At 45.1% G+C, this 48,828-nt stretch carries 53 protein-coding genes and 1 riboswitch (1 of these 54 cut by a window edge); of the genes, 18 read left to right on the forward strand and 35 right to left on the reverse strand.

Features of this window, described 5'->3' with window-relative positions; all coding sequences use genetic code 11:
• The 5 genes from NCCP2222_RS09295 to argC all read right to left on the reverse strand — a co-directional run.
• Positions 1-296, reverse strand: partial view of a CynX/NimT family MFS transporter gene (locus tag NCCP2222_RS09295; protein WP_248511710.1) — the start only. The gene continues 934 nt to the left of window position 1, outside the view; 296 of the gene's 1,230 nt are visible here — the first part of the coding sequence; its start codon is at positions 294-296; the stop codon falls past the left edge of the window.
• A 210-nt stretch (positions 297-506) separates the two neighbouring features.
• Positions 507-1,655: an acetylornithine transaminase gene (locus NCCP2222_RS09300; protein ID WP_248511712.1), complete on the reverse strand. Its 1,149-nt coding sequence runs from the start codon at positions 1,653-1,655 to the stop codon at positions 507-509.
• A complete protein-coding gene (argB, locus tag NCCP2222_RS09305; protein ID WP_248511714.1) occupies positions 1,652-2,431 on the reverse strand; it encodes an acetylglutamate kinase in 780 nt (259 codons plus the stop codon). The genes NCCP2222_RS09300 and argB overlap by 4 nt, the downstream gene beginning before the upstream one ends.
• Positions 2,394-3,620: a bifunctional glutamate N-acetyltransferase/amino-acid acetyltransferase ArgJ gene (gene argJ / locus NCCP2222_RS09310; RefSeq protein WP_248511716.1), complete on the reverse strand. Its 1,227-nt coding sequence runs from the start codon at positions 3,618-3,620 to the stop codon at positions 2,394-2,396. The genes argB and argJ overlap by 38 nt, the downstream gene beginning before the upstream one ends.
• 21 nt (positions 3,621-3,641) lie before the next feature.
• Positions 3,642-4,676, reverse strand: coding sequence for an N-acetyl-gamma-glutamyl-phosphate reductase (argC, locus tag NCCP2222_RS09315; RefSeq protein WP_248511717.1), 1,035 nt, complete (start codon positions 4,674-4,676; stop codon positions 3,642-3,644).
• Between the two features lie 199 nt (positions 4,677-4,875).
• Here argC and NCCP2222_RS09320 point away from each other — a divergent pair, with 199 nt between their 5' ends.
• A complete protein-coding gene (locus NCCP2222_RS09320; RefSeq protein WP_282570686.1) occupies positions 4,876-5,655 on the forward strand; it encodes an SDR family oxidoreductase in 780 nt (259 codons plus the stop codon).
• Positions 5,656-6,009: 354 nt separating this feature from the next.
• Here the strand turns inward: NCCP2222_RS09320 and NCCP2222_RS09325 are convergent, their stop codons facing one another.
• Entirely contained in the window at positions 6,010-6,468 is a 459-nt protein-coding gene (locus NCCP2222_RS09325; protein ID WP_248511718.1) for a GNAT family N-acetyltransferase, read from the reverse strand.
• A gap of 123 nt (positions 6,469-6,591) precedes the next feature.
• On the opposite strand from NCCP2222_RS09325, the gene NCCP2222_RS09330 reads away from it, so the two are divergent.
• From NCCP2222_RS09330 to NCCP2222_RS09340, 3 genes are read left to right on the forward strand one after another with little or no spacing between them, the layout of a single operon-like run.
• Positions 6,592-7,494 carry a DoxX-like family protein gene (locus NCCP2222_RS09330; RefSeq protein WP_248511719.1) on the forward strand — a complete coding sequence of 301 codons (903 nt, stop codon included), beginning with the start codon at positions 6,592-6,594 and terminating at the stop codon, positions 7,492-7,494.
• Positions 7,495-7,498: 4 nt separating this feature from the next.
• Positions 7,499-8,107, forward strand: a complete 609-nt coding sequence (locus tag NCCP2222_RS09335) for a DUF4166 domain-containing protein (protein ID WP_248511720.1) — start codon at positions 7,499-7,501, stop codon at positions 8,105-8,107.
• The gene (locus NCCP2222_RS09340) at positions 8,100-9,659 is read left to right on the forward strand and encodes a YndJ family protein (RefSeq protein WP_248511721.1); all 1,560 of its coding nucleotides are present in this window, start codon (positions 8,100-8,102) and stop codon (positions 9,657-9,659) included. Before NCCP2222_RS09335 ends, NCCP2222_RS09340 begins: the two co-directional genes overlap by 8 nt.
• Positions 9,660-9,691: 32 nt before the next feature.
• Here the strand turns inward: NCCP2222_RS09340 and argH are convergent, their stop codons facing one another.
• Positions 9,692-11,023: an argininosuccinate lyase gene (argH, locus tag NCCP2222_RS09345; protein WP_248511723.1), complete on the reverse strand. Its 1,332-nt coding sequence runs from the start codon at positions 11,021-11,023 to the stop codon at positions 9,692-9,694.
• A gap of 318 nt (positions 11,024-11,341) precedes the next feature.
• Here argH and NCCP2222_RS09350 point away from each other — a divergent pair, with 318 nt between their 5' ends.
• From NCCP2222_RS09350 to NCCP2222_RS09360, 3 genes are read left to right on the forward strand one after another with little or no spacing between them, the layout of a single operon-like run.
• Positions 11,342-12,256, forward strand: coding sequence for a cation diffusion facilitator family transporter (locus NCCP2222_RS09350; RefSeq protein WP_282570687.1), 915 nt, complete (start codon positions 11,342-11,344; stop codon positions 12,254-12,256).
• 51 nt (positions 12,257-12,307) lie between these two features.
• Positions 12,308-12,871: a branched-chain amino acid aminotransferase gene (locus NCCP2222_RS09355; protein ID WP_248511725.1), complete on the forward strand. Its 564-nt coding sequence runs from the start codon at positions 12,308-12,310 to the stop codon at positions 12,869-12,871.
• Complete coding sequence (locus NCCP2222_RS09360) at positions 12,868-13,812, forward strand: TRM11 family SAM-dependent methyltransferase (RefSeq protein WP_248511726.1); 945 nt, start codon at positions 12,868-12,870, stop codon at positions 13,810-13,812. The genes NCCP2222_RS09355 and NCCP2222_RS09360 overlap by 4 nt, the downstream gene beginning before the upstream one ends.
• A gap of 87 nt (positions 13,813-13,899) precedes the next feature.
• Here the strand turns inward: NCCP2222_RS09360 and NCCP2222_RS09365 are convergent, their stop codons facing one another.
• Complete coding sequence (locus tag NCCP2222_RS09365; RefSeq protein WP_248511729.1) at positions 13,900-15,273, reverse strand: leucyl aminopeptidase family protein; 1,374 nt, start codon at positions 15,271-15,273, stop codon at positions 13,900-13,902.
• A 216-nt stretch (positions 15,274-15,489) separates the two neighbouring features.
• Complete coding sequence (locus NCCP2222_RS09370) at positions 15,490-15,948, reverse strand: hypothetical protein (protein ID WP_248511731.1); 459 nt, start codon at positions 15,946-15,948, stop codon at positions 15,490-15,492.
• Positions 15,949-16,107: 159 nt separating this feature from the next.
• On the opposite strand from NCCP2222_RS09370, the gene NCCP2222_RS09375 reads away from it, so the two are divergent.
• From NCCP2222_RS09375 to NCCP2222_RS09395, 5 genes are all read left to right on the forward strand, one after another.
• Positions 16,108-16,431 carry a PadR family transcriptional regulator gene (locus tag NCCP2222_RS09375; RefSeq protein ID WP_248511733.1) on the forward strand — a complete coding sequence of 108 codons (324 nt, stop codon included), beginning with the start codon at positions 16,108-16,110 and terminating at the stop codon, positions 16,429-16,431.
• Entirely contained in the window at positions 16,424-17,455 is a 1,032-nt protein-coding gene (locus NCCP2222_RS09380) for a DUF4097 family beta strand repeat-containing protein (protein ID WP_248511735.1), read from the forward strand. Before NCCP2222_RS09375 ends, NCCP2222_RS09380 begins: the two co-directional genes overlap by 8 nt.
• A gap of 262 nt (positions 17,456-17,717) precedes the next feature.
• A complete protein-coding gene (locus NCCP2222_RS09385; protein ID WP_248511737.1) occupies positions 17,718-18,167 on the forward strand; it encodes a YaiI/YqxD family protein in 450 nt (149 codons plus the stop codon).
• A gap of 405 nt (positions 18,168-18,572) precedes the next feature.
• Complete coding sequence (locus NCCP2222_RS09390; protein ID WP_248511739.1) at positions 18,573-19,652, forward strand: type III polyketide synthase; 1,080 nt, start codon at positions 18,573-18,575, stop codon at positions 19,650-19,652.
• 9 nt (positions 19,653-19,661) lie between these two features.
• On the forward strand, positions 19,662-20,195 hold the full coding sequence (locus NCCP2222_RS09395) for an isoprenylcysteine carboxyl methyltransferase family protein (RefSeq protein WP_248511742.1): 534 nt from the start codon (positions 19,662-19,664) through the stop codon (positions 20,193-20,195).
• Positions 20,196-20,261: 66 nt separating this feature from the next.
• On the opposite strand, the gene nhaC is transcribed toward NCCP2222_RS09395, so the two are convergent.
• The 13 genes from nhaC to NCCP2222_RS09455 all read right to left on the reverse strand — a co-directional run bounded on the left by nhaC (position 20,262) and on the right by NCCP2222_RS09455 (position 31,400).
• Positions 20,262-21,641: a Na+/H+ antiporter NhaC gene (gene nhaC / locus NCCP2222_RS09400; protein WP_248511743.1), complete on the reverse strand. Its 1,380-nt coding sequence runs from the start codon at positions 21,639-21,641 to the stop codon at positions 20,262-20,264.
• Between the two features lie 85 nt (positions 21,642-21,726).
• Positions 21,727-21,852, reverse strand: a complete 126-nt coding sequence (locus NCCP2222_RS20725) for a hypothetical protein (RefSeq protein WP_282570688.1) — start codon at positions 21,850-21,852, stop codon at positions 21,727-21,729.
• Between the two features lie 125 nt (positions 21,853-21,977).
• Positions 21,978-22,691 carry a thermonuclease family protein gene (locus tag NCCP2222_RS09405; RefSeq protein ID WP_248511744.1) on the reverse strand — a complete coding sequence of 238 codons (714 nt, stop codon included), beginning with the start codon at positions 22,689-22,691 and terminating at the stop codon, positions 21,978-21,980.
• Between the two features lie 130 nt (positions 22,692-22,821).
• A complete protein-coding gene (locus tag NCCP2222_RS09410; RefSeq protein WP_248511745.1) occupies positions 22,822-24,885 on the reverse strand; it encodes a catalase in 2,064 nt (687 codons plus the stop codon).
• Positions 24,886-24,957: 72 nt separating this feature from the next.
• Positions 24,958-25,314, reverse strand: coding sequence for a fluoride efflux transporter FluC (locus tag NCCP2222_RS09415; protein WP_248511746.1), 357 nt, complete (start codon positions 25,312-25,314; stop codon positions 24,958-24,960).
• Positions 25,311-25,682, reverse strand: a complete 372-nt coding sequence (gene crcB, locus NCCP2222_RS09420; protein ID WP_248511747.1) for a fluoride efflux transporter CrcB — start codon at positions 25,680-25,682, stop codon at positions 25,311-25,313. The genes NCCP2222_RS09415 and crcB overlap by 4 nt, the downstream gene beginning before the upstream one ends.
• Complete coding sequence (locus NCCP2222_RS09425; protein WP_248511748.1) at positions 25,679-27,829, reverse strand: ATP-dependent helicase; 2,151 nt, start codon at positions 27,827-27,829, stop codon at positions 25,679-25,681. The genes crcB and NCCP2222_RS09425 overlap by 4 nt, the downstream gene beginning before the upstream one ends.
• A gap of 115 nt (positions 27,830-27,944) precedes the next feature.
• The gene (locus NCCP2222_RS09430) at positions 27,945-28,130 is read right to left on the reverse strand and encodes a hypothetical protein (protein WP_248511750.1); all 186 of its coding nucleotides are present in this window, start codon (positions 28,128-28,130) and stop codon (positions 27,945-27,947) included.
• Positions 28,131-28,157: 27 nt separating this feature from the next.
• A complete protein-coding gene (locus tag NCCP2222_RS09435) occupies positions 28,158-28,766 on the reverse strand; it encodes a nucleoside/nucleotide kinase family protein (protein ID WP_248511751.1) in 609 nt (202 codons plus the stop codon).
• Positions 28,766-29,293, reverse strand: a complete 528-nt coding sequence (gene lepB, locus NCCP2222_RS09440; protein WP_248511752.1) for a signal peptidase I — start codon at positions 29,291-29,293, stop codon at positions 28,766-28,768. The genes NCCP2222_RS09435 and lepB overlap by 1 nt, the downstream gene beginning before the upstream one ends.
• Positions 29,294-29,512: 219 nt before the next feature.
• Positions 29,513-30,001: a cupin domain-containing protein gene (locus NCCP2222_RS09445; RefSeq protein WP_248511753.1), complete on the reverse strand. Its 489-nt coding sequence runs from the start codon at positions 29,999-30,001 to the stop codon at positions 29,513-29,515.
• On the reverse strand, positions 29,998-30,585 hold the full coding sequence (locus tag NCCP2222_RS09450; protein WP_248511754.1) for a histidine phosphatase family protein: 588 nt from the start codon (positions 30,583-30,585) through the stop codon (positions 29,998-30,000). Before NCCP2222_RS09450 ends, NCCP2222_RS09445 begins: the two co-directional genes overlap by 4 nt.
• Before the next feature lie 26 nt (positions 30,586-30,611).
• Positions 30,612-31,400 (reverse strand): alpha/beta hydrolase, encoded by a 789-nt coding sequence (locus tag NCCP2222_RS09455; protein ID WP_248511755.1) that lies wholly within the window; start codon positions 31,398-31,400, stop codon positions 30,612-30,614.
• A gap of 114 nt (positions 31,401-31,514) precedes the next feature.
• Between NCCP2222_RS09455 and NCCP2222_RS09460 the strand changes: the two genes are divergently transcribed.
• The 3 genes from NCCP2222_RS09460 (at position 31,515) to NCCP2222_RS09470 (ending at position 33,534) form a co-directional block, all read left to right on the forward strand.
• On the forward strand, positions 31,515-32,027 hold the full coding sequence (locus NCCP2222_RS09460) for a gamma carbonic anhydrase (protein ID WP_248511756.1): 513 nt from the start codon (positions 31,515-31,517) through the stop codon (positions 32,025-32,027).
• A gap of 276 nt (positions 32,028-32,303) precedes the next feature.
• Positions 32,304-32,540 (forward strand): hypothetical protein, encoded by a 237-nt coding sequence (locus NCCP2222_RS09465; RefSeq protein WP_248511757.1) that lies wholly within the window; start codon positions 32,304-32,306, stop codon positions 32,538-32,540.
• 664 nt (positions 32,541-33,204) lie between these two features.
• A complete protein-coding gene (locus NCCP2222_RS09470; RefSeq protein WP_248511759.1) occupies positions 33,205-33,534 on the forward strand; it encodes a hypothetical protein in 330 nt (109 codons plus the stop codon).
• A 230-nt stretch (positions 33,535-33,764) separates the two neighbouring features.
• Here the strand turns inward: NCCP2222_RS09470 and metK are convergent, their stop codons facing one another.
• A complete protein-coding gene (gene metK / locus NCCP2222_RS09475; protein ID WP_282570689.1) occupies positions 33,765-34,970 on the reverse strand; it encodes a methionine adenosyltransferase in 1,206 nt (401 codons plus the stop codon).
• A 182-nt stretch (positions 34,971-35,152) separates the two neighbouring features.
• Positions 35,153-35,263: riboswitch (SAM riboswitch) on the reverse strand.
• Between the two features lie 173 nt (positions 35,264-35,436).
• On the opposite strand from metK, the gene pckA reads away from it, so the two are divergent.
• Positions 35,437-37,023, forward strand: a complete 1,587-nt coding sequence (gene pckA, locus NCCP2222_RS09480) for a phosphoenolpyruvate carboxykinase (ATP) (protein WP_248511762.1) — start codon at positions 35,437-35,439, stop codon at positions 37,021-37,023.
• Between the two features lie 126 nt (positions 37,024-37,149).
• On the opposite strand, the gene NCCP2222_RS09485 is transcribed toward pckA, so the two are convergent.
• From NCCP2222_RS09485 to NCCP2222_RS09515, 7 genes are all read right to left on the reverse strand, one after another.
• Complete coding sequence (locus tag NCCP2222_RS09485; RefSeq protein WP_248511764.1) at positions 37,150-37,677, reverse strand: histidine phosphatase family protein; 528 nt, start codon at positions 37,675-37,677, stop codon at positions 37,150-37,152.
• A 348-nt stretch (positions 37,678-38,025) separates the two neighbouring features.
• Positions 38,026-38,814 (reverse strand): alpha/beta hydrolase family protein, encoded by a 789-nt coding sequence (locus tag NCCP2222_RS09490; RefSeq protein WP_248511766.1) that lies wholly within the window; start codon positions 38,812-38,814, stop codon positions 38,026-38,028.
• Positions 38,804-39,265 carry an NUDIX hydrolase gene (locus tag NCCP2222_RS09495; RefSeq protein ID WP_248511767.1) on the reverse strand — a complete coding sequence of 154 codons (462 nt, stop codon included), beginning with the start codon at positions 39,263-39,265 and terminating at the stop codon, positions 38,804-38,806. Before NCCP2222_RS09495 ends, NCCP2222_RS09490 begins: the two co-directional genes overlap by 11 nt.
• Positions 39,266-39,384: 119 nt before the next feature.
• Entirely contained in the window at positions 39,385-39,729 is a 345-nt protein-coding gene (locus NCCP2222_RS09500; protein WP_248511768.1) for a transposase, read from the reverse strand.
• 81 nt (positions 39,730-39,810) lie between these two features.
• A complete protein-coding gene (locus tag NCCP2222_RS09505; protein ID WP_248511770.1) occupies positions 39,811-41,130 on the reverse strand; it encodes an NAD-dependent malic enzyme in 1,320 nt (439 codons plus the stop codon).
• Between the two features lie 133 nt (positions 41,131-41,263).
• Complete coding sequence (locus NCCP2222_RS09510) at positions 41,264-41,443, reverse strand: putative motility protein (RefSeq protein WP_238080045.1); 180 nt, start codon at positions 41,441-41,443, stop codon at positions 41,264-41,266.
• Positions 41,444-41,504: 61 nt separating this feature from the next.
• A complete protein-coding gene (locus NCCP2222_RS09515) occupies positions 41,505-41,954 on the reverse strand; it encodes a Dps family protein (protein WP_248511772.1) in 450 nt (149 codons plus the stop codon).
• A gap of 116 nt (positions 41,955-42,070) precedes the next feature.
• On the opposite strand from NCCP2222_RS09515, the gene yidD reads away from it, so the two are divergent.
• A complete protein-coding gene (gene yidD, locus NCCP2222_RS09520) occupies positions 42,071-42,286 on the forward strand; it encodes a membrane protein insertion efficiency factor YidD (RefSeq protein WP_375709178.1) in 216 nt (71 codons plus the stop codon).
• Positions 42,287-42,412: 126 nt separating this feature from the next.
• Positions 42,413-43,369, forward strand: a complete 957-nt coding sequence (locus NCCP2222_RS09525; protein WP_248511777.1) for a metal ABC transporter solute-binding protein, Zn/Mn family — start codon at positions 42,413-42,415, stop codon at positions 43,367-43,369.
• A 49-nt stretch (positions 43,370-43,418) separates the two neighbouring features.
• Here NCCP2222_RS09525 and NCCP2222_RS09530 read toward each other — a convergent pair whose 3' ends face one another.
• The 5 genes from NCCP2222_RS09530 to NCCP2222_RS09550 form a co-directional block, all read right to left on the reverse strand.
• Entirely contained in the window at positions 43,419-44,864 is a 1,446-nt protein-coding gene (locus NCCP2222_RS09530; protein WP_248511779.1) for an o-succinylbenzoate--CoA ligase, read from the reverse strand.
• A gap of 100 nt (positions 44,865-44,964) precedes the next feature.
• Positions 44,965-45,783 (reverse strand): 1,4-dihydroxy-2-naphthoyl-CoA synthase, encoded by an 819-nt coding sequence (gene menB, locus NCCP2222_RS09535; protein WP_248511780.1) that lies wholly within the window; start codon positions 45,781-45,783, stop codon positions 44,965-44,967.
• Between the two features lie 11 nt (positions 45,784-45,794).
• Positions 45,795-46,622, reverse strand: coding sequence for a 2-succinyl-6-hydroxy-2,4-cyclohexadiene-1-carboxylate synthase (gene menH, locus NCCP2222_RS09540; protein WP_248511781.1), 828 nt, complete (start codon positions 46,620-46,622; stop codon positions 45,795-45,797).
• Positions 46,622-48,328, reverse strand: coding sequence for a 2-succinyl-5-enolpyruvyl-6-hydroxy-3-cyclohexene-1-carboxylic-acid synthase (menD, locus tag NCCP2222_RS09545; protein WP_248511783.1), 1,707 nt, complete (start codon positions 48,326-48,328; stop codon positions 46,622-46,624). The genes menH and menD overlap by 1 nt, the downstream gene beginning before the upstream one ends.
• Positions 48,321-48,828 (reverse strand): isochorismate synthase (locus NCCP2222_RS09550; RefSeq protein ID WP_248511784.1); only part of this gene is annotated, 508 nt, incomplete at its 5' end. The genes NCCP2222_RS09550 and menD, both read right to left, overlap by 8 nt.

The raw sequence follows: 48,828 nt of genomic DNA on the forward strand, positions 1-48,828 counted from the left end.
CCTGCCGTTAAGAGACAAAGTGAAAAGAATAATGTCGTTTCCATGCCAAAGCGGCTGCTCACTTTCGGAACGAGCGGTGAAATGAGTGCAAAGGCTAGAAGAGGTATCGTTGTGACAAAACCTGCCACTGCGTTTGGAATCCCTAAATCATCACGAAGAGGTGCAATAATCGGTCCTACCGAAGTGAGCGGTGCCCGAAGAGTGGCTGCTATACAGATGATACCGAGGATTAATAGCCAGCTGGTCCGCTTGTAGGTTAGTTTTTTTGAAAGATGTATCGTTTGTTCCCTTTCCAATCAATCCACCTCCTTTTATTAGATTTCAAAAGACATAAAGAGCATTTACAAAATCAAACTTGTTGCCCCTCAAATGATTGCTTTAAAATGATAGCATACATCGAACCATAAAAAAACGGATTCCAAAGTACTTGGAACCCGTTAATTAATGGAACAAAAATGTCCCCTCTTTGAATAGCGATTCTCTGAACGCCTTAATTCAAGTGTTGTTTATGATACAGTTGCCTTCTCCTTCAGTACGGAACAGAGGATGTCAACTGCTTCGTCGATTTCCTCTATAGATACCGTCAATGGCGGGAGCAGCCTGATCACAGTCTGCCCCGCTTGCACAGCAAGCAATCCTGATTCCTGCAATTCCTCAATAAGAGGACCGACATCGATTCCGCAATCAACTCCGACTAACAGGCCTCTACCTCTGAGTTGGAATGGACTATCTTGAAACACTTCCTGCAGCCGTTTCTGTAAATAAATCGATTTCATGTTCACTTCTTCCAAAAATACTGGATCGAAAATATGGTCGACAACTGCTTGTGCGACTCGAACCGCTAATGGATTACCTCCGAATGTCGTGCCGTGTGTGCCGGGACCGAAGGCAGCCACAAGTTCATCGGTCCCTGCCATCGCGCCAATCGGGAATCCTCCGCCTAGTCCTTTCGCAAGTGTCAGGATATCCGGTTTGAGCAAAGTTTGTTCATAAGCAAAACGGGTACCTGTTCTGCCAATCCCCGTTTGGACTTCATCGACGATTAACAAAATTCCTTTATCGTGACAAATATCGGTGATCATCTTCGCGAAGTCAGGTGTGATTTCATTCACTCCTCCTTCGCCCTGGATCACCTCCAGCATGATGGCAGCAACTTCCTCCGTCGCAGCGGCGGTTAAGCTCTCGAGGTCATTGAATGGCACAGTGACGAAAGAAGGCAACATCGGACCGAATCCCTGCTTTACCTTTTCCTGCCCTGTCGCCGCCATCGCCCCAAATGTCCTGCCGTGAAAAGAGTGTTCAAACGTAATGATCGAATGCTTGCCAGTATATTTTCTTGCCAGTTTCATCGCCGCCTCATTCGCTTCCGCTCCACTATTGCAAAAGAATATCCGGCTCAAATGAGTGTCCTGCAAGATGGAAGCGGCAAGCCTTTCCTGCTCGGGACTTTCGAATAAATTGGACACATGCCATAATTGCTGGCTTTGCTCCCCTAACGCTTTGATTAACGCAGGATGGCTGTGTCCGAGGCAGTTGACCGCAATGCCGCTAATAAAATCCAAATAGGATTTGCCGTCAGAATCGGTTACGACGGTACCCTTTCCTTCCACTAAATGAATGGGGCGTCTGGCATAGTTCGGAAACAAATGGCTCAACTGAAAACCTCCTCCGCTTCAATAACAGTTCCGACGAGATGCTGATCTGTTATGCGAACGGAAGGAATGCCTTCCTGAATACAATCAAGCGCCGCTTTTACTTTCGGAATCATGCCGCCGTATATGTCCTCGGTCTCGATCCACGTAACAATTTCCCCGACTGTCGCGCGGCACTGGACATTGCCTTCAATTTTTATTCCTGGCGTATCCGTCACGAGAAGCAGACTTTCCGCTCCGACTGCCAGCGCGACTTTACTAGCGACCGTATCCGCATTAATATTCAACGTCTTACCGCATTCAGTGGAACCGATGCAGGAAAAGACCGGAACGACACCGATACCAATAAATTGGTCAATCAGTTGTTTATTGACAGACTTGATGTCGCCGACAAATCCATATTTGTCTTTATTCAAATAGCCGCAAGTAAATAATTTACCGTCAAATCCATTCAGCCCGATTGCCACAATTCCTTCCCGGTTCAGTTGATGGACAAGAAGCGGGTTAACTGCTCCGACCAATACATTCCGGACGATATCTGCCGACCTTTCACAAGTCACACGAATCCCTTCCGAAATAGTTGACTGTATTTCATTTCTCGCAAGCTCCGCGTTGATGGCGGGACCTCCCCCGTGGACAATGATGATGTCATACCCTTCCGCTTGAAGCCGTTTAAAGTTGGTAAAGAAATGGCCGCTCAGACCGCCGAGCATGCTGCCTCCTAATTTGATGACGATACGCTTACGATCGGTACGTTGCATTGATTTGGACATAGTCATACGTCAAATCACACCCCCACGCTGTGCCTGTTCCTGCTCCTGCATGTAAATGAATGGATATCTTCACTTCTGGCTGTTTCAAATAATCAGTAAGCTGTTGTTCCGAAAAGAGGACCGGTTCTCCCGCTTTGACGACATACGTCGATCCGATTTGAATGTCGATCTTTTCCGGATCGATCACCGCACCGCTATAGCCAACCGCCGCAATAACACGTCCCCAGTTCGCATCACAGCCAAAAACCGCTGTTTTCACTAATGGAGAACCGACCACGGTCTTTCCAATTTTCCGTGCCTCTACGTCATTTATTGCTCCGGTCACTTCCACTTCGATCAACTTCGTTGCGCCTTCCCCATCCTTGGCGATCATTTTAGCCAAGTCTTGCGCAACCGCGTGCAATGCCTGCATAAATGCCTCCCAATCCGGATGAAGCGGTGTCAGCGTTTCATTCTCAGCGAGCCCATTTGCAAGCGCGATCACCATATCATTTGTCGACGTATCTCCGTCAACCGTAATGGCGTTAAATGTCCGGTCCGTGACAGATGCCAGTGCCTGTTGAAGATGTTTTGACTCAATTTTGGCATCCGTTGTAATGAATCCAAGCATGGTCGCCATATTCGGTTCAATCATTCCTGAACCTTTCGCTGTTCCTGCCACGATGACTTCCTTCCCATCGATTTCCGTTTGATAGGCAATGTTTTTCGTTACTGTATCTGTCGTTAAGATTGCTTGAGAAAATTGAATGGATCCTTCTAAACTGGCAGTGGGCTGGAGCATGTCAATTCCCGCAAGCAACGTCTCCATCTTCAGCTTTTCTCCGATCACACCCGTCGAAGCGACTCCGACGAGCTGTGGATCAATTCCTAGCTTTTCGGCCGTTTTCTGCTGCATAGCGTATGCGTCTGCCAACCCTTGTTTTCCTGTGCAGGCATTGGCATTGCCTGAATTGATGATGATCGCTTGCATTTTTCCAGTTTCATAGACGACTTGTTTCGTCACCTGCAAAGGAGCCGCCTGGATCTGGTTCGTTGTAAAAACGCCTGCAACACTGGCGGGGATTTCACTGACAAGTAAAGCCAAATCATTTTTCTTATGCTTCAGTCCGCAATGCACACCGACAGCTTGAAACCCTTTAGGTGAGACGATATTCCATTTTGAAATCCGCTTGATTTGTTGAACAGTTACTGTCATACAATCCCCTCCGAATGTTTTTTAAATAAATAAAGGAACGCCCGTCAATCCGGCTGTTTCCTTATAACCACATTGGATATTCATATTTTGAATTGCCTGGCCCGCGGCTCCCTTCACCAAGTTATCGATAACAGAAACGATTGTTGCCCTATTCGTCCTTTCATCTACTCTTACGTGGATATCGCAGTAATTGGAGCCATACACTTGATTCGTCCCCATGACGGCCGCTTCCCGAATGATTCGTACAAAGGGGTTGCTTTCATATGCAATTTCAAGACAGTCAAACAAATCCGACTCTTGCATATTTGCCGTGATTGGCGCATAGCTTGTCGCCATAATGCCGCGCGTCATTGGAACAAGATGCGTCGTGAACGTGATGGGTGAAGAAGCCTTGGCAAATTGGCCAATCGCCTGCTCGATTTCCGGGATATGCTGGTGTTCATGCAATTTGTATATCGAGAGGTTTTCATTCGTCTCGGCAAAATGAGTTATTCTGCTAAGCGTATTGCCGGCTCCCGATACACCGCTTTTCGCGTCGATAATGATAGAATCCCCGCCGATGACCCCTTCTTTTAGCAATGGCAGCAAAGAGAGCAAAACTGCGGTAGGATAACAACCCGGATTTGCGATTAGCTGAGCTTCAGAAATGGCAGTTCGGTTCCATTCCGTTAATCCGTACACACTGGCTTCAAGCATTTCCTCCGTGGCAGGCTGTTTTTTATACCAGTGACTATAATCATCCGGATTTTTTAATCGAAAATCTCCCGACAGGTCAATTAACTTCGGTTTTTTCCCAAGCAAAAAAGGAAAAAGGGTACTCGTCACCCCTGCCGGCGTACTGGCGAATACAATATCCATTTCCGCTAACACTTCCAAGTCAATCGAGTGAAGCGGCACATCGTATAGCCCCTTCAAATGTGCATACTTGGCAGAGTAATTCACGCCTTCTTCAGAAGAAGTGAATAAACTGATTTGTTTAACCTCCGGATGCCCGTGGAGCAGACGTATCAGTTCGACTCCACCGTAACCCGTCGCACCAATGATTCCAACCTTCAACACCCTCACCCCTTTTGTGATTATGATTAGTATACTTATGCATAAATATAAAGTCAACTGTATTTTTATTAATTTTGTAAACTATTTCATTTTACCTGGGCTAACATCTTGTTTTGCATTCAAGCGGATTATGATATAATCTTTTTATTACTTGGTACTAATAGAAGGTGATAGTTTATCGCCGAATCAGGAGGTCATTATGGAGGATTTGCTGAAGCTGAATGGGAAAAATATTGTCGTCATGGGTGTGGCAAATGAACGGAGCATCGCATGGGGCGTCGCAAAATCGCTTTTCGACGTAGGGGCGAATGTGATTTTCACGTACCGGAAAGAACGGTCATTAGCAAAGCTGGAAAAAGCATTAGAGAAAGCTGGCTTAGAACCAAAAATGATCGTCCAATGTGATGTGAACGAAGATGAAAGCATTGAACATGCCTTCACATTAATTGGCGAAACATTGGGCACGATCCACGGGGTAGTTCACTCCATTGCATTTGCACATGCCGAAGACTTGCATGCAGATTATATAAATACATCTAGAAGCGGTTATGCATTCGCTCAAGATTCCAGCTCATATTCACTTGTTGCCACAGCACGGGAGGCCCGCCGTTTCATGACAGAAGGCGGTTCTATCATTACAATGAGTTATTTAGGCGCTGAACGCGTCTTGGAAGGATACAATGTGATGGGTGTCGCAAAGGCTGCACTTGAAGCATCGGTCCGCTATCTGGCGAGCGACCTCGGTAAGGACGCCATCCGCATCAACGCCATTTCAGCTGGGGCTGTTCGTACCCTGTCTGCGAAAGGCGTTCCGTCCTTCAACACAATTCTTGGTCAAATTGAAGAACGCGCACCGCTCAAGCGCAATATTACAAACGAAGAAGTCGCCAAAATGTCCATCGCCATGCTAAGCGATCTATCTTCTGGCGTGACAGGCGAAGTCATTTACGTGGATGCAGGCTATCACATTATGGGATAAAAGGAGTCGGCAGGGATAGTATATTCCTGCCGATTTTTTGTTGATTTAATTCTGTGCGGGCGCTTGCTTCCAATTAACTTCAACTGAACGCCATTAAATCAATTTGAACGCCAATAACTCCGGATGAATGCCAATAAATGGAGCGGGCTCCTTTTTGGCACGGTCACCTTGCTATTTGGCGCATTATCTTTTTATTTGGCGCAGTCTTTTTCTTTATTTGGCGCGTACTCCTAGCTATTTGGCGCAAGATGCACTTTATTTGGCGCGGTTCTAAGCTTTCTGATGCATGCTCACTCCCTAACCAAATCCTCTAAAGTCTTAACAACTGATTTCTTATGAACATCACTGTTCTCTTTACAGCAAATCTAATGGATACACCATGCTGATTTCTTCCTCATCGACTTCGCTGGTGTGTTGAAAGCCTGCACTTTCGTATAGCTTGCATGCCACTTCATCTTCTTCGTGATAACAAAGGGTGATCGCCTCATACCTCTCTTTCTTTCCAACAAAAGACATCCACTCCTGCAGGGCGGCTTTGCCATAGCCCCTGCCTTGATATTGTTCTCCAATCATGAACTGATCCAGCACACAATAGATCTTTCCGTTTTCTTCATAGTCCCGCTGCATCAGCAGACCTACGGGTAATTCAGCATAATAGATCGCGTAGACATGACTGTTTTGGTTTCGAAAAGCGTATGCCCTCGCCATGATGGTGACGTTCGGAGCGACAAACTTGCTCTGCTCTTGCCTCACCTTCAATGAATTAAATATACGCCAATTGTCTGGTGTTATCTCCCTAAAATGAATGGTCATCCTTTCCCCTCCCCCCTACTGCTTATCTATTATTTTACTGGTTCCCGTGGAGGAGTCTAGCACAGGGTAGAAAACTAGTAACTTCGTAGAGCTTTTTTCGTCTTAATTAATGAGGTGAACGAAATGAAAAGTAAACCGATATACGTGGAAATCCATATAGAGGCTGATGTGGATGCAGTTTGGAAAGCGTCCCAGGACCCGTATCTACATTCCCAATGGGATTTGCGCTTTTCTTCCATCACTTATTTGCCGAGGAACGATGGCGAGCCCCAACTGTTTACCTATGAAAGAAAGGTTTTGCCCTTCTTTTCCGTACAAGGATGGGGGAAGAGCTCCGGTGTGTCGAATCAACTGGACGGCAGCCGTTCTTCTGCACTTCATTTCGGGACCGAGCAATGGTTTTCTCCGATTAAAGAAGGCAAAGGGTACTGGAAGTATGTACCTGAAAACGATGGTACGACATTTTTAACGCAATATAACTATGATGCTGCCTTCGGCAAAGCAGGAACGGTTCTTGATACATATCTCTTCCGGCCGGTAATGGGCTGGGCGACCGCCCTCAGTTTTGACGTGTTGAAAAAATGGCTGGAGAAAGGCGAATCGCCGGCTTCCCAATATTTACGTTTTTTCACTGCGTATGGCCTTTCTATTTTCTTCGCATTTATTTGGATGTATCAAGGTCTTCTGCCAAAGCTGATTGGAATGCACCCTGAAGAGCGTTCCATGATGGGTTCCGCGTTGCATCTGAGCGACGCCCAATCGGCAAAGGCAGTGTTCGTGATTGGTATAATGGAAGTTTTATTCGGTCTTTTCTGGCTTGTTTATCGAAGAAAAAGGCGCCTATTTGCTTTGCAGTTAATCGTTTTTCCACTTCTGACGATTGGCGCCATCCTATCCAGTCCGGGAATTGCGATTGATCCATTCAATCCCGTCACATTCAATCTAGCATTATTTGTCTTAACATGGATTGGATATGCCAACAGCGATCATTTGCCTACTGCTACCACATGTAAGAGAAAGCGGTGAAAGTATGTCCATCTATCAAGAAATACTCGGGGATCGCTTTGAACAATTGCACCCTAAGCTGCAACAAAGGTATCAGATTGAGGAAGGCTCCCCTTTTCTCGGAAAGGGAATGATGCATGAAATAAATGGAGGCCCCGCATGGCTTTATCCGTTATTTCGGCTGGGCGTACGTTGGAAGCTGTTATTTCCGGAACGCGGACTCGCCGTTCCCTTTACGGTGACTAACCGTTTTCAAATTGGAAGAGATGGAGAGCAGCAAATCCACTGGGAGCGGGTTTTTCATTTCTCAAAGAAAAAGCGCTATTTCAACGCCTTGATGAGTTTGGATCAAAATCGTTCCATCATTAAGGATTACTTAGGGGAGCCCGCCTTGGTCTATTCCGACTTGATTTTCACTGTTACGGATACCAAGGAACTGTTGATTCAATCCAAGGATCAGCGACTTGTTATCGGAAAGCTGGAAGTGCCGCTGCCTTATCCTTTACAAGGGCTCGCTACGGTCCGTGAAGGGTACGATGATGTGCGAGATGTCTATACCATCCATGTCCGTGTCCGCAATCCATTGCTTGGCCATCTCTTTTCATACAAAGGAGAGTTTGTGGAAGATGAGTAAATTCGTGTTATCCCATCTACTTTTATTTTTGTTCATCGCGCTCGCGAGCACTCAAACCTGGCCATTTTTGCTTTTAACAGCCGCACAAATTGTCTATGTACCCATCATGCTTAAGCTGGTCATGAAGGATGATGGGTTTGCCCATATTTATCTTTACTTCGCCATACCGGCTTATGTTTCAGTAGCATTCCTGCAAATTACCCATGTATCTTGGGCAATCGTGCCCGCAGGCATCTATTTGCTCTACACACTCGCCATTGCATTCTATGGAGTCACTCGTTTTTGCAAAAGAGGTTTTACGAACGCGGAAGAGCTCTCGATTGATCTCGGGTTGATTTACCTCGCGATGGGAGGGGCTTGGTTCTTTGCCTTTATTGGCGATATCAACACTGGGTTTTCACCACTTCTTACATGGCTGACAGCAATCCATTTTCATTATTCAGCATTTCTATTGCCCATTTTCATCGGACTAGCCGGTCGTATTTCCAAGCCGGCCCGTTTTACGCTTTATGCAGGACTGCTGTTGATTGCTCCGATGCTCGTAGCCATTGGCATCACGTTTTCAAGATGGATTGAACTGCTTTCCGTTTTGGTCTATATCATCGGATTAGTCGGAATGAATTTCATTGTCTGGAGACTCAAACGGATTCCACCTACCCAGAAATGGCTCATACGAGTGTCCTTCGCGTCCTTGGTGCTGACCATTTTGTTTTCTTTGCTCTATGTATTAGGAAATGGATTTGGATTGACCTCTATGACAATCGATGACATGCTGCGCTTCCATGGCATCCTAAATTGCATCATATTTGCTTTATTCGGAGTCGCCGGCTGGTTAGTGAATACTCCGGAGCCTGTTTATCAACCGCCCTCTTTTCCCATCAGTAACATACGCGGCAAGCAAGTTGTGGAGCAATTAGGAACGGCCGGAAGCGGAAAAGGCCTAGTGGACGATATGAAACTGTATCAATTACAGGGGGTCGCTCCTCAAATTGCTGATTTCTATGAGAATACGCGGGAATATCGTTTACTCGCAACAGTCAGATGGCATGCCTGGTTCAAACCGTTTGCTTGGATTTATTCATGGTTTAGCCGAAGAACGGAGCAGATTAATTTGCCGACGCACGGCAGGCAAGTGGAGATGACGGGAGATGTGATCCAGTTACATGACCAATTGGATGACAGAGAAAATGTCAGGGCGTGGATTAGGAAAGTGGAGAAACAGTATGCCTTTATCGCACTGTATTCCTCCCATTACTCTTCAGAAGGAAAACCGTATATGAATATTGCGCTTCCACTCCCTTTTACAAATATGACGGGTGTTTTGGAATTGATAGGTACAGACCAAGGATTAATTTTGACAAGTGAACGCACCTTCCGCACTTCAGATGCAGGCATATATTTGATTGGCAAGAAAGGGTATCGGTTCAGATTGCCATTGGAAGAACGTTTTAAGGTGATTGCTGAGAAAAATGGGACCTTGCAAGCAGTACATAAGATGAAACTATTCGCGATTCCTTTTTTGACGATCGACTACACGATCAATAAAAAATAACGGCGAGGGCAGCCCCCGCCGTTTTCGTTTGCTTATTGATCCCCTACTTCTTTCATCAAGCCTTTATTCCCTTTTGCTAAAATATTTTCATAGTCGATGTACTCGTAAATGTCATCACTGATCGCACTGCTGAATGACGCGAGTTCTTCTACTGTCAAATCCTCGATCGCCTTGCTTTCTGTTTCGCAATAAAGGATGATCTTGCCTACGATTTCATGGGCATCCCGGAAAGGTGTGCCTTTGCTGACGAGGTAATCAGCGACTTCCGTCGCATTCAAAAATCCGCCTTTGATCGCCGCTTTCATCCGGTCTGCATTGACCGTCAGCGTATCAATCATTTTCGACATGATTTCCATGCAATCCAGTACCGTATCGAGTGCATCGAAAAACTGCTCTTTATCCTCTTGCATGTCCTTGTTATAGGTCAACGGCAGACCTTTCAAAGTAGTCAGCAAAGCGAAGAGCGAACCGTAAACCCGGCCAGTTTTCCCACGAATCAATTCAGCGGCATCCGGATTTTTCTTTTGCGGCATAATACTGCTGCCGGTTGAATATGCGTCTGCCATCGTAATGAACTTGAATTCCTGGCTACTCCAAAGAATCAATTCCTCGCTCAGACGGCTCAGGTGCATCATGATGATAGAGAAGTCGGACATGAGCTCCAGCATATAATCACGGTCACTGACACCATCGAGAAAATTATCGACAGGTTTAGAGAAATTCAGCAGCATGGTTGTTACATTGCGGTCGATTTCGTGTGTTGTCCCGGCAAGTGCCCCGCAGCCCAATGGATTCTCATCTAGCAATTCCATCGCATTGGCAATCCTTTTTTTATCTCGCTTGAACATTTGTTCATAGGCGCCTAAATGATGCCCGAACGTCACAACCTGGGCACGCTGCAAATGGGTATACCCTGGCATGATCACATTATTCGTTTTTGCTTTCGCGTGCAAAGAGTCAATGAGCGTCTGCAAGCCATCCATCACTTCCACTGCTTTGTTCTTCGCATACAGTCTCATGTCGACCGCCACTTGGTCATTCCGGCTGCGTGCTGTATGCAGCTTTTTTCCAGTTTCGCCGACACGTTCCGTTAAATGGACTTCAATAAAAGAATGAATGTCTTCATAATCCCCTTCAATAGACAGCACACCCGATTCAATGTCATACAGAATGGACTCAAGTCCTTGCACGAGTAGGTCGCCTTCTTCCGGTGTCAGCAGATCGCAATGAACTAGCATTGTTACATGCGCCAAGCTTCCCGCAATATCCTCTTTGTATAATCGATAATCAACTGGCAGCGATGTATTGAATTGCTCCATAATTTCATCGGCCCGGCTTGTAAAACGTCCGCCCCAAAGTTTCATGTATATTCAACCTCTCTTTTGTATATTTATTCATATGGAGTAGTATAAAGATTTTTCTCAGATAACGCAAGGAGACGTGGCATGTTATTCCATACCATGATACTACAAATAGCTTCCTCCTGCCCTGTCTCAGTTAACTCAAAAAGTTGCTCGCTTTCTCTAGGAATGGTATGCTGAAAGGACCGACTTATAAATGAGGGATTATCTTGAATACATCCATCTTACAATACAATGACTGTTTAAATCACTGAACCCTTGACAACTCTATGTCAAGGGTTTTTGTTTCCTATGGGAAAAATTTAAATTGGAGGGCTAACATTGTTAAATACTGAACACAATCATGGACATTCTGTCGCTTCTCTCGTTGCTATTTGGATTAGCCTCATGAGCAATATTGTCCTCACCATTTTAAAAATCATTGTCGGCATCCTGTTTAACAGTCCCGTCCTTTTAGCGGACGGCTTTCATAATGCTGGAGATGTGGCCGCTTCTGCCGCCGCTCTGACATCCATGCGCATCTCGAAAAGACCAGCCGATGAGGACCATCCCTACGGACACGGTAAAGCTGAAGTGATCGGCTCGGGAATCGTAGCCATCATTCTCGGGATTGCCGCTTTATATATTGCCTACGAATCCATAATGACATTCTTTGAAGAGCCGGCGAAAGCGAGTGTCATTGCATTAATTACAGCAATCGTTTCACTCGTCTGGAAACAGGTTCTCTACATTTACACGATGCGAGTCGGTAAAAAGACAAACAGCAAGGGATTGATTGCTACCGCATACGATCATTTGGCGGATGTCTATGCGTCACTGGCGGCAGTTGTCGGGATCGGGCTGGCATTGATCGGTGATCTTTATCATATCGGATTCCTGTCATACGGCGACCCGTTTGCCGGAGTTGTTGTATCTGTCCTCGTTTTACGTCTCGCCTACGAAATCGGCAAGGAGTCGATCGACATTTTGATGGAGAAAAATGTGAGCCATGAGCGTCTGGAGGAGTTCGCCAAACTGATCCGCTCATTTCCTGAAGTGAAACGGATCGATCGGCTGCGGGCACGGGAACACGGGCACTATATTCTTGTCGATGTCAGAGTAGGAGTCAGTGGGGAACTGACGATTCAAGAAGGGCATGACATTTCGAGCGCGATTCGGAACTTGATAGTGAAAGAACATGATGATGTCGATGAAGTGCTTGTCCATTTGAATCCATGGTACCCCGATGAAAATTAGACCAACTTTCAGCGAATGCGCTATACTGGTGAATGAAAAGGAGTTGCTTTTATGTTAAAAGAACGACTAGAGGAACGGTTAGCATCAACAGCTGGACCCGTCTCCCTCTTTCCAATCGAGAAAGATTATGCACAGCGCCACGGTTTGATTTCCACTCAGCACATCGTTGAGAAAGAGTGGAGTTTCCAAGTGGTGGAGCGCTGTTTAAAAGAAACAGAAGAGATGGTTCAAGCAGAATCGGAGGGTTTCTTAAACAAACCGATTTCCATATTGCACAATCCGATTGAGGAATTTCTTTATATTTACTCAGATGACTTTCAACTTGTGAAGGTGGACGGCATTGCTATTGAGGTGGATGATGTTTTTAAAGTCTACACAGCCCTTTTTGGCCTACAGCTTCAGAAAAAATGGCAGGACAAAATTCAGTCTTTTATTGACAATAAACTATCGGAAGGGCCTTCCAGTGTCCTGTTTGATACGGATGGCACCTTTAGCGTGAACATCTCTCTGAATGGACTGGAAGGATTCAATGAGAAGCTGGCGATAAGAGAAGTCGTAGCTCATATTTACAATTTTCTTTTTGAGCTTCTTGAAACACTAGAGGCCGGAAATTGAAGCCTGCTAATCAGGAGTTCATTTACACATACATCCGCCACATAGATGAACACGATCTATGCAGACTGGAAATGCGGTCTTTTTTCGGAACACATAGCGAGGCGAATGTGTTGAAGAGTGAAGTGGAGATCGATCCAAGCCGCAGCCCATTCATGAAAGAGCGGTTGGAAGTGATATGGAGTAGCGAGAGCTGGGAAGGGTTCCTTTCTCAAGCTAGAGTCTTCATCCCGCCTTCCACGTTCAAAACAACCTGTCTGAATACGATGGATATGGAAGAAACGAAGAAAATTCCTCATCCGGACAGGCGCAGGCTCGAACGCGAAGTAGGTGAATCCATTCAAGGAGAAGCGGATTTGCTGGAGCCGTCCATTGAGTATGGTTTTATTCAAATGAACGGAAAATGGTACTTCGGCTTATTGGAAAAAAGCTTGCCGATTTGGAAGTCACATGAGCAGAAGCCTCATATGTATTCAACAGCATTGGGCACCCGACTCGCCCGGGCAGTGGCGAATATAGCAGTGCCGCATCCGGCTGGAATCCGTGCTATCGATCCTTGCTGTGGCATCGGTACAGTACTTGTGGAGGCCCGTTCGATGGGAATTGATATCGTCGGCCGGGATATTAACCCCCTTGTTTGTAAAGGATCCAGAAAAAACTTAGCATACTTCGGTTTGTCCGGTGAAGTAGTAAAAGGGCCGATTGCTGAAGTAAGCGATACATATGACGTGGCGATCATTGATATGCCGTACAATCTGTTTACACATATTACTTCCGAGGGACAGCAATCCATTCTTTCGGAAGCCCGCAGAATTACGGATAAGCTGGTCGTTGTCACGATAGAACCGATGGATCAGATGATTAAAAATGCAGGGTTTACAATTGTGGACAGATGTATTGCCAAAAAAGGAACGTTTGAAAGACAAGTCGTCGTTTGTGAATAAACACAATTTTGCAACAACTCATCATGAAAAAGGTGGAAAAACCGAATTGGTTTCTCCACCTTTTATTGATTGAGACATACGTCATGCTTATTCCGAAATTTTCACTGTATAGTCCGCCAGCAATCTTGCTCCATAGCCTGTTGCGGATTTCGCATAGTAGCCCGATGCAGATGAATGATTCATCATGCCCGCCATATCGACGTGTAGCCACTTGCTGTTTTCCGGCACGAAACGGCGCAGGAATAAACCGGCTGTTATCGATCCTGCAAAATTCAAGGTACTAATATTGTTCATATCTGCGTAGTCGCTCGCCAGTGTTTTATCATAGGCATCCACGAGCGGCATCGGCCATACAAAGTCGCCATTTTCGTCTCCGACTTTTTTCATGACATGAGATAATTCCTCGTCTCCGAAAACTCCGCCCAGTCCTGTGCCAAGCGCATTGACAATTGCACCTGTCAAAGTTGCAATATCTACGATATATTCAGCATCCAATTCGCCTGCACGAAGTAATGCATCCGCCAAAATGAGGCGTCCTTCCGCATCGGTATTGCCGACTTGGACTGTTGTTCCATTTTTATAATGAATCACTTCACCAGGATACACTGCCGTATTATCCGGTGCGTTTTCAACGATTGGAATTAGTGCCACGACATTTACCTTCGCATTGGACTGTACAAGCAGTTGCATCGCACCTGCTACTGCCGCCGAACCGCCCATATCCATCCGCATGTCGCTTAAATCCTTGCCGCTCTTCAAACTAATCCCGCCAGTATCGAACGTAACGCCTTTTCCGACTAGTGCGACCAATGGCTTGGATGCGTCCCCTTGATAGGCAATCTCGACAAAGGAAGGGCTGTATTTGGATCCGCGGCAAACTGTCAACACGCCGTTCATCTCCATTTTCTCCAGCTGCTCCTTGCCATAGACAGTCACTTCAGCTGTTGTGCCGGCAAATTTCTCTTTCAGCACATCAGGGTACGTTTCCGGGTTCAGCACATTGGACACTTCATTCATCAAATCCCGGGAGAACGCCATAGCCGCCGCACGAATCTGTCCGGCTTGAACAGCCTCTGCGGAGCCTGCCACTTCGAGTTCAGCCTTGCTGTCGTCCGCTTTGGATTTATACGAATTGAAATGGTAGGAACCGAGATCCCAACCTTCAACAAATGCAGTTACCGCTTTCTCTTTATCCAGTTTTGCGAAAGCCGCAGCAATCGTATCGTCCCCTACTAACGCTTTCTCCACTTTTTGGGCTGCCAAACCGCGAGCGATGTCGCCAGCAATGGAACGGACTTTCTCAAGTGTCAGGTCCTTTTCTTTTACTTCCTTCAGGACAACGACTTGCTCATCATCAAGCAATAACGAACAATGCGTTCCTTTTTGTCTGGAGACATATTGCTTCCGTGCTTCATTCTCTACTACCCTTTTGTCATTCTCTAATAAAATTGTCACAGCCATTCTCAAAAACCCCCACCTTATTTATTTCGACTCTAGAAGTAGTTTATCATATAGTGAGGATTTTGAAAGAATTATCTTTTATGTGAAATAACAAGGCAAAATGTCGCAAATGGCCCCAAAAGTAAGGAAAGAAGGAACCAGTTCAACCCGCTCCTGTTTTTTCCTTGGGCGATTCCTGCATTAATGAGAGCCAGCGTTCCCCATCCAACGAAGTATTCATTCATTCTTTTCACCCTCCGTTCTACGATCTTTTAAGAAACGGCTCGCTTCCAAAAGATCATTTGTACAAAGTTGTACGTCATGCGGAGCAAATACCGCCCTGTCCTCAGCGTCCGTATAATCGGACAAAGGAATCGAGTTAAAGAATTTTTTCCACTTGTGCTGCTGCTCCAGCTTTTTATATTCCTTCTGTATTTCTTCATAATCAATTTTATTGATGACAAAGACAGGACGTTTTGGATCAACGTTTGGGAATCTCTCATATAAAATCGTTAAATGTTCTTGATTGAACTCCTCGTTCACAATATAAGAGGAGGTGCCGACATTTTCAGCCGCATCCATCAATTCGTCCGTCCATGTTTCGAACTGGTGATCATCCACCTGGCCATCAGAAAAAATTCCAACACCATAATAAACTATATTGTCTGCTTCTTGCTTCTTTTTTCTTCCGAACATTGTGCTTCCCTCATTTCTGTTACCTCTTTCTTACGAATCGGCTTTTAAAAGGTTCCCAAAAATATTTTATTCAGTACCTTGCAATGAATAATACTGGATGTTATATTGTTTACAACAGTACTGTGCAATACATAGTAGTGTAGGAAAGGAGGCTATGTCATGAATATCCAATTTAAAAAAGGAGTTTTGAATTTATGTGTTCTCGTCCTCCTGGATAAGCAGGATCGCTATGGCTATGAACTCGTTCAAAAAATCTCCGATCAAATTTCTATATCGGAAGGTTCGGTCTATCCCCTGTTGCGCCGGCTGACAAAGGAAGGCTATTTTACAACCTATCTGAAAGAATCCAACGAAGGGCCGCCTCGTAAATATTATCAACTGACTGAGACGGGACGGAAATACTTGCACGAACAATTGGAAGAATGGCGGGCTTTCACGAACGGCGTTAATACTTTGATTGAGGAAGGTGTTCACAATGACTGAAGTACAATTTATTTCAAAGCTTGAACGGGCTCTCGCACGGCTTCCGCTCGACGAACGGAATGATATTTTACAAGATATCCGGGAGTATTTTCTCCATGGCAGAACAGATGGCAAATCGGATGATGAGATTGCCGCTTCTCTCGGCTCGCCTTCAAAAATTGCAGCAGAGCTGCTTGCATCGTATCCGTTTTCTGAACAGAAGACAGTGGAATCGAATGCTTCAGATCAGGTTATCACAATCCAGAACGATCGGTATGAGAATGTCGATATCCAAGTGCAGCACGGTTCACTCACTTTGCTGCCATCAGCAAATTCAGTGACGACAGTCGAACTGACAGGTGCGAACGAACGGATGGAATTGGAGGCAGAGGTGATCGGGGACACACTCGTCGTGAAACTTCGCAATAAATTCCATTGGTCCTTCCTCTTCAACTTTAATGTAAAGGCGGTGGCATTACGCGTGTTTATTCCTAAAAAGCTTTACCAGTCTATTTCGATGAAAACAGATAATGGCCGAATTGAGACCGAAAAGATGCTATGTAAATCTATGACGGCTGAGACGGATAACGGACGCGTCGTCGTGACAGAAGTGGCAACATCCTTCTTGCACGCGGAATCGGACAATGGCCGGATTGAAATTGAAAAGGTACAGACCGATCTGTTGAAAGCAAAAACAGACAACGGACGAGTCAGCTTGCGCTATGTCGATGCAGAGACCGTTTACGCAGAATCCGATAACGGACGGATTGAACTGGAGGAAGTCTCCGGAGAAGTGACAGCCATAACAGATAACGGACGCATCGTATGTAATTCTGAAGAAATCAATCGGAACATCGACTTCCAAACGGACAACGGAAGCATAGAACTCCATTCTCGCACAACACCGACAGACGTCACGATCTATGCGAAAACAGGGCATGGACGAATCGATGTATACGGTGAGAAAAACAAGAAAACTGTGTTCGGCAACGGTTTCCATACTGTCAAACTGAAGACAGATAACGGACGAATTACTGTTCGATAAGCTATGTATACTTTCAATAGAAAGCTGTCCACTTAAAGCGGCATGCAATATACTTTAAAAACTCCCCTATGAAGGGAGTTTTTTATTTCCTCCTACACTGTCTTATGGATCTTCCGCACCTTCATAACTTCCATCTACTTATCCGTTCAAATCCACTTGTTCCAGATCGATCGCCGGAGAATTAAAAAATATCGGCTGAATATGATATAGTTAACTGCAACAACCAAGCATTCAATTCATTGCAAAGAAAAGGTGATGGATCATGACGACAATTTATGTTGACGGAGATGGCTGTCCCGTTGTGAATGAAACGATAGGTGTAGCCAAATACTTTAAGCTGTCTTGTGTGCTCATCTGCGACACAGCTCATGAAATGCATCGAGAAGGCGCCGAGACAATCATCGTTTCTAAGGGAGCTGATGCGGTCGATTTCGTGCTCGTTAACCGAGTGAAAAAAGGTGATATCGTCGTGACGCAAGATTATGGCTTGGCTGCCATGGTGCTTGCTAAGCAAGGATACCCGATTGACCAGAATGGCAGGCTCTATACGAATGATAATATCGATCAATTGCTTTACGCGAGACATACAGCGCAAAAAGTGCGCATGGCGGGAGGACGGCTGCGCGGACCGAAAAAGAGGACGAAAGACCAAACGGAATCCTTCGTAAACAGCTTGCGTGATTTGTGCCGAGCAATCCTTCCCTCTCCATAACGATAAAACTGCTTTGTGGCTTACTGGGCCGCATTGCGGTTTGTACTAGATATTTTCCATTTAAGGAAGTAGGCATGGCCAGCTCATATATTTCTTAAATGGTTACTAACACCGCAAATCTTTCACTGGTATGGCAATTTTTCCTGCAACATGGACTGGCCATCTGCAATTTCCGATACTCTTCAACTTAACAAAAGTTATAGATTCCTCACCCTAGATTACCTTCTTCCCTCTTTTTTTACACCTTAGATCTCTAGCCTTCACCTTATCATGAATCTTTTTAGGACAAGTCTGCATATGTTTAACAACCTAGCAAGTAAGGGAATTCAATGATAGATACATATTCCCTTTTACAATAAACGGAACGCATTTGAACAGTGTGATTATGAAAATTGGAGGTTACTCATGCCGAAAATCCAATCAGTTAGTACATTCGAGCCGCCTTTCGAAGTAAAACAGGAGGCAGCTGTTGAACTGACCCGCTCCTTATTCAGCGAGAAATTCAAGGATATTGAGCGGCTTTTACGCGTCTTTCAAAATGGAGACATTGAAAAGCGTGATGTTTGCATGCCGCTCGATTGGTACGGAAAGCATCATGATTTTGAGGAAAGAAATGAACTGTATATCGCCCATGCCGTAGAATTTGGGGCTGCGGCCATCCGTAAGTGTTTAGTTGGTGAAGGCATGCTGGATGGGCCGGTTGCGGAGCGGGAGATTGACGCGATATTTTTCATTTCCAGTACTGGTCTGGCGACGCCGAGCATCGAAGCAAGGATCATGAATCGCCTCCCCTTCCGTGATGACGTGAAGCGGATACCGATATGGGGGCTGGGTTGTGCTGGAGGGGCAGCCGGCATCAGCCGGGCTTTTGAATATTGCCAAGCCTTTCCCGAAGCGAAAGTTCTTGTGCTTGCTGTCGAGTTATGCAGCCTCACCTTCCAAAAAGACGATTACACAAAAAGCAATCTAGTCGGCGTTTCCTTGTTTTCGGATGGTGTCGCTTGCGCACTTATTACAGGAGACCAGTCTTCCATCTCTTCCAGCCACCCAAAACCGGCTATTCTGTCGACCACTTCGAAAATGATGCCCGATTCGGAAGATGTGATGGGCTGGGATATTAAAAATAATGGGCTGTACGTTGTCTTTTCGAAAAGCATTCCTTCTATCATTACCAATTGGCTCGGACCCTTTGTCCATGAATTTTTAGACAGAAATGCACTGTCACAGAAGGAAATCACCCACTTTGTCGCCCATCCAGGCGGCAAGAAAGTGTTGCAAGCGTACGAGGAGGCTCTTCATTTTGATTCGACTAAGACCGAAATTTCACGGAACGTTTTACGGCAGCACGGCAATATGTCGTCACCTACCGTCCTCTATGTCTTAAAAGAGTTTATGAATCAATCGCCTTCTAAAGGAGAATATGGATTGATGGCGGCATTAGGTCCAGGATTTTGCGGTGAATTGCTGCTATTGCGTTGGGAGTGAGGTGCCATCATGTTATTTTATTGGATTATCGGGATTGTCATCGTCCAAAGGCTGATAGAATTGCTCGTTGCCCGGAGAAATGAGAGGTGGATGAAAAGCCAAGGTGCCATTGAAGCAGGCGCATCGCATTATCGGTATATGGTAGCCATGCATGTTTGCTTTTTTGTTTCATTGCTAGCAGAAGTTTTCTATTTCAACCTGTCCCCTCCTCCACTCTGGCCAGTTTGGCTTAGCATTTTCCTGCTCGCTCAAGTGATGAGGATCTGGTGTCTCGCTTCTTTAGGGAAGTACTGGAATACAAAAATCATCGTCTTGCCAGGTGCCAATGTCGTACGGAGAGGCCCGTACAAATTCATCCGGCATCCAAATTACGTGATTGTCGCGACGGAACTGCTCGTATTGCCTTTGTTATTTAACGCGTACTTTACTGCGATCTTATTTACGTTATTAAACATTTGGATGATGACCGTCCGGATTCCGGAAGAAGAGGAAGCGCTCAAAAATGAAACAGACTATCAGGATGTCTTCTCAATTAAGTCATAAGAAATTTAGAAACAGGAAAGGCGAGGGCCAAATTGCTACCCTCGCCTTTTTTGTTACAGTGGATTGTCAGTTGATCCGTGTCAATGTTTTTCCCATAAAGCCAAACAGCACTGTCAAAATCGGTGACAACAGGCAGAAGAAGGCAAATGGCAAGTAATCGACTGTCGAAACACCTAGCACATCTGTTATGAAAATCCCACACACACTCCATGGCACGAGTGGGTTGACGACAGTACCGGCATCTTCCATGACACGGCTTAAATTTTTATTGGCCAGACCCAGCTTTTCATATTGGGTTTGAAACGCCTGGCCCGTCAGCAAGATGGACAAATACTGCTCTCCGATCAGCACGTTGATGCCAATTGCAGTTAGTGCAGTAGCTGAGATGACGGCATATGTCTTACGGAGCAATGAAGAAACGAGACTCAGCAGCGTTTGGACGATGCCAAGTGTAAACAATAAGCCTCCCATGCTTAACGCCAGCAAGACAAGACCAACTGTAAACATCATACTTTCCAATCCGCCGCGAGTTAACAGCTTGTCGACATCCTCCACGCCAGTGGCTGAAGTAAAACCGCCAAACAAAATACTGAAAACCTGGTCCAATCCATAGCTTTGATGGAAATATGAGAGCAGCACGGCTACAAATGAACTGATCGCCAATGTCAAAATGGCCGGCACTTTGCGAATCGTTAGTATGAAAAGCAAGACGAGCGGAATCATCGCATACCAATGGATAGATCCTGTTTGAAGCAAACCTTCCTTGAACACATTGATTTTATCCAAGTCGGCCATTTGCACTTTCGGTGATATTACGGCGAACAGGCCAAATGAAATGAAAAAGGCAGGAATGGTCGTCCAAGCCATATTGCGGATATGTTCAAAGAGATCCACTTTCACAATCGAGGATGCCAAGTTCGTCGTATCTGACAACGGAGACATTTTATCCCCGAAAAATGCCCCCGAGACAATCGCTCCTGCCGCAATCGGAAGCGATAATTCCATGACATGCGCCATGCCGATAAAAGCGACGCCTACGGTCGCTACTGTCGTCAAAGAACTCCCAATGGAAACCCCAACAATGGAGGTGATGACAAATACAATTGCAAAAAAGAACGACGGGGTCATCATTTGAAAACCTAAATAGATCAACGTCGGAATCGTGCCGCTCATAATCCAGCTGCTGATGAGCATCCCGATGAAGAAAAATAGGAACACGGCACTCATACCCGCCCCTGCCCCATCTACTAGGCCCTTTTCCAAGCTTCGGAACGGAATCCCTTTGGCTAGCCCGTAAGCAAAGAGTAATAAGACAGAGAAAAGAATGGGAAGATGCGGCACCGCATCAAATGCAATAATGCTTGTGCTGATAATCAATATAATGGCAACAACTAACGCAATCGATTCAAATGCAGATGGTTTCTGGATTGCTTTGATGTGATTCATGATGAATTCCTCCTATCTTCCTAATCAATATAAAAAACCCCTTCATCCCTAAAAAAGGGACGAAGGAGTTCTCCGCGGTACCACCCTAGTTGATGACGTACAAACGCCATCCGCTCAATGAAAAGCTGGAAAACAAACGGATGGTGTAATTCAATATGCCGCCGCCTGGATTTTCACTACCCATCCAGTCTCTTTCTTCTGCAAACGACATCTCTACTCGGCCATCCTTCCAAGCCATTTATGTAATTGGAATGAAATAATATATTGTATAGTGTTGAATCTTATCATGTTTCGGCAAGATGTCAAGAGGTTGCCGGCTGAAAAATAACGGCCTGATCATTCACAAGCAAACCCATCCCGGTCACCGTCCATCTTTTCAGAGTACGCCGGATGGCCTTTTTTAACACCGTTCGGATATTTTTTTCGTAACTCCGCGCAATTAGCGAACACTTCTATTGGGGCATGATCTGCCTTTATATCTAGCGGATATGTTTCACTGTCAAATCCGCGATCGGTCGCATAATCTTCCAAAGTCCAAATACCGACGCCCGCCTTTTTCGCTTTGTTTTGCGCCTTTTCGTAATCGTCCAAGTGGCGGGTGTTGGGGGGATAAACGTACGCTACCCTGGCAAGCCCTTCCTCCAGCAATGTTTTTTGGACGCTCTCGCCGTCTACATACACGTAAGCGAGCAGCCTTCCATATTTATCGTATCGTTCTCCAATATCAAACTCGATTTCCACCTGAGCACTTTTTTGCAGCAATTCCCGATTCCGCTCTTTCGCTTCCTCTCCGAAAGGCTGCTTTCCGAGTCTCGGATGATTGGTCTCCGGTGTATCCATAAGCAGATACCGGACGTTCTGCTCTTTTCCCTCGTACTTTATTTTGATCGTATCCCCGTCTATTGCGCTTACGAGCTGGACCGGAATCCGGCCTGCTTGAGTAGGGGCTGCATCCTCATGATTCATCCAAGCAAATGCCATGATGGCCAAAAGTGCAATTGCTGATACGATCCAACTTTTCTTTTTCTGTCTCTGTTTTTGTCTTCCCATTGTTCGACGTCCTTTCCATCAATCGTTGTAATGATAGCATGCCGCTAGAGCGGTTTCCATCGGACGAACGAAGCATCGGACACGAGAAAAAACTGCCAGCCGCCGATACTCGGCAGCTGACAGCTTCACCTTATCCTTCCCAGCCATATACATTTCGGTTCCAATGGCGATGGGCAGCAACCGCTTCGATAAAGGCTTCCGGCTTGTCCACCGTTTCACTTGGCAGAACGATGCCTGGCCCTTCTTCAGCAGCTGAAGCTTCGAAATATGGCACGCCCGTCTTGGCAATCCCGATCGGCTTGTAGTGCCGGTACGCTTCATTAATGAAATCAGCCATATCCAGCTGGAACTTTTTCATATTATCCGCTGTTCCGCCTGCAACGTAAACAGCATCGTATAATGTAGAATGTGCAGTCAAAAAAGTCTGGTCGATTTCAGCAGCCAGTCCATCTGTTCCATGTACAGTTCCAAAACGTTCTCCAACCAATTCTACGGTCATTCCTGCAGTTAGACATGCATTGACGAGCAGCTCAACTACCGCCCCATCAAATCCTTCTCCGATGAGAATCGCCACTTTTCGGGTATCAGGAAGTTTCGCCGTATTCATCTGGCTAAGAGCCGGTGATGCTTGAGTGACTTTGGATTCCTCCACTCCAGAAGGAAATTCCACACCTACCGCTTCAGCAACAGCCGTCGCCAATCCTACATCGACATTCGCAAACATATCAACAACTTGCTGTCTCACGCTTTTGCTCATCACTTTGCCGAGTTCAAAACTAAATGCATCCACAATATGTTTCTTTTCTGTTTTCGACATGCTGTTCCAGAAGAGTTTCGCCTGAGAAAAATGGTCCGCGAACGACTCACTTCTTCCCTGGATTTTTCGTCCTTCGACCTTTTCCTGGTAATGCACGTATCCTCCTTCCGCATCGCTTGACACGGCAGGCGTATTGTCCGCCAAGGAATTCTTATGGTAGGCCACTTGTCCGACATTAATTGTTTGCCGGCTATAGCCATCGCGCTGGTTGTTATGAAATGGACATACCGGACGGTTAATCGGAAGCTCGTGGAAGTTAGGTCCGCCGAGACGGATCAGCTGTGTATCCGTATACGAGAACAAACGACCTTGCAGCAATGGGTCATTTGTAAAATCAATACCCGGAACGACATTGCCTGGATGGAATGCGACTTGCTCTGTTTCGGCAAACACATTATCCACGTTTCGATTCAACGTCATTTTTCCAATGATTTTAACCGGGATCTGCTCCTCTGGCCAGATTTTTGTCGGATCCAAAATGTCGAAATCAAACATGAACTCGTCCTTTTCATCAATCAATTGAACGCCCAGTTCAAATTCAACCGGATTCCCCATTTCAATCGCTTCCCATAAGTCGCGACGATGAAAATCCGGATCTTTCCCGCTAATCTTTTGCGCTTCATCCCAAACGAGAGAATGGACACCCAGTTTCGGTTTCCAATGTAATTTCACAAAATGGGCTTGCCCCTCCTCGTTTACAAATCGGAATGTATGAACGCCAAAACCTTCCATCATTCGAAAGCTTCGCGGGATCGCCCTGTCTGACAAATGCCACATGATCATATGTGCCGACTCTTGGTTGTTCGCCACGAAATCCCAGAAGGTATCATGGGCAGAAGCTGCTTGCGGCATTTCGTTATGCGGTTCGGGTTTCACTGCATGGATCAAATCGGGGAACTTAATAGCATCTTGAATGAAAAATACAGGAATATTATTGCCGACTAAGTCATAATTCCCTTCCTCTGTATAAAACTTCACAGCAAAACCGCGCACATCGCGCACCGTTTCAGCTGAGCCCCGGCTCCCCGCCACAGTTGAAAAACGCGTAAATACAGGCGTCTTTGAACCCGGCTCCTGTAAAAAGGCAGCTTTCGTATAAGGCTTCATCGACTCGTATAATTCAAATTCACCATGAGCTGCGAAACCTCTTGCATGGACAACACGTTCAGGAATTCGTTCATGGTCGAAATGAGTTATTTTTTCCCGGAAATGAAAATCCTCCATCAATGTCGGCCCTCGATAGCCGGCTTTTAAGGAATGTTCATCTTCCGAAATTTTCAACCCTTGATTCGTAGTCAGCCGTTTGCCTTTATCAAGCGCACGGAACTGATCTAGCTGCTTTTCTTTTTTTGTCATGTCTGCAGTATGCTTGTCCATTTCTCATCCTCCATCTTTCCTAGTAGTCTTCTACTCTATTCCCGAATAGGACGGACTGAAACGGACTAAGCTTTATATGTTATGACCAATCATGAAGCCAATAGCTGCGAAAAGGATTCCTATGCTATACGTACTGAATAAATATATAAAAAATATTCTTTTTCGATCACTCCACAAGGAGAGGAGTTCTTTATTCAGGGTCGAAAAAGTTGTCAAACCTCCTGCAAATCCAGAAACCAAAAAAAGAGTTGCCCACATGTTCATCTGCAAGCCTACAATTAAACCGATCAACAAGGAACCGGCTGCATTTACGAGAAAAGTACCTGCTGGAAATTTACCGGCCTCGTTCATCTTGTTTGATAAGAACCAGCGGAGCACAGCCCCGATGGAACCGCCTGCCCCAACGGTAAGAAACTGAAGAATCATCATTTCTGCACACCCCATTTCCGTCCGAAGGCAGCCATCCCGATTCCACCGGCAAAGCTGCTCGCTACGTAAAGGACTGCGACTTCCCACTTGCCCTCTTGCATGAATGTTACGGTTTCGATACTGAGCGCCGAAAAGGTCGTAAATGAGCCAATGAACCCCGTCATGATTGCCGTTTGCATAGCATGATCACTCGTCAGCCGCTGAATGGCACCTGCTGCAAGAAAAGAAAGCAGGAACGTTCCAATCAGATTGGCACTGAACGTCCCCAGCGGAAATCCCTCTGATAAGGGCAGGAACAGCATTCCCAGGCCGTACCGGCACATCGCCCCTATGGCTCCCGCCACTCCGACAAGCAGTCCTGTTCTCATACTTCCATCACTTTCAAAAGTCTTCTGCTTAAGATCATTTCCAGCGATAATCTCTTCACTGTTTCACCAAAACGAATTTGAATGTCCTCTTCACCGATCGACTCAATGACGCCTCTTCCGAAAACCCGGTGCGTTACTATCATCCCTTCCGCCAGCTCCTTGCGTTCTCCGACGCCATCCGGATCTAGCGGAATCGAAAGGTCGGCTTTTTTTAATTTTGGCTTTTTCAGTTCATCCGGATTCATCAAGATCCCTCGCACTTCATTCATAAATTTCGAATCTTCTTTCGTCTTGCCATCCAGCGTACGATACGACAGCAATTCTAATCTACGCTTCGCCCTCGTCATGCCGACATAGAAGAGACGCCTCGCTTCTTCCAGTGACGCCAAGTCGCCTTCATCTTCTTCGGAGGGAATAATACCTTGGACTAAGTCGATCATAAATACACGGCTGAACTCCAATCCTTTTGCGCTATGGAAGGTGGATAAGGTGACTGCATCACCTTTCGGAGCATATTTCGCTTCCGCCACTGCTGTTTCCAACTCTTTGAGCCGATTTGCGAATTCAACCATTGTCCGTAATTGCGACGCGATGCTTTCCAACGTGTCTAATATGCCAATTAAATTTTCAATCCGATACCCGAATTTTTCAGCCCGGCCTTTCAGCGCATCTTCATACTCTAATTCATATCGGATCAGGCGGATGACTTGTGCCGGCCGCATCGAAGCCATCTTGTCATAGATAGCCTGATAATGTTCCAGTTTATCGATCTGGCTCTTTTTCAAATCGGTCATGCGGAGAAAGGATTCAAATACATTTCCCGTTGTTTGAGCATTCATAAACTGACTTACCATATGGCGTGAGACAAAGACATTCATTTTCATGATGACCTTAGAAAAAATATCTTTTCGCTCCACATTAAAGCTCAGTCGCATAAAATTTAAAATATCTTCTACGATCCAATGAGAGAAAAACTGATCATCCGCATCCTTCATATAGAAAGGAATACCGCGCCGATGCAGTTCGTTGACAAAGAGGGTGGATGAGGAATTGTTACGGAATAGGATGGCCACCTCATTCAAATTCTTTTCATTCAACACTTCATAGGTCACGTATTCCAGTTGTTCCTTTGGGGAATCAAATGATCTGAGTACAATCGGGCCGGCTGTGTCATTCGTTGTATGCATCGCCTTTTCATATCGCATTTTGTTTCGTGTAATGAATTTCGCCGCTGTCTCAACAATATCCTTGGAGGACCGATAATTTCTTTCCATCTTCAACAAGGAGGCATGCGGATAAACCTTTTGAAAATCAAGAAGATAATCGGGATCGGCGCCGCGCCATGTGTAGATGGATTGGTCATCATCCGCTACGACACATAAGTTGCGATGAGCTTTGACAAGATGCTCAATGATTTTATGCTGAACGAGCGATGTATCCTGGCTCTCATCGGTTAACAGATAGTCATACCGGCTGCTGAACGACTCAGCGAGTCCGGCATCAGAACGGAGTGCCTGCTCTGCAATTGTGAGCATATCATCGAAATCGAGGAGCAAATGGCCATTTGTCCTTGATTTCGCCTGTTCATATTTCAGTGCGATGGTCCCTGCCTTGTGAAACGGCCCTTTCACCTCTTCCCACTGTGAATAGGGAATCATCCTGTTTTTAAGGAATGAAATGAACGTCTGCAAAGCCTTCAGATCATCTTCTGTCCCTTCTTCCTGCATCGTCTTTCGATAAAGCTCTTTTAGCATGAGGCTCTTCGTCTGTGCAGGACGCTCTCTTTTATTGCCCTCAAGCAGTTCAAACGAAGTACCGGTTTTCTTCAAGTATGTACGTGTAATCTGGAACGCCAAGCTGTGAATGGTTGAAAAATCGATGGGAGGGTGAACTGGAAAGAACCTTTCGTACCGTTCCGCCATATCCCTGGCGGAAGCCCGGCTGAATGTGATTGCCTTAATTCGGGATGCCGGCACCTTCTTTTCCTCAAGCAAATAGCCGATCCGCATAATCATCGTTGTCGTTTTGCCCGATCCTGGGCATGCTAATAAGAGCAATGGGCCTTCGGTTTTCTTGACCGCCTCTTTTTGGACATCGTTCAATTCAATGCCAAGCTCCCTCTTTTTTCTTTCAAAAAAATCATTCATGATGCAATAACTCCTTCAGTTGACGTTATTTCTAATTTACCATACGAACGGACAATTGTAGAGGCATGCAAAAAACCTCTGCATAAGCAGAGGTTTTGCTTTCACCAGGGGCTTCTTAATAGCCGCCTGTTTCCAATTTGTCGTCCTTCAAATTCGTCTTATCTTTTCGACTCCCGGTATAGGAAGTAGATGCCACTTCGTTTGTCTGGCGCTGTTCATCTGTGAATTCCACACCGGACATTTTCGGTTGGGCCGAGTCATGCATGCTGTCGTTCTTTTTGTTGTTCTTGTCTTTTGTCATGATCGTCACTCCTCTATGCGTAGTCTTTTAAAGGATACCCGCAATCGAACGGAGATAATCATGGAATCTTTTTGTTTGCGATGTCCCATTTATCACGTAATCTGCCAGATTCACCGGATTATTTTCCCTTATATATTCCTCTTCAGCCGGGAAATAACGGTCGTTGTACTTGTTCAAAATCTCTTGCTGTGAGCCGATATAGGAATCACGATCCAGCACTCTTTGTAGCCGGATTTCTTTATCAATATCGATAAAGATGACATGGTCAAAGTAGTCCCTTAATTCCGCCCGTTGCAAAAATACGCCCTCGATTATAAGCATGCCGCCAACCGGAAGATCAATCCATTTTTCGTCATAGGAATCATTGATTTTATTGTAAATCTCGATCTTCTTATGTACCGGTTTACCTTTTCGTATTGGCTCTAGTATTTCCCCAATCAAATAGGAGTACCGCCATTGTTCAAAGTAGTACGCTTTCCACGGTTCCAATCCTTCTGCATACCGAATTGATTTTGGATGAATGAAATCATCAATATGCAAAAGGACGGAGTCCACGAACTCCAGCTGAATCCTTTCAGCAACTGTCGTTTTCCCCGCCCCGCCTAAGCCGTCAATCCCTAGGACTAGCGTCTGCATTATTTAGGAATTCCTATTGAATTAAATGGAAAGAATCGAAATTCAACTTTTCCTACGACCGATGACTCTTCAATGCATCCAATGATCCGGCTGTCTGTACTGTTTCGGCGGTTATCGCCAAGAACAAAGAGCTGGCCTTCCGGAACTGTTACCTCAAAGTCTTCAGTCAGTTTTTGGTCTTTGAAGATCTTTTCTTTATTTTCCTCAATATAAGGCTCATCATATGCCTTGCCATTGATGAATAATTGATCGTCCTTCATTTCGACCGTATCTCCCGGCAACCCGATCACACGTTTAATGTAATCTTCCTTTGTACCCGGCGCATGGAAAACGACTAAATCAAAATGATCGAGTTTATGGATTTTGGAAATGACAACACGGTTGTTTGATTCAAAAGTAGGTTCCATAGATTGGCCCGATACGACAACTGGAGCAAATAGAAATTGACGGACGACAAATACGATGACAAACGCAATTGCCAAAGATTTAACCCAAGACATAATTTCGCTTTTCGTTTCTTTTTTCAAAACTGACTTCCTCCGATCAAAATCTCTCTATTACTAGACTACTCCATTTAATAAAAAGTTTCACGTATTCCTGACGAAATTTGCTAAAAAAATTTCTACGTCAGAACTCGTTAGATTCCTTGCTGTACAGCAGCCTATTTCTATCTTATTCCACAAAGGCCCAATGTTTTACCTGGCCGGGCAAAAAAAGAATGTTCTTCTTTGCCCGCTTTCCTGCCTTTATACACGTGTTAATTTAGTGATGATCGCTTCATGTTGTGGATATTGCCCCACTAATTCCTCACGTTCAAACAGCTCAAAATCCTCAAAATCAAACCCTGGCGCGACCATGCAACCGACGAGCGAGAAGGAGCCTTCTTGAATCATAGAGGAACCAAAGATGGTTCCCTTCGGCACAACAGCTTGTGGTTGTTGCCCTTCATGGACAGCCAGTCCAAGTTTAATTTCATTGTATGTGCCGTTCGGATCAATTGTATGGATGATCAATGGACTGCCAGCATGGTAATACCATACTTCATCCGATTTTAACCGATGGAAATGAGAAACTTCTCCTGGCTGCAGCAAGAAATAAATGCTCGTATATAAGCTGCGCCGGCTCCCCTGCCGATCCATCTCTTCATCCGAATGAAACGTGCCTACATAATGACCGCCTTCTGGATGAGGCTCCATTTTGAGCTGATCTATGAAATACTGGGCATCCTGCTTCATGCATCCACCGCCTTCAAGTGTGCCGTGCAATTATATAGAGAACAATGATTTCCTTCGTCTTGCAACGTCAAAATCGTGACCGATGTATTGTCGACTCCTTGATCAAGATCGGTATTTGGCACCAGTTCATTTAGAAGACGTTTGATGAAACTGCCATGACTTACAAGCAGCACTCGTTTGCCGGGATAATTATCTTGAATGTCACTAATGCAAGCCATTCCTCGCGAAATAACCTCGTCATGAGGTTCAAAACCCATATCGAGCTCCCGCCAATTCGCTCCCCATTTTTCAATGCGCTCTGCTTCTGTCGTACCCTCAATCTTTCCTCCGCCCGTCTCGCGAATCCGATCATCCAGAACCATCGGAACACCCGGCATTTCATTCCCAATGATTTCAGCAGTCATCTTCGCCCGGCTCAATGGACTGGAATAAATCACATCCCACTGTTCGCCTGCCAATCGTGCGGCTACTCGTTCTGCCATCGCAATTCCTTCCGCATCGAGTGGGATATCGGAGCTTCCTTGCGCACGACCTTCCTTATTCCAAGCAGTCACCCCATGGCGTATCAATCCAATTGTCGTCATATTCCCCATCCTTCCTCTTTTTTAAATCACACTACATAGCCAAGAGATCGAAGTACATTATTCATGAAGGATTCAATATATTGATAGACTTCTTCCCGTTCCGGCTCTTGATATAAATCATGATACAGCCTCTTCCATTCTTTAAAATGGAATTCAGATAGCTGTTGATTAGAAAGCCATTTTTTGGCGTATGTGTTATCTGTTATTTTATCGCGTCCACCCGTCTGCAGCAGCACAGGAACATCTTGAATGGATGTTTCATAAGTTTGCACAGTCTTCATGAAAGCACTCAATTCCCGATACCAAGAAGCGGTCACCGCCGAACTGTAATGACGGTCACTCTGGGCGTCTATGTACAGATCATAATTTCTTGTCAGTCGCTCAATCGTCACGTCGTGATTAATTTTCATGGAAGGCGATAATTTTGTCAGAACAGACGAAAACTTGGACGGCTGATGTTTCAATGAAAGCCAAGGTGAACTAAAAATACAGCCAGCGCATTCCAGCTTTTCCGTTTGCAACAGATGCATCACTAATGTCGCACCCAAGCCGTGGCCGACAACAAATATCGGAACCGTATCGAGCAGCGCGACCTCCATCATCTTCTTAATATGTTTTACATAAGAATCAAATGACTCATCATGCACGCCTCTGCCACTCTCTTCGCCATGCCCCGGCAAATCACTTGTGACGACATGAAATCCGCCATTACGTAGTGTCTGGATCAACCATGCATACCGGCGATGGTGCTCATACGCATTATGGACGAGGACAACAATCGCTTTCGGCTGTCCCTCCGCTTCCCATTTCCACATGGAATTCTCCCCTTCCCGCCAAAAATCTATCGAACCTTGCCTGTCTTTGTTACAATGAAAACAGGATGATAATACGATGATTATACACGATTTTTAAAGAAAGAGGGGATCATCTTGATTTATCCATACAATGGTAAAACACCAGCGATTGACCCGTCTGTTTACATTGCGGACTACGCAACCATTACGGGTGACGTGACAATCGGGGCAAACTCATCCATCTGGTTCAACACCGTCATCCGAGGAGACGTAGCACCGACAATAATTGGAGAACGCGTCAGCATCCAAGACTTAAGCTGCCTCCACCAAAGCCCAGGCAAAACACTGCTCATCGAAGACGATGTCACAATCGGCCACAAAGCATTGCTGCACAGCTGCATGATCCGGAAAGGCGCCCTCATCGGAATGGGTTCCATCATATTAGATGGAGCTGAAATCGGCGAAGGAGCTTTCATTGGAGCAGGAAGCCTCGTGCCGCCAGGAAAGAAAATTCCTCCGAACTGCCTCGCCCTCGGCTCCCCTGCAAAAGTGGTCCGAGAACTGAATGACGAAGACCGGGCAGACATGGAACGCATCGTCAACAGCTACGTGGAAAAAGGACAAGTTTATAAAAAAATGCAAAAATGAAAGCACACCCCGTGTGCTTTCATTTCTCTAATATAAATAAAGTGACAATGCCCGCCAACAATACAAACCCTACTCCCCCAAGCAGAACCATGAGCCACATCTCTAATCCCATACCCTTCAACCTCCCTATGAGAGTCGTCGATCTTCCCCTACCACGAGAAACAACCGATTGGAAAAATCTCCATATAACTATAAGTAGTATTACCATACCAAACCGTTTCTGGAAAATCAAAATACACGCTATCTTGATATACACTATTTAGCCGGATGATTAGATTGAGGACTATACGAGTGGTTCGGCGGCTGATACGAGTGGTTGCCAGATTATACGAGTGGTTCAACGGCGCATACGAGCGGTTGCCAGATTATACGAGTGGTTCGGCAACGGATACGAGCGGTTGCTTGTATATACGAGTGGTTCGGCAACGGATACGAGCGGTTGCAAAATTATACGAGTGGTTCGGCAGCAGATACGAGCGGTTGCAAGAACATTCGAGTGGTTCGATTGTTTAATCGAAACGCGGGAAATTTCCGTGTGTTTTCCTGCACCAGGTCGCGCTAAATGCCTTTGACCAATCAAGATAAAAATTGATCCGGTTGTTGAGCTTATCTTCTAGAGCAATTTTACGAGCCGTTGCCAGATTATACGAGTGGATCGGCGGCGGATACGAGCGGTTGCCATATTATAAGAGTGGTTTGACAGCCAATACGAGCGGTTGCCGGAAGATACGAGTGCTTCCGCGGCAGATACGAGCGGTTCGACCGTTTAATCTAAACGCGGGAAATTTCCACGGCTTTGCCTGCACAAGGTCGCGCTGAATGCCTTTGACCAATCAAAAAAATGATCTGATCGTACGAGCACTCCAATGTTTAATCCAGCACCTCTTTAAATTGACGATAATTACGTTACTGGTAAAAACACATTAGATGAAGAATTTGTATATAAAGCAGGACGAAATCATAACCTGTTTGTTAATATGAAACAAAACATAAATAAATCTTTACTAACGCATATGGATTGGGACACTACTGATACACCGTGCTACTGCAAATAAATATCGGGAAAAGGTGAGAGAAAATAAAAAAGTATAAGCAAGGGCTCATCATTTCGCTTATGTTTCTAATCATACTCTTTATTATCGATCAGAGCCTATATAGTGGAGTGATGTCATTAAAGATGCCGATTGTTTTATCGGGACTTCATGTTATTGTTTACCATCAGCTAGTTCCAAATAAGAGGCTCACAAGTTATTTCATTTATATTGGTATAATTATTTTATCTGTATGCCTTTCTTTACCATCGTTAACTTATAAACAAGCAACAGAAAAAGTCTTAAACAATCATACTATGACCATTGTGGATACGGGTACCGTTCCAGTGGAGTCTAGTTGGAATCCTTTTGCTCCAAATCGTGCTTACTATTTTAAAGGAAAGAATGCAAGCTCCGAAGAGATTACGTTAATGGTTGCCCCTGCAACAGGTAAAGTTCTGGAAATCAATTATTAATTAGCGCCAAGAAAGAAATTAAAGTGGCTTATCAATATGATTGCAGATTACTATGATTGTTATAAAGTGTCCCACTACCCTGTCCTTTATTTGGATTTGGATGGATTCCTGCCCTCCAACCCATTATAAGGGATTTTTCCAATCCCCAAATTCCCCTTCATCTTACGCCCTTTTCCAATTTAAAAAACAGGAGAAGAAAAACATATCGTTTTTCATCTCCTGTTTCATTATTATCCGACGAATAGGCCGGATTTCTCTTTTAAAGCAGCTGCTTTGTCTGTCTGTTCCCATGGAAGCTCGACATCTGTGCGGCCAAAGTGACCGTATGCAGCAGTTTGTTTGTAGATAGGTCTGCGAAGATCAAGCATTTTGATGATGCCGGCAGGGCGCAAGTCAAACAGCTCACGCACCATTTCGACTAGCTTGCTTTCTTCGACTTTTCCAGTTCCGAATGTGTCGATGGAAATGGAAACGGGTTTGGCAACCCCGATCGCGTAGGCCAACTGCACTTCACAGCGGGAAGCCAGTCCAGCAGCTACGATATTTTTCGCTACGTAGCGTGCCGCATAGGATGCAGAACGGTCGACTTTAGTCGCGTCCTTTCCAGAGAATGCACCGCCGCCATGGCGAGCATAGCCGCCATATGTATCGACGATGATTTTCCGGCCAGTCAATCCTGCATCCCCTTGTGGTCCACCAATAACAAAGCGGCCAGATGGGTTGATGAAGTATTTGGTTTCTTCATCTAATAATTCAGCAGGGACAACCGCATCAATTACGTGTTCTTTAATGTCACGTTTGATTTGATCTAACGTTGTGTCCGGGTGATGCTGTGTCGAAATGACAATCGTGTCGACGCGGACAGGTTGGTTGTTTTCATCGTATTCAATTGTTACTTGCGTTTTTCCATCCGGACGTAAATAAGATAGGATGTCTTCTTTGCGAACTTGCGCTAAGCGTCGGGATAATTTATGCGCCAAGCTGATTGGCAAAGGCATTAATTCCGGAGTTTCATCACATGCGTATCCGAACATTAAGCCCTGATCCCCCGCACCGATAGCTTCCAATTCTTTATCCGTCATCGTTCCTTCTCTTGCTTCGAGCGCCTGATCCACACTCGCTGCGATGTCCGGTGATTGTTCATCAATCGAAGTCAAAACAGAAGAAGTTTCCCAATCGAATCCGAATTTCGCGCGGGTGTACCCGATTTCCTTTACTGTGTCCCGAACGACCTTCGGAATATCAACGTACGTTGTCGTTGTTATTTCACCTATAACAAGTACGAGACCTGTTGTAATAGTCGTTTCACACGCAACGCGTGCATTTGGGTCTTCCTCTAAAATTGCATCCAAAATGGCGTCAGAGATCTGATCGCACATTTTATCCGGATGTCCTTCTGTTACCGATTCCGATGTGAACAGTCGGCGATTTGTCAATGTAATTTCCTCCTTAACGGCTTGCTCATATTGATACGGTACTCTATATGTCCCAGTAGTTCCACGCCTGAAGAGAGTCGACGTCAACATACACAAGGATTAAGGGCCAGACAATATAAAAAGCCTTCCACTCACGTAAATATACATGAGGAAAGGCATTATTTCAAAAGCAGCACCTTTCACTCTTATCGTCCAAGGATTCAACCTTGCTCCAGGTTTGGCACCTTTTCGCATTGTATGCGCAGGTTGCCGGGCTTCATAGGGCCTGTCCCTCCGCCAGCTCGGGATAAGAGTATCCGTTCATGATATAATGCTACGAAAAACTCGCGCTTTTGTCAAATCATTTTAATGAGAAACACTTGAGTTTTTAATTAGTATAGATTATTATTCTTAATGTGTTATACTAATTACGAAAATAAGGATACCCATTGAGTTGGGACTATATGTAAAGGACGGTACGTAAACTATGATTTCAGCGAAAATCGAAAACGGACTTAAAGAACTTCTTGCAGGCAACAATGTTACAATCCAGCCATCCGTCGCGGAATTGGTTGAAAAGGCGACAGCTCGCGGAGAAGCACAACTTTCAGCAGACGGTGCACTCGCTGCACGCACTGGAAAGTATACGGGCCGTTCACCTGGAGACAAATTCATTGTTGAAGAACCTTCCACTAAAGATAAAATCGACTGGGGCAAAGTGAACCGCCCGATTTCTGCGGACATCTTTGATTCACTATACACGAAAGTGATCAATCATTTAAAGCAAAAAGATGAATTATTTGTTTTCAAAGGCTTTGCAGGTGCTGATAAAGACTCCCAGCTTTCTCTTCAGGTCATTAATGAATACGCGTGGCAAAACTTGTTTGTCCACCAATTGTTCATCCGCCCGACTGAGGAAGAATTAAAAACACATGAAGCACAATTCACTATCTTAGCTGCTCCGTCTTTCAAAGCAGATCCAGCTGTTGATGGAACGAACTCCGAAACATTCATCATTGTTTCCTTTGAGCGCCGCATTGTATTGATCGGCGGTACTGAATATGCTGGAGAAATGAAGAAATCGATTTTCTCTGTCATGAACTTCTTGCTACCTGAACGCGGCATTTTACCAATGCACTGTTCTGCAAACGTTGGTGAAGAAGGCGATGTTGCTTTGTTCTTCGGTCTTTCAGGTACTGGAAAGACAACATTGTCTGCTGATGCACAACGTAAATTGATCGGTGATGACGAGCACGGCTGGTCTGATAACGGCGTCTTCAATATTGAAGGTGGCTGCTATGCTAAATGTATCAACCTTTCACCTGAAAAAGAACCGGAAATTTATGGTGCAATCCGTTTTGGTTCCGTCTTGGAGAACGTCGTCTTGGATGAAGAAACACGTGTAGCTGATTATGATGATAACTCCTTAACTGAAAACACACGTGCCGCTTATCCGATTCAATATATCGATAACATTGTAACACCTTCAGTGGCTGGCCAGCCAAAAACGATCATCTTCTTGACTGCGGATGCATTCGGTGTGCTGCCTCCAATCTCTAAGTTGACAAAAGAGCAAGCGATGTATCATTTCCTTAGCGGCTTCACGTCGAAATTGGCTGGTACAGAACGTGGTATCACAGCTCCTGAAGCAACATTCTCGACTTGCTTCGGTTCTCCGTTCCTTCCGCTTCCTGCAACGGTTTACGCGGAAATGCTCGGTAAGAAGATCGATGAGCACGATGCACAAGTATTCCTTGTCAATACAGGCTGGACTGGTGGCGAATACGGCGTCGGCAAGCGTATGGCATTGAAACATACACGTACAATGGTTCGTGCAGCTCTTGCTGGCAAGTTGAAAGATGTTGAAACTGAAACGAACGAAGTATTCGGTCTTGCGATGCCTACAGCAATTGAAGGCGTTCCTAGCGAAGTATTGAACCCACGCAATGCTTGGGCAGATACTGCAGCATATGACAAGAAAGCAAACGAATTGGCTGATCTGTTCCGTGAGAACTTCAAGAAATTTGAAAATGTCTCTGAGGAAATAATCAAATTCGGTGGACCAACTGCTTAATCGCCAGATTCATTGGAAAAAAAGCCGTCTCGCGTTACCTGCGAGACGGCTTTTATTTATTATTAGCTATGTTAAAAATAGTGTTTTTTAAAAAAGAGTGGATCAACTTTTTGGAGTATCCTTGGCTTATTTAAAATTATAAGTCTTATAACATCCAGTGTCTGATGAGAATTTTAAAATGTTACGATCAGTAGGTATTCCTTCAAAAAATGCACCAATGCACCCTGTTGTACATCTGTGTCCTGATATTAAAATGTTAAGATCTATTTTACTATACTTATTTTCAAGTTCTTTCATAAAACAAAATATCCTTTTAACAAAACAATTTGGTTCTTCAATTCCTTTATATACATTTGTATCAGGTAATGGTCCAGACATCTTCGTTTCGTTAATAGGTACTCTATCGGCTTCTCCCAAATCGTAGACATCGAGTCTTTCATCTATGATAGCTTTTAGTCCAGTAACTATTTCGGCTGTTTGGATAGCCCTCTCTTGTGGGGAAGAAAATACAAAATCGAACTTTATATTTTTAAGTTCATCTCTTAGTCTCTGTGCTTGTTCTAACCCACATTCATTTAACGGTAAGCCCATTCTCCCCTGCATTTTTCGCTCTTTATTCAAGTCAGTCTGACCGTGCCTAATTACATAAATCATATGCTAGCTCCTCTCAATATCAAAGCTTAATCAGTGTCTATTTTCTTATTCAGAAAATTTCCATAACATTAGTTTATCATATCCTTCGAGAACAGGCAGCCTGGTCTGCTCTACACAACTTTCTAATTTCTTGGATAAATTCCTTCCATGCCATTCTTATCAGCTCGCCATCTATTACTGAACAAGAGTTCGTTTTATTTAATTATCAACAGGGTTATTTATCCCAGCTTTCATATAAGAAAAACACTCCTGTGATTAGTGTGCTCGAAACTGCTTTTCAATAGAATCTATTCAATTAAAAAAACACCTTCGAGACCAATCCGCTCGAAAGTGTTTTTCCTTTGCCATCTATTCAACTTGTTTCATCCACTCGCATAATTCGCGGACAACCCTCGCATTTTCAGCTGCCGGGAAGTGGTGTGTATAGTCCGGAAAATACCAGGTATCATACGTCATATCTTGTTCCCGCAATGCGTCCTCCAGCATGATCGCCTGTTCAAAAGCCACATTTTCATCTTTCATGCCGTGGATAATCAAAACAGGTGCATCCATTTCCTTTATACGGAATAATGCAGTCCGTTCCCGGTATGCTTCCGGCAGATTGTTCGGGGTACCGCCAATGACCCGTTTCATCATTCTTCGCATATCTTCTCTTTCATTGTACGTAAACACGACATCCGAAATGCCCGCCCATGTTACGACTGAGGTGATATCATCTCGTAAAATTGCAGTCCATAATGCCATGATCCCGCCACGTGAGAAAGCGTACAAATGAATGCGCTCTTTCCGCAGCTTTGGATGCTGCTTCAGCACATCCACTCCAAAGACTGCATCCTGTCGATCGGCTCCCGCAAACTCGTCTCGTCCTTCCCCACCGCGGTTTCCCCGGTAGTAAGGGGCAAATACGACAAAACCTTGCGAAGCGAATTGCGCAATTCGGGCTGGACGCACCATACCGACATGCTGCATGCCGCCACGCAAATAAAGGATCCCTTCAAATTGGCCTTCTTCAATCGGCTCGCCTAGCAGTCCCTTGACTTTCACTCCGCCCGACCAATACGTCACTTCTTGGAGCTTCACACGGGGGTTAGGCGACGGGTAGATTCTTTTGGAGATAATACTGCCGTTATCCGCCATGGGTTTCCACCCACTTCCGGATTTTCTCCATGCCGGTGTCCTTCATATGGAAACTTAATTCTTCGCAAAGGTCCAGCTCCTCATCCGTGAACCATAAAGCACCGCCTGTTTCGTACAGGACGGGATTTTCCTCAATGGAATCAACCTTACCTGTAAATACCGCTTTGCAAAAAGGAGGATCGGTTTCCACGACATATTCGGCAAATTTAACAAGGTCCTTCAGAGTAACGCCCGTCTCTTCGATCGCTTCACGGACCGCGGCCTCTTCAATTGTTTCGCCCGGCTCCGCCTTGCCTCCGGGAAATTCAATCCCTCTGCTTTCATGGCGAGTCATAAGCCATTTCCCTTCGTGTTTTAGGACCACGAGAACATGTCTTGCTTCCATGCCTTTGCGATTCTCACCAAAGGTCAATTCAACTGCAGCGCCTTTAATATCATTATACGTAATCATATGTAACACATCCTTTCCTATAGTGTAGCGAAGGACACGCGCATTTTACATTCCAAAGGTTCTTTTTATCCAAATAAAATATAGCGGGACGCTTGGACGCCCCGCCATCACGAAAATCTTTAGAACGGATTGTACTTTTTCTCAGGTTCCGGACGGAAATAAGGCAATTTCTCGATAAATAAACGTGTTTCCGTATCGGTAAACTCATGGATTAACGCATAAAGCTTCATCGTCCGAACATCGATATCCGTATTATCACTGTCGAAATGATAAGGAACATAAGGCAGGTGAGAACGCAGGAAGTTTCTGAACTCCAAATGATTCATCTGCTCAAATAAATGTTCAAAGATCGGGATGTATTCTCTCGTAATCGTCAATTCATATTCCCATGGAGATGAATGCTTATCTGTCATGATTTGCTGGTTGGCAACAGACACGTATAGCTTTACTGGGTTCTCTTGCATCACATATCATTCCTTTTTCGTTAGTATGGAACAAAGTGGCGGAATGATACGCTTTTGACTGAACCCCGATGGTTTACCGCGTTATTCGTTTTTCTCGTTCGCCATGCGTTCCACCGCACTGGCAACATTGGCATGAACCATTGGATCTAATGGATGCGGAACCAAATCACCTGGTTTTGTTGAATCCACAATGGCAAGCGCTGCTGCGATTAACATCGGATAGGTGATTTCTTTCGCTCGGGCATTTAAAGTTCCCCGGAAGATGCCAGGAAAGCCAAGTACATTGTTTACTTGCCGTCCGTCTGCCGCAAATGCCGCGCCTGCTTTCAATGCCACTTCTGGCTGAATTTCAGCATTCGGATTGGAAAGTGCAAGGATGATCTGCCCTTTTCGTACCATTTCAGGTTTAATTAACCCTTCTACCCCTGTCGTTGCAATGACAATATCGCAAGTCTCCATCAATGTCTCAATAGAAGGTAAAGTAGATCCGCCAAAGTCTTTTAGCCTTTGCAAGGCGGCTTCATTTCGATCCACACCATGCATTTCCTTAACTCCGTAATTCAGTAGCATTCTGCTGATGGCAAGCCCTGCTGCGCCGAGACCGATTTGCCCTACTACGGAATTGGACAGATCCACGCCCGTTTGCCTGCAGGCGTTTAGTACAGATGCCAGCGTAACAACAGCCGTTCCGTGCTGATCATCATGCATGACTGGAATCGGCAATTCGGCTTTCAGGCGCTCCTCGATTTCAAAGCAATGCGGTGAACCGATATCTTCCAGTAAAATGCCGCCGAATCCTTGATGGATATGTTTGACGGTTTCTACCACTTCATCTGGATCACTCGTGTCTAAAAGAATTGGAATCCCGCTAATCCCGGCAAATTGATCGAATAACACCGCTTTTCCTTCCATCACGGGCATGCCAGCAACGGGTCCGATATTACCCAATCCAAGAATCGCCGTTCCATCCGTCACAATCGCTACCGTATTGGAAATGCTCGTGAAATAATTCGCCTGTTCCGGATCTTCCTGAATGACCTTGCAAACATTCGCAACCCCTGGTGTATACACACGGCGTAAATCCCCTAGTGAACGGATTTCAATCTTGCCTTTCATATGGATTTTCCCGCCTTCATGGGCATGCAGGACATCATCCGTCACTGCCAGGACTTGAATGCCGCCACCTAATGCATTGATTGACTCCACAATTTCTTGAAGCTGCTCTTCACTTGTGCATTGCACTGTCACATCGCGAATCGTTGATAATGTGCCTACTTTTATAGTTTGTATATCGCCGATGTCACCGCTTTGCAATCCGATAGCTGTGGCAACTTTTGCAAAATTCCCTGGCACGGAAGGTGTTTCGATGATTAAATTTCTCATATATTGCACTTCTGCCATGCTGAAAACCTCCATGTTTATTAAAAAGATAAAATGCTCTTGTCTAACCCATACCCCATTCTACATGGAGTTAATTCAGCATCCAACCAAAAAATGAGCATACACCCCAAACGAGGCGTATACTCACTTCCTATTACGCTTTCATATCAAGCGCCGTTCCTTTGTAAGGATGGGCTGCCGACTGCTGTGGCAAGCTTTCCAATAAATCCGTCGCTGCGGTTGCGTTAACGGCCATTGCCTTGTTCAACACGCTTAACTGGACTGTAGACTGAAGGCTGCGCAGCTGGCTCGCCATAATGGAATTCAACTCCATTCCCATCCCTCCTTCCCCTTCTACTATCGGCAAACCGATATGAATATCAAGGGAAATCAAATCATTTATTATCTTCGCCTAGGAACGCATTTAACATCCACTGATGTTTTTCCACGCTCTGGTATGTTGCATTCAATAAATCTTCCGTCATATCGTCACCATCTTCAGCAGCCAGCTTCATGCCGTGCTTTAAAGATTCCATAATGGCATTGAAATCATCGACTACTGATTTTACCATCTGCTCTGCTGACTCAGAACCGGTTGCTTCTTGTACGACAGACAGCTCCAGATGTTCACGCAAGGCAGCAGCGGGTTCCCCTCCAAGTGTCAGCATCCGTTCTGCGATTTCATCCATATGAAGAGTCGCTTCGTTATACAGCTCTTCAAACTTGGCATGTAACGTGAAGAACTCTCTTCCTTTCACATACCAATGATAATTATGAAGTTTGGCATACATGACCGACCATGTGGCCACTTGTTTATTCAATTCGGTTAACAATTCCTTGGACATACAACTCTCTCCTTCAAACCAATTTATATAAAGCATCTCTCTGTTAATTTACCTCTAAAAGAAATAAAATAAACCTATCAGCAAAAGAGGAGCCCAGTCCATTGAAGTATATCTTAATGAGTTTGATTAAAATTTATCAAAAAATTATTTCTCCGCTCACACCGCCGACATGCCGGTTTTATCCGACCTGTTCCCATTATGGGATAGAAGCAATTGAAAAGCATGGTGCCTTAAAAGGAACATGGCTGGCAATCCGTAGAATATCGAAATGCCATCCTTTCCATGAAGGTGGATTTGATCCTGTACCCGACAAAATTGAAAAAGATAAATGATCTTCCGGCGAAAGCCGGTTTTTTTATGGATGTTAAGGGTTGCGCATTCTTTCATTCTCCTGTATGATAAAAAAGCCTTCTTAAATAGTAACCATTACGATTAACAAGAAAAGGAGATAATTTTCGTTGAAACGATTTCTATTTATTGTATTAGTATTTACCCTTGTGTTAGGAGCCTGTGGCAAGACAGGCGAAAAAGTGAAGAAGGAGGATGGTAAGATTTCAATCTACACAACAGTCTATCCCCTTCAATACTTTGCTCAGCGGATCGGCGGTTCTCATGTTACTGTGCAATCCATCTATCCGGCTGGAGCCGATGAACATTCATTTGAACCGACTCAGAAGGATATGATGAATCTGGCAGATGCTGATTTATTTCTATACATCGGGCTCGGCCTCGAAGGATTTGTTGAAAATGCGAAAAAAACATTAAAAAACGAAAATGTACAGATGATCGCGACAGCTGAAAACATTCCTGCTGAGGAATTACATGCCGGCCATGATCATGAGGAGGATCACGATGAAGATGGGCATGAAGAAGAACATCATGACCATGGAGAATTTGATCCACACGTCTGGATTTCTCCTAAGTTGAGCATAGAACTGGCTAAATCCATTGAAGAGGCATTAGTCAAGGAAGCACCGGAATTTGAAGAAGAATTTAAGACGAATCGTGAAAAGCTGGAACAAGATCTAATTGCTTTAGATGGTCAGTTCCAAGAGATGGCGAGCAAAGCCCCATCTAAAACCTTCTTCGTTTCCCATGCTGCATTTGGTTATATCGCAGAAGAGTATGGCCTAGAACAAGTGGCTATTTCCGGTTTGAATTCACAAAGTGAGCCTTCCCAAAAACAATTAGCTCATATTGTAGAGCAAGCGAAAGAAAAGAATGTCCACTATATTTTGTTCGAACAGAACGTCTCATCAAAACTGACAGATGTCATCCGTAAAGAAATTGGAGCGGAATCGTTGATGCTTCATAATTTAGGCGTGTTGACTCCTGAAGATGTGAAGAACGAGGAAACATATTTTACGCTAATGGATCGTAATCTGAAGGTTTTTCAAAAAGCGTTAAGCCAATAAAGAAAAGCTAAAACGGAACGGGGAGCATCGTCTGCTTCCCCGTTTCTTTTTATGTGGACGGAAGGATTTTCTTCAACTCCCGCCTCAATAATTTATTTGAAGCATTGCGAGGCAATTGATCGACAAAAACAATCTGTTTAGGCACTTTATATTTTGCCAATCGGGCAGCACAATATTCGATCAGCTCTTCACCCGTAACGTCAATTTTATTGACAATAAAGGCGATCGGGACACTTCCCCATGTTTCATCTTCTATCCCGCATACCCCTGCCTCTTGTACAGCAGGATGCCCCATCAATGTGTTTTCTAATTCCGCGGGGTAAATATTTTCTCCGCCTGAGATAATTAAATCGGAACGCCGATCCACTACATACAAATAACCATCTCCGTCCAAATAGCCAATATCACCGGTATGCAGCCATCCATCCACCATCGGCTGTCTATCTGTAAATCTGCCGATATAACCGGGCGTGACATGAGGACCGCGAATCAGTATTTCTCCAGCCTCATTCGCTTTGCCAGCACCATCAATTTTTATTTCATTAAAAAATAGTGGTTTTCCTGAGGATCCAAGCTTTTGCAATGCATCCTCAGCCGAGAGTGTTGCTGTCTGAGAGCTTGTCTCCGTCATGCCGTACGTTTGCAGAACAGGGATGTCCAATTCGCTTGCACGCTCAAGTATAGATCGCGCCACTGGCCCGCCGCCAACTAACATAGTCTTGAAATGAGGTGACACAGTCCAGTCATTATCGAGCAATGCCTCCATCACCTTCTCAAGTGTCAACGCAACTACAGACATACGGGTCACCTTGCCGTCACGGATATCCATAGCGGCGTTTGTCGCATCAAATTTTTCGTATAGGCGAACTTCCATTCCATATAGCACAGAGCGCACTAAAATGGAAAAGCCGCTTATGTGGAAGAGCGGCATAGCACAAAGCCAGGCATCCTTTTCTGAGAGACCTAGGTTCAAGACAGAGGATAAAGCACTTGAAGTATGGTTCCCTGCAGTTTGCCGTACCCCCTTCGGAAAACCAGTTGTACCGGAAGTATACATGATGGTAATTGTCCGATCCTCATTCCACGACCGTTCCGGGAGAAAAGCTGTTTCTTCCATCGACTGCAGCTCAGACACGGTTACCATCCGGACCTTTGATTCGTTTATCAACTCTGTGTAATCATCCGAAACAATTACGGTTTGCACTTCTGCATCTTCAAGCTGCCATTCCAGTTCAGATTTTGATAAACGGCTATTCAACATGACCATTTCAAGCCCTGCCATCATGCAGCCGTGGATAATAAATACCATTTCTGGAGTTGATTTTCCGAGAAGAGCGATCCGATCCCCATTTTTCAAGCCGCATGATGTTAATTGCCGCGCCCTCCTCATAGCTTCACCGTACAACTGCTCAAATGTCCACTGTTTGGTGCCAAAAGTCAAAGCGAGGCGCCCCGGTGTTATATATGCTCGTTGCAATAGCCAATTTGGTATCATTTGATTCACCTGTCTTTTCCAAAATATCTACTGTTCTCCTCAATTTTCTACTTAATCATAAATAAAAGAAAAACTGCCTGGCGAAAGGCAGTTTCGTTTATTAAGGGAAGCGTGGGAATTGACCAAAGTCAGGTTTGCGCTTTTCTTTAAACGCATCTCGTCCTTCTTTTGCTTCGTCAGTCGTATAGTAAAGAAGTGTTGCATCGCCTGCCATTTGTTGAAGACCGGCAAGACCATCCGTATCCGCATTCATAGCTGCTTTAATAAAGCGAAGTGCTGTTGGGCTCATGGATAGCATTTCTTCGCACCATTGGACTGTTTCATCTTCCAATTGCTCATAAGGGACAACCGTATTGACCAATCCCATATCCAAAGCTTGCTGTGCGTCGTATTGACGGCAGAGGTACCAAATTTCACGGGCTTTCTTATGGCCGATAATTCTAGCTAAATAGCCGGAACCATAACCAGCATCAAATGAACCGACTTTTGGTCCAGTCTGTCCAAAAATGGCATTGTCTGCGGCAATCGTCAAATCACATACTACGTGAAGCACGTGTCCGCCACCGATAGCATAGCCTGCAACCATCGCGACGACCGGTTTAGGAATTACGCGGATTAAGCGTTGTAGATCCAAAACATTCAAGCGTGGAATTTCGTCATCACCAACATATCCACCATGTCCTCGAACCTTTTGGTCACCGCCTGAACAGAAAGCTTTTTCTCCTTCTCCAGTTAAAACGATGACGCCGATGCTTTCATCATCCCGTGCTCGTGAAAAAGCATCAATCATTTCCATAACCGTTTTAGGGCGGAATGCATTACGCACTTCCGGACGGTTAATTGTCACTTTGGCAATGCCATTGTATTTTTCGTATTTGATATCTTCGTATGTACGAATTGTTTCCCATTGACGTGTCATACTGTACCTCCTCAATAAGTTAGACCTTCTAAATACTCCTTCACTATTGTAACAAATAGTTCGGGTTTTTCCACGTGAATTGCATGTCCCGCCTGCGGAACAATGATTTGGGTCGCTTTCGGGAGATCTTTTTTCATTTCCCGGGCAATAGCTACAAATTTCGAGTCTAGCTCTCCCGTCATTAATAAAACAGGCATTTGGAGCTCTCGTAAAATCTCCCAATACGATGGCTGGCTGCCTGTCCCAAAACCTCGCAGGCTGTTCGCCAATCCCGTCGGAGACTGAGACATCCGTTCCTCTCGTATTGCTTTGCGCTTATCCGCTGACAGCATTTTTTGCGACTCAAACAAAGGTATATTTTCCCAGTTATTCACAAAAGTTTCTATCCCATTTTGAAGAAGGCGCTCTGCTAAACCGGCATCGCTTGCCTGTCTTGCGATCCGCTCTTCCTCTTTTTGTAGTCCAGGGGAGGAGCTTTCTAAGAGTAATGCTGCAATCTTTTCTGGATGACGGGCAGTGTATCCTATTGCCAACCGGCCACCCATAGAATAGCCAACAAAAATAAATCGGCTGAGCTGGAGTTTACTAAATAAATCATCCAAATCTGCCACTTGTTCAGACATGGAGTATCTATCTGCTTCTAGCGGAGTGGATGTCTTTCCGTGACCTGTCAAATCCACGGCAAAAACGGAAAAGTCATCCTTCAGCGTGTTCATTGCATCCCGCCAAGTCGAGCTGCTTCCTGTAAAACCATGGAGAAATACGATAGCCGGTTTTTCTGGATTTACAAACTGCTCCACATACATGTCAAGACCGCGAATGGAGTATGTCTTTCCCATTATCCCAGCTCCTTCTGAACAGAGTCCCAATACGCTCGATGTGCCTCCACATTCGCTTTTCGATCTGTAAAGACTTCGATAATCCGGATAGGCTTCATTTTCATCTTTTCCAGTTCACTTCTGAAAGCTTCTGCTGAGGAGACAGCTGCGTATTGTGCATCATACATGGAAGCAATGTGCTCAAACGTTAAGCCCGTCGGTGTACCGAATAATTCTTCAAAGTGATTGTCAACACTCGCCTGGGGAAGATAAGAGAAAATGCCGCCACCATCATTATTCACAACGATAATCGTCACATCATATTCTTGGAACCGTGAAACGAGTAAACCATTCTGGTCATGAAGAAATGATAAATCGCCGATTAATAAGTAAGCAGGACGCTTGCGTGCTGCCTGCATGCCAAATGCACTGGAAACCACACCGTCAATTCCGTTCGTGCCCCGATTCGAAAAGATGCAGATATCCTTCTCTGTCTTTTGGAAGAAAGTATCAACATCCCGAATTGGCATGCTGCTGCCGCTGAAGAGATCTGCTCCATCCGGCAAATGTTCAAACAAGATTTTGGCAATGGCACCCTCATCTCCAGGTATTCCAATATCGTACTTTTTCAAAAATGAGCCTGCGACTTCATTCGCCTTTGACCAAATATCCGCATAATCCGACCGCTCTTTTTGAATATGAAGCTCAAGGACAGCCTCTGGAGCGGCTTGGATATGGTGTGTCACTACTCCAATTGAGTCTCTGAAGATAGGAGATTCATCAACTGCCAAATAGGCAGCGGGACGTGCTTTCTTTAAATAAAGGGACAGCGGCTTGGAAATCGGCTGTGCTCCAAAACGGATGACCGCTTCTGGCATTGTCCGATCAGCAAATGAAGCACTTTTTAATAACGCATCATAATGTTCTATGCACAACTCCCAACAGTCAACTGGAACTTCTGCACGTAAATTAGATAGCGGATCACATAGCACCGGCCATTGGAGCGCTTTGGCAAATCGCCAAAAGAGCTCCTTATTCAAGCCAGTATCCATCTCACCGGCGATAATTAATCCTCTCTCCGCCCCAGTAAGAAGTGTTTGAATCTCCTCGGCTGACTCAGGAGGCAATGAAGAAATACCTTTAATCTGATGTTTATAGGTGATCTTAGGTTCCTCCTGATCAAAATCGATCAGCAAAGGTTCCCGGAATGGCACATTAATATGAACTGGCCCTTTGGGAGCTGTCCTTGCAGCCGATATGGCGCGATTCAAATGACGGTCAAGAAATCGATCCATCTCTTCATTATCTTCTGGCAAAGGAAAGTCCACACTGAACTTCACATGCTTACCATAAATATCGACTTGATCGATAGCTTGAGGAGCACCGACTTCGCGCAATTCGTGCGGCCTGTCAGCAGTCAGTACAATCAAGGGAATACGGGCATAAAAAGCTTCCGTAATAGCAGGATGATAATTGGATACGGCAGTACCGGATGTACAAAGCAAGATGACCGGTTTTCCAGATGCTTTGGCAAGACCCAGTGCATAGTATGCGGCGGATCGTTCATCAATCTGCAAATGTGTCTGCATCCCTTTTGATGAGGCAAATGCATAGGCTAGTGGCGTCGAGCGGGATCCTGGACTGATCACCGCCTGTTCGACACCAGCTTCCACCAAAAGACGTGTCAGTCTTTTTACATATGTGGTCAGTACAGCGCGTCTATCCATTTAAATTTCCTCCAAGCGCCCGTAGGACTGGTCTGAATTTCACCCATGTTTCCGCATACTCCGAATGTGGGTCAGAGTCTGCAACAATGCCGCCGCCGGCATACAAATAAGCCTTGTTTCCTGCAAGCAGCGCAGAGCGTATGGCAACCGCAAATTCTCCGTTTCCTGCTGCATCCGTCCAGCCAATGGGTGCGGCGTAATACCCACGGTCAATTCCCTCTTCTTGCCGAATCATGTCGAGGGCAGTATTGGTAGGCACTCCCCCAAGTGCAGGCGTAGGATGGAGGGACTGGATAAAACTGAAAATATCCGTATCCTTTCCTACTGAACCTTGAACAGGCGTGTAAAGATGTTGAATATCTCGGACTTTCATCAGTCGAGGCGTTTTCGGTATCGACACATCCTGGCTCAGGCGGTTAAAAATTGCAGAAATCATATCAACGACGTATTGATGCTCTTCACGATTTTTCCGATCCCTCATCAATTCTTCCCCAAGGATG

It is taken from the genome of Sporosarcina sp. NCCP-2222, from assembly GCF_023168145.1.
Taxonomy (GTDB): Bacteria; Bacillota; Bacilli; order Bacillales_A; family Planococcaceae; genus Sporosarcina.

Coding starts and splice junctions, on each gene's coding strand:
- NCCP2222_RS09515 (WP_248511772.1), bottom strand. CDS start 41,954: ATGTCCAAGGAATTGTTAACCGAATTGAATAAACAAGTGGCCACATGG.
- menH (WP_248511781.1), bottom strand. CDS start 46,622: ATGGGAAAGACATACTCCATTCGCGGTCTTGACATGTATGTGGAGCAG.
- NCCP2222_RS09405 (WP_248511744.1), bottom strand. CDS start 22,691: ATGGGAAGACAAAAACAGAGACAGAAAAAGAAAAGTTGGATCGTATCA.
- menB (WP_248511780.1), bottom strand. CDS start 45,783: ATGACACGTCAATGGGAAACAATTCGTACATACGAAGATATCAAATAC.
- NCCP2222_RS09510 (WP_238080045.1), bottom strand. CDS start 41,443: ATGGAGTTGAATTCCATTATGGCGAGCCAGCTGCGCAGCCTTCAGTCT.
- NCCP2222_RS09490 (WP_248511766.1), bottom strand. CDS start 38,814: ATGGCGGATAACGGCAGTATTATCTCCAAAAGAATCTACCCGTCGCCT.
- NCCP2222_RS09325 (WP_248511718.1), bottom strand. CDS start 6,468: ATGACCATTCATTTTAGGGAGATAACACCAGACAATTGGCGTATATTT.
- NCCP2222_RS09425 (WP_248511748.1), bottom strand. CDS start 27,829: ATGAATGATTTTTTTGAAAGAAAAAAGAGGGAGCTTGGCATTGAATTG.
- NCCP2222_RS09450 (WP_248511754.1), bottom strand. CDS start 30,585: ATGACGACAATTGGATTGATACGCCATGGGGTGACTGCTTGGAATAAG.
- NCCP2222_RS09455 (WP_248511755.1), bottom strand. CDS start 31,400: ATGTGGAAATGGGAAGCGGAGGGACAGCCGAAAGCGATTGTTGTCCTC.
- NCCP2222_RS09530 (WP_248511779.1), bottom strand. CDS start 44,864: ATGATACCAAATTGGCTATTGCAACGAGCATATATAACACCGGGGCGC.
- NCCP2222_RS09365 (WP_248511729.1), bottom strand. CDS start 15,273: ATGGCTGTGACAATTTTATTAGAGAATGACAAAAGGGTAGTAGAGAAT.
- NCCP2222_RS09430 (WP_248511750.1), bottom strand. CDS start 28,130: ATGACAAAAGACAAGAACAACAAAAAGAACGACAGCATGCATGACTCG.
- argJ (WP_248511716.1), bottom strand. CDS start 3,620: ATGACAGTAACTGTTCAACAAATCAAGCGGATTTCAAAATGGAATATC.
- yidD (WP_375709178.1), top strand. CDS start 42,071: ATGAGTTTGATTAAAATTTATCAAAAAATTATTTCTCCGCTCACACCG.
- argH (WP_248511723.1), bottom strand. CDS start 11,023: ATGAAACTTTGGGGCGGACGTTTTACAAGCCGGGCCGATGAAATTATG.
- NCCP2222_RS09415 (WP_248511746.1), bottom strand. CDS start 25,314: ATGATGATTCTTCAGTTTCTTACCGTTGGGGCAGGCGGTTCCATCGGG.
- NCCP2222_RS09355 (WP_248511725.1), top strand. CDS start 12,308: ATGTTAAAAGAACGACTAGAGGAACGGTTAGCATCAACAGCTGGACCC.
- NCCP2222_RS09445 (WP_248511753.1), bottom strand. CDS start 30,001: ATGAAGCAGGATGCCCAGTATTTCATAGATCAGCTCAAAATGGAGCCT.
- NCCP2222_RS09435 (WP_248511751.1), bottom strand. CDS start 28,766: ATGCAGACGCTAGTCCTAGGGATTGACGGCTTAGGCGGGGCGGGGAAA.
- argB (WP_248511714.1), bottom strand. CDS start 2,431: ATGACTATGTCCAAATCAATGCAACGTACCGATCGTAAGCGTATCGTC.
- pckA (WP_248511762.1), top strand. CDS start 35,437: ATGATTTCAGCGAAAATCGAAAACGGACTTAAAGAACTTCTTGCAGGC.
- crcB (WP_248511747.1), bottom strand. CDS start 25,682: ATGAGAACAGGACTGCTTGTCGGAGTGGCGGGAGCCATAGGGGCGATG.
- NCCP2222_RS09380 (WP_248511735.1), top strand. CDS start 16,424: ATGACTGAAGTACAATTTATTTCAAAGCTTGAACGGGCTCTCGCACGG.
- NCCP2222_RS09495 (WP_248511767.1), bottom strand. CDS start 39,265: ATGATTACGTATAATGATATTAAAGGCGCTGCAGTTGAATTGACCTTT.
- NCCP2222_RS09410 (WP_248511745.1), bottom strand. CDS start 24,885: ATGGACAAGCATACTGCAGACATGACAAAAAAAGAAAAGCAGCTAGAT.
- menD (WP_248511783.1), bottom strand. CDS start 48,328: ATGGATAGACGCGCTGTACTGACCACATATGTAAAAAGACTGACACGT.
- NCCP2222_RS09470 (WP_248511759.1), top strand. CDS start 33,205: ATGCCGATTGTTTTATCGGGACTTCATGTTATTGTTTACCATCAGCTA.
- NCCP2222_RS09340 (WP_248511721.1), top strand. CDS start 8,100: ATGAGTAAATTCGTGTTATCCCATCTACTTTTATTTTTGTTCATCGCG.
- NCCP2222_RS09375 (WP_248511733.1), top strand. CDS start 16,108: ATGAATATCCAATTTAAAAAAGGAGTTTTGAATTTATGTGTTCTCGTC.
- NCCP2222_RS09505 (WP_248511770.1), bottom strand. CDS start 41,130: ATGGCAGAAGTGCAATATATGAGAAATTTAATCATCGAAACACCTTCC.
- NCCP2222_RS09500 (WP_248511768.1), bottom strand. CDS start 39,729: ATGCAAGAGAACCCAGTAAAGCTATACGTGTCTGTTGCCAACCAGCAA.
- NCCP2222_RS09335 (WP_248511720.1), top strand. CDS start 7,499: ATGTCCATCTATCAAGAAATACTCGGGGATCGCTTTGAACAATTGCAC.
- nhaC (WP_248511743.1), bottom strand. CDS start 21,641: ATGAATCACATCAAAGCAATCCAGAAACCATCTGCATTTGAATCGATT.
- NCCP2222_RS09330 (WP_248511719.1), top strand. CDS start 6,592: ATGAAAAGTAAACCGATATACGTGGAAATCCATATAGAGGCTGATGTG.
- NCCP2222_RS09320 (WP_282570686.1), top strand. CDS start 4,876: ATGGAGGATTTGCTGAAGCTGAATGGGAAAAATATTGTCGTCATGGGT.
- NCCP2222_RS09385 (WP_248511737.1), top strand. CDS start 17,718: ATGACGACAATTTATGTTGACGGAGATGGCTGTCCCGTTGTGAATGAA.
- NCCP2222_RS09390 (WP_248511739.1), top strand. CDS start 18,573: ATGCCGAAAATCCAATCAGTTAGTACATTCGAGCCGCCTTTCGAAGTA.
- NCCP2222_RS09485 (WP_248511764.1), bottom strand. CDS start 37,677: ATGATTTATGTAATTAGGCACGGTCAGACTGACTTGAATAAAGAGCGA.
- NCCP2222_RS09395 (WP_248511742.1), top strand. CDS start 19,662: ATGTTATTTTATTGGATTATCGGGATTGTCATCGTCCAAAGGCTGATA.
- NCCP2222_RS09370 (WP_248511731.1), bottom strand. CDS start 15,948: ATGTTCGGAAGAAAAAAGAAGCAAGAAGCAGACAATATAGTTTATTAT.
- NCCP2222_RS20725 (WP_282570688.1), bottom strand. CDS start 21,852: ATGTCGTTTGCAGAAGAAAGAGACTGGATGGGTAGTGAAAATCCAGGC.